This is a genomic window from Falsiroseomonas algicola (genome assembly GCF_011040385.1).
In the GTDB taxonomy this organism is placed as follows: Bacteria; Pseudomonadota; Alphaproteobacteria; order Acetobacterales; family Acetobacteraceae; genus Falsiroseomonas; species Falsiroseomonas algicola.
The window spans coordinates 112,576-168,446 of record NZ_JAAIKB010000006.1 but is presented as its reverse complement, the minus strand read 5'-3'; the positions used below and the strand labels follow the sequence as shown (position 1 = coordinate 168,446).

Below are 55,871 nucleotides of genomic sequence, written 5' to 3'. Positions count from 1 at the left end.
CCGGGAACAACGGCTCCGCCTTCGGCGGACTCACCGCCGATACGCCCTGGCTCGACACGACGCTCGGCATCGCCATGGCGCTCGGCCGCTTCGCCTATGTCGTGCCGGTGATGGCCATCGCGGGGGCGCTCGCGGCCAAACCCAAGCTCGCCGCCTCCGCCGGCACCTTCCCGACGCATGGGCCGCTCTTCGCCGGGCTGCTGGCGGGCGTGATCCTGATCCTGGGCGGGCTGCAATTCATGCCCGCCCTCGCCCTCGGCCCCATCGCCGAACATTTTCTCCTGTTCGCCGGCAAGACCTTCTGAAGGCCCGCAACCATGGCAACCAACACTCGTCGCGCGGTGATGCTCGACCGCGCGCTCCTGCTCCGCGCGATGCTGGACGCGCTGCGCAAGCTCGATCCGCGGCGCCTCGTCCGCAATCCCGTGATCTTCGTGACGGAGATCGTCGCGATCCTCGTCACGCTGCTGGCCGGACGTGCGGCGCTGCTGGGTGAGCCCTTCGGCTTCCAGGCCAGCATCGCGCTCTGGCTCTGGCTCACCGTGCTCTTCGCCACCTTCGCGGAAGCGGTGGCGGAAGGCCGCGGCCGCGCCCAGGCCGACAGCCTGCGGCGGACGCGCAGCGACACGCCGGCCAGGCTGCTGCTGCGCGCGGATGACCGCACGCTGTGGCAGCCCCGCGCCGCGACGGAACTCCGCGTCGGTGACATCGTGCTGGTCGAGGCCGGCGACCTCATCCCCTCCGATGGCGAGGTGGTGGAGGGCATCGCCTCCGTGAACGAGGCCGCCGTGACGGGCGAGAGCGCGCCGGTGATCCGGGAGAGCGGCGGCGACCGCAGCGCCGTCACCGGCGGCACGCTCGTCGTCTCCGACTGGATCGTGGTGCGTATCACCGCCGCCGCGGGCTCCACCTTCCTCGACCGCATGATCGGCCTGGTGGAGGGCGCGGCGCGGCAGAAGACGCCGAACGAGATCGCGCTCGACATCCTGCTGGCGGGGATGACGATCATCTTCCTGATCGCCGTCGCGACGCTGGTCGGCTTCGCCTCCTGGAACGGCCAGCCGCCTTCCGTCCCCGTGCTGGCGGCGCTGCTGGTGACGCTGATCCCGACGACGATCGGCGGCCTGCTCTCGGCCATCGGCATCGCCGGCATGGATCGCCTGGTTCGCTTCAACGTGCTGGCGACCAGCGGCCGTGCGGTGGAGGCGGCGGGCGACGTCGATGTGCTGCTGCTGGACAAGACCGGCACCATCACCCTCGGCAACCGCCAGGCCGCGGGTTTCATCCCGGTTCCCGGCGTGACGGAGCGCGAGGTGGCGGAAGCGGCCATGCTCTCCTCCCTCGCGGATGAGACACCGGAGGGGCGCTCCATCCTCGCCTTGGCGCGGGAGCGCTTCGGCATCGAGGCGCCGGCGCTGCCGCAGGGCGCGCAGGTGATCCCCTTCACCGCGCAGACCCGCCTCTCGGGCCTCGACCTGCCGCAGGGCCGCTACCGCAAGGGCGCCGTCGATGCGCTGGTGCGGAGCATCGGCGGCGCGGCGCCGCCTGCCCTGCGGGACGCGGTGGACCGCATTGCCCGCGCCGGCGGCACGCCGCTGGCCGTTGCCCGCAACGGGCAGCTGCTCGGCGCCATCGAGTTGAAGGATATCGTCAAGACCGGCATGCGCGCGCGCTTCGATGCGCTGCGCCGCATGGGCATCCGCACCGTCATGGTGACCGGCGACAATCGCCTGACCGCCGCCGCCATCGCCGCGGAGGCCGGCGTCGACGACTTCATCGCGGAGGCGACGCCGGAGGACAAGCTCGCCTATATCCGCAAGGCGCAGGCCGAGGGCCGGCTGGTGGCCATGGCCGGCGACGGCACCAATGACGCACCGGCCCTCGCCCAGGCCGATGTCGGCCTCGCCATGCAGACCGGCACCCAGGCGGCGCGGGAAGCCGGGAACATGGTGGACCTCGACAGCGATCCGACCAAGCTGATCGAGGTAGTGGAGATCGGCAAGCAGCTGCTGATCACGCGCGGCGCGCTGACCACCTTCTCCATCGCCAATGACGTGGCGAAGTATTTCGCCATCCTGCCGGCGATCTTCGTCGCGAGCTATCCGGAGCTGGGCGCGCTGAACCTCATGAGGCTCGCCTCGCCGGAAAGCGCCATCCTCTCCGCCGTCATCTTCAACGCGCTGATCATCGTCGCACTCGTGCCGCTGGCGCTGCGGGGCGTGGGCTATGCGGCGGTGGGCGCGGCGTCGCTGCTGCGGCGGAACCTGCTGGTCTATGGGCTGGGCGGCATCGTCGCGCCCTTCATCGGCATCAAGATCATCGACGTCATCCTCACCCTGCTGGGGCTCGCCTGACCATGAACGCCGTCCTTCGCCCGGCCCTCGCCGTGGTCGCGCTGTTCACCCTGCTGCTTGGCCTGGCCGTGCCGCTGGCCTTCACCGGGATCGCGGGCGCGGTCCTGCCCTACCAGGCCGGCGGCAGCCTGGTGGAGCGCGACGGCAGGGTCGTCGGCTCCGCGCTGATCGGCCAGGAATTCACCAGCGCGCGCTACTTCCACCCGCGTCCCTCCGCCACCATGCCCTCGCCCTATGCCGGCACCGCCTCCGCCGCATCGCAGCTGGGCCCGACCTCCGCGTCGCTGCTGGACCTGGTCAAGGACCGCGTCGCGGCGCTGGGCGGCGGGCCACTCCCGGCTGATGCCGCGACGGCCTCGGCTTCCGGCCTCGACCCGCATATCAGTGTGGCCAATGCGGAGCGGCAGGTCGGTCGGGTCGCGGCGGCGCGGGGCCTGGCTGAGTCGCGTGTCGCGCGGCTCGTGGCCACGCAGACCGAGGGGCCGGAACTCGGGCTCTTGGGACCGCCGCGGATCAACGTGCTGCGGCTGAACATGGCGCTGGATGCTCTGAGGTGAGGGCGGCAAGCCTGGGCTGCGCTGCTGCTGCGGTCGCGCCGGGAGGCTGCCTTTCCGCTACACAGGGTGCTACACAGCCGCCCCCGGTCGCCGCCGGCATGCCGCTGAAATGCAGGCTTTATCGGGCGAAAATGGTGATGGAGTTCCCGCTCAGCTCCACCACCGTTTCATTGATCCCGGACCTTCAGGCGTTTTTCGCAGCGACCGGCCTTCGCGATGGCGGTGGCTCGGGCGGACTCAGCCGGAACAGCGCGTCGCCGATGCCGCGCATCGCGACGGGATCGACCGCCTCGGCCTCGCTCGGCAGCAGCACGCCGATGCGCGTGACGCCGAGGTCCCGCAACTGATGCGGCGTGCCATGGCTGAATTCGCAATGCCCGCGCCCGATGATCCCCACCACCAGCGGCGCCTCCTCCAGCGCCTGGTGGATCGCGCAGGCGAAGGCGCGGTCCCAGACCTGCTGCGCGCGGATGAAGCGATCCGTCACCTCGGCCTCCGCTCGGCCGGTGAGGCGCGCGAGATGCGCCCGATGCGCGGGGGTGGCAGGCGCCGCGGGCGTCATCCCCTCCCGCTCGGCCTCCGGCACCGCCTCCCAGCCATCGCGGCCGATCCGCGTCACCAGCGGGCGCTCGCAGTTCAGGGCCAGCATCTTCACGCGCTGCTGGCGGCAGAAGTGGAACAGCGGCAGGTAGAGCTCCGGCGGGAAGCCCCAGACGCGCTGCCACTCCACCTGCACCAGGAAATCCTCCGTGCCCATCTCGCCCGCTACCCAGCGATCGAGGATCGGCTGCACGCGGCGGGGGAACATCTCGAAGCCCAGTTGAAGATCAGGGCGCAGCAGATGGAGGCAGGTGGCGACCTGCAACTGCCAGCGATGGATCTCCGCCACGTCATGGGTCTCGCCCAGCAGCACGACCTGCATCGCCGCCATGCGCCCCATCAGCGTCAGGGGATCGAGCACCGCGCCGGTGGCGGGATCGATCCAGGTGGCGGGGGGGTGGGTGACGGGGTCGCCGGGTGTCGCTTGCATGGCCTGACCATCATGCAAATGCGACTGATTCGCAACACATGGAGCGAAACCATACGATACAGGCAGGTTCCGTCCTGAAACAGGACCGCGCCGGTCCGGATGCCGTTGACAATGAGAATGAGTCGCAATTGCATGCGCGCCACCACAGCCGGAGACCAACCATGCCAAGGCCATCACCCCGTGGCGGGCGGCGGCGCCGCGTCGCGCCCAGCCTCGCCTTCGCCGCGATCATCGCCGCCGCCGACGCGCAGGCGCAGACCGCCCAGCCCGCGGGCGATCCGCCGCCCGCCAGCGCCGCCACCCCCGCGACGGGCGAGGTGCGCATCCCCGCCATGACGCTGCTGCCGCCGGTCAACGCCACCGCGCTCCGCAACGCACGCCGCCTGACGGACACGCCCGCCACCGTCGATGTCATTCCCGGCGCCGAGATCGACCGGCAGATGGCCCGGAACCTGGCGGATGTGTTCCGCTACACCCCGGGCGTCTCCGTCAACCGCCAGACCAGCGGCACCGATCCCTTCCGGAGCCTGGGCGGCATCACCATCCGCGGCGTCGGCGGCAATCGCGTGCTGACCCTGGTCGATGGCTTCCGCACGATCGAACGCATCACCGACAATACGCGCGACGTGGTCGATCCCTGGAACCTGCAGCGGGTGGAGGTGGTGCGCGGCCCCGGCTCCGTCCTCTACGGCTCGGACGCGCTCGGCGGCGTCGTGAACTTCATCACCCGCAACCCGGAAGACCTGATCGCCCCCGGCGAGATCTGGGGCGGGGAGGCCAGCACCAGCTTCGCCTCCGTCGACAACAGCCTGCAATCGCGCCTCACCGTGGCGGCGCGGGCGGAACAGGTCTCGGCCATGTTCTCCTACCAGCGGCGGGATGCCAGCGAGCCCTCGCGCAACAATTCCCGATCGCCCGACGGCATCTGGAACTGCACGCGCAACCTCTCGGCCGGCGCCACGCCCTGCAACCGCTTCGACCCCCTCGACATCGCCGCCGACAACTACTTCGCGCGCATCGTCTATGACCCGCTGCCGAACCTCCGGCTGCGCTTCACCGCCGATGTGCTGCAGCGCGTGACCGATGTGGACCAGCGCTTCGACCTCGGCCCCGCCACCGGCGGCGTCACCAACCTTTCCTATGCGCGCACGCAGGACATCAGCCGCGGCCTCTTCGCCGCCGATGCGGAATGGCGCCCGGAACTCGGCTGGCTCGACCAGGTGCGTGTCATGGTCGGCTACCAGCCGCAGGAGATCGAGCGCACCGGCACGCGCTATCGCCGCCTGGCCAATGGCCAGGTCCAGCGCGTCGCCGACAGCCTGACCTATTCGGAGGACGTGCTGCAGGGGGAGGTGCAACTCTCCTCCTCCTTCAACCTCGCGGGCACGCGTCACGCGCTGACCTATGGCGTCTCCGCCAGCACCACCGCCACCGACTACCGGCGGGAGGACGTGACCACCAACCTCTCCACCAATGTCACGACGGTGGCGCGTGCGGGCGGCTTCAACTTCGCCAATGCCGATACGCGTCGTCTCGACGCCTTCCTGCAGGATGAGATCGCGCTGTTCGGCGGCCGGCTCACGCTGGTGCCCGGCGCGCGGCTCTCCACCACGCGCATCGCGCCCCGCCCGGATGGTGACTACCGCGCCTCCCCGGGCGCCGCGCCGCGCACGCTGGATGAGAGCAACGTCTCGCTCGGCTTCGGTGCCATCTGGCGGCTGGACGAGACCTGGTCGCTCTACGGCAATTACGGCGAAGGCTTCAAGATGCCGACGGCGGAGCAGCTCTTCACCTCGCTGCCCGGCACGACCTTCAACCTGGTGCCGAACCCGGACCTGCGGCCGGAACAGGTGAGGAGCTATGAGGCCGGCATCCGCGTCCAGCTGCCCAACGCCTATGCCAGCCTCGGCGTCTTCCGTGCCGAATACACGGACTTCATCCAGAGCCTGGTGCAGGTTCCCGGGACCGTCGACTACACCTCCCGCAACATCAGCGAGGTGACGATGCAGGGCGTGGAGCTGGCGGGCGCCTGGCGCTTCCTGCCGGAGTGGCGCCTGCAGGGCAGCGCGTCCTGGCAGGAGGGGCGGCAGCGCGCGACGCCGGGCGCGGCGGAGACGCCCTTCGACGGCGCGCGGCCGCTCAACCTCGCCGCCGGCGTCACCTGGGACAATCCGGCGCTGCGCACCAGCGTGACGCTGAACGGCACCTATGCGGCGGCGGTGACGGAGACCAGCAGCAGCCAGCTCTACCAGCCCAAGGCCTATCAGGTCTTCGACCTGCTGGCCTCCTGGCGGCCGCTGCCGAATGTCGAGTTGAATGGCGGCATCTTCAACATCCTCGATACGCGCTACCTCGGCCTGCCCGCGGGCGTGACCTATGCGCGATCCGAATTCACGACGGACGCGACCAAGTCCACCAACCCGATCGAGCTGCAGGTGGCGCCCGGGCGCAACTTCCGCGTCGGGCTGAAGGTCACCTGGTAGGATCGTCGCGGGGCGGGGCGGTCAGCGCCCCGCCCCGCGGCACCACCAGCCATCATCGCCATAGGCATGCGCCGGCCAGCGCGGTGGCGGCGCGATGCGATCGGAAACGGCCAGCCGCCGCACCGGCCCGTAGGACCCCGGTACCACCAGCCAGCGCCACTGCAGCGCGCGATCCAGCACCCGCGCGGTGGTGCGGAGCGCATCGCGGTCCTCCGCCGCCACCAGCCGGTCGAGCAGCCCATCCAGTGCCGGGTCCGCAACGCCGCCGATATTGCCCCCGCCGGGCCGCAGGGCCGAGGCCGAGGACCAGAGTTCCACCTGCTCCCGCCCCGGCCATTCCGGGGGAATGGTGAAGCGATAGGCGAGGTCGAAATCATGCGCGCGCGTGCGGGCGGCGAAGGTCGCGGCGTCCACCACTTCGAAGCGCGGCGTGATGCCGATGCGCCGCAGCGCGCGGAACCAGACGCCGACCAGCGCCTGCTGCGCGTTGCTCTGCGCCAGGACCGAGACGGTGAAGGCCTCCCCCGTTTCGCGGTTCACCAGCCGCCCGTCGCTCTCCCGCGGCACCCACCCCGCTTCCGCCAGCAGCGCCAACGCGGCCTCCAGCTGCGCGCGGTCGCGCCCGCTGCCATCGCTGCGCGGCGGCTGCCAGGCGGCGTCGAAGGCTTGTGGCGGGAACAGGGAGCCGAACTCCGCCATCAACGCCCGCTCATCCGCATCCGGCGCCTCCCGCGCCGCCAGGTCGGAATTCTCGAAGAAGCTGGCGCTGCGACGGAAGGCGCCGTGGAACAGCGCGGCATTGGCCCATTCGAAATCGAGCAGCCGCGTCAGCGCCTCCCGCACCCTTGCATCGGCGAAGCGCGGGCGGCGGAGGTTGAAGGCGAAGCCGTTCATGCCGGTGATGAACCAGTGTGGCTGCTCCACCTGGCGAACGCGGCCGTCGCGCACCGGCGGCAGGTCGTAGCCCACCGCCCAGCGCCTTGCATCCGCCTCCAGCATCCAGTCCTCGCGCCCCGCCATCAGCCCCTCGAAGGCGGCGATGCGGTCGCGGTAGTAGGTGACCTCGATGCGGTCGAAATTGTGCCGGCCACGCCCGGTCGGGCTCTCGCGCCCCCACCAGGCCTGTGACCGCGCGAAGGCGACGCGACGCCCCGGCTCCACCGCCGCGACGCGATAGGGGCCGCTGCCGAGCGGCGGCTGCATGGTCAGCGCGCCGAAGTCGCGCCCTTCCCAATAGTGCCGCGGCAGCACATGGATGCCACCCAGCCGCAGCGCGCCGCGCCGCGCATCGCCGGGCGGCAGCGCCAGGCTGACGCGGCGCGAATCCTCCACCACGGGATCGGCATGTTCCAGCAGCGTGCGATGGACAGGTCGGCCGTGCCGCGCCAGCACCGCGACGGTGAAGGCGACATCCTCCGCCGTCACCGGCTTGCCGTCATGCCAGCGCGCGCCTTCGCGCAGCGTGAAGCGCACGCGCCGCGCCGCCTCATCCACCTCGACCGCTTCCGCGAGATGGGCATAGGCCGCCATCGGCTCCTCCGGCGAGTCGATCAGCAGCGTCTCGTTCACCCAGGACCAGACGCCCATTACGAAGCGGCCACGCAGCGTGAAGGGGTTCAGCGTGTCGAAGGTGCCCGCACTCGCCATCCGCAGCGTGCAGCCCTGCGGCGCATCCGGAAGGACATGGGGGAAATGCGTGAAGCCCGGCGGCAGCGCCGGCGTGCCATGCGCGGCCAGCGCATCGGTGCGCGCCGCTGCGGCCTGGGGCAGCAGGAGGAGGGCCAGCAGGCCGGCATATTTGCAATTGCGAAGCATTCGCATATAAGGCGCGTCACGAGGGGCGCTGTCCAGATGTCGATCCGCCATTATGTCCTGCGCCGCCTGCTGCTGGTGCCGCCGACGCTGCTCGCCATCGTCGCGCTCAACGTGCTGGTGGCGCAGCTCGCCCCCGGCGGGCCGGTGGAACACCTCCTCGCCACCCTCTCGGGCGATGTCCAGGATGCGGCGGAGCGTGCGCTCGGCGCCACCGCCGCCGATCCGGCGGCGGAGGAGGCGGCGCTGCGCTATCGCGGCAGCGAGGGTCTGGACCCGCGCCTGGTGGCGGAGATCGAGCGCCAATTCGGCTTCGACCGCCCGCCGCTGGAGCGCTTCCTCACGACCATGCGGCGGGTCCTCGCCTTCGACCTCGGCACCTCGCTCTTCCTCGACCGCCCGGTGCGGGACCTGATCCTGGAACGCCTGCCGGTTTCGGTTTCGCTCGGCCTCTGGTCCACGCTGCTCACCTATCTCCTCGCCATCCCGCTCGGCATCGCGCTGGCGCTGCGGCGCGGCGGCGGCTTCGACCGCGCGGCGACGGCGCTGACCGCCTTGGCGCATGCGGCGCCGGCCATGGTGGTGGCGGTGGCGCTGCTCGTGCTCTTCGCCGGCGGCCGCTTCTGGCAGTGGTTCCCGCCCGGCGGCTTCGTCTCCGCCCATTGGGCGGAGCTCTCCTGGCCCCTGCGCATCCTGGACTGGCTCTGGCACCTGGCCCTTCCGGTGGCGACGCTGGTGATCACCGGCTTCGCCTCCCTCGCGCTGCTGACGCGCAACCTGCTGCTGGAGGAGATCGGCAAGACCTATGTGCTGCTGGCGCGCGCCAAGGGGCTGGCGCCGTCCCGCGTGCTGTTCGGCCACGTCTTCCGCAACGCCATGCTGGTGGTGATCGCCGGGCTGCCCGGCGCGCTGCTCGGCGTGCTGCTCGGCGGCGGCGTGCTGGTGGAGGCGCTGTTCGGGCTGGAAGGCCTCGGCCTGCTCGGCATCGATGCGACGCTGTCGCGCGACTTCCCCGTCATCTTCGGCACGCTCTGGATCACGACGCTGCTCGGCCTGCTGCTGCACCTCGCCTCCGACCTTCTCTATCTCGCCGTCGATCCCCGCATCGGCTTCGAGGCGCGGCATGGCTGAGCGCCGGCCCGGCTTCTGGCGGTCGGGGCCCTTCCTCGCGCTGCTCCTGCTGCTGGCGCTGGTGCTGCCGGCGGAGTTCATCGCCAATGACCGCCCGGTGCTGCTGTGGCGCGGGGGCGAATGGACCAGCCCGGCGCTGCGCCGCCCGACCGAGGCGCAGATCGGCGGTCACCTGCCCATCCCCGCCGATTTCCACGACCCCGCGGTGCAGGCACTGCTGGCCGCGCAGGGCGCCTGGCAGGCCTGGCCGCCCATCCGCTTCGCACCGGACACGGTGGCCCCCGGCATGCCCCAGGCCGCCCCCGCCGCGCCCGGCTGGCGCCACCTGCTTGGCACCGACGACCAGGGGAGGGACGTGCTGGCGCGCCTCGTCTGGGGGCTCCGCCTCTCGCTGCTCTTCGGCGCCATCGTCACCGCGGCGGCGCTGCTGCTGGGCGCGCTGATGGGCGCCGTGCAGGGCTGGTACGCCGGCGCCGTGGACCTGGTGTTGCAGCGGCTGACGGAAATCTGGTCCGGTGTCCCGCTGCTCTTCCTGCTGATGATGCTGGCTGGCGCGCTGGTGCCCAATCTCTGGCTGCTCGCCTTCGTCATGGCGCTGTTCTTCTGGATGGGCATCGCCGGGCTGACGCGAGCGGAGTTCCTGCGCCTGCGCGGTCAGGATTTCGTCCGCGCGGCGACGGCACTCGGCGCGTCCGGCGCGCGGATCATGCGGGTGCATATCCTGCCCAACGCGCTCGCGCCGGTCATCGCTACCGCGCCCTTCCTCGCGGCCGGCGCCATGACGCTGCTGGCCAGCCTCGACCTGCTCGGCCTCGGCCTGCCACCCGGCACGCCTTCGCTCGGCGAGATGATGGCCCAGGCGCGCAACAACCTGCAGGCCCCCTGGCTGGCGGCGACCGCCATCGTCGCGCTGGGCGGCGTGCTGCTGGTGCTGACGCTGCTGGGCCAGCGGCTGCGGGACGTGCTGGACCCCCGCCTCGCCTCCGCGCGCCGCACAGTGCAGCCCCTCGCCTTGCCGTCCCGCCATCCCGGCGCGGTGCTGGAGGTGCTGGCGCTGGAAGTCGATTTCGGCACGGTCCACGCCGTGCGCGGCGCCAGCCTGGCCGTGGCGCCGGGGGAGGCGGTGGCGCTGCTGGGCGATTCCGGATCGGGCAAGACCGTGACCGTGCTGGCCGCCTGCGGCCTGCTGCCGCCGCAGGTCTCCCGCATCGCCGGTTCCGCCCGCATCGCGGGGCAGGAGATGGTGGGCGCGCCGGAGGCGCTGCGCCGCCGCGTACTGCGCGACCATGTCGGCCTGGTGTTCCAGGAACCCGCCGCCGCGCTGAACCCGCTGCAGCCCGTCTTCCGCCAGGTGACGGAAGCCGCCGCCACCGCCGGCCTGTCGCGGCAGCAGGCCGTGCTGCGCGCCACCGAGCTTCTGAACCTGGTCGGGCTGGCGGAGGTGGTGGCGCGGCCGCGGGACCTGCCCCACCGCTTCTCCGGCGGGCAGTTGCAGCGCGCGGTGATCGCCATGGCGATCGCGCGGCGCCCCATCCTGCTGCTGGCGGATGAACCGACCGCCTCGCTGGATGGGGAGCTTCGCGCCGCGCTGCTCGCGCTGCTGGATGATCTGCGGCGCCGCCTGGGCATGGCGCTGCTGCTGGTGACGCATGATGCGGAGGCCGCGCGCGCCGTCGCCTCCCGCATCCTGGTGATGGCGGAGGGGCGGATCGTGGCGGAGATGCCGGCCGATGCGCCGGCGGAGTCCGCGCCCGCGCCGCTCCGCCGCCTGCTGGCGCCGCCCATGGCCCTGCCCCGCCGCCCCGCGCCCCCGGGCCGGCCGCTGCTGGCGGCGCGCGGCCTGACCGTGCGCTACGGCGGGACCACCGCGCTGGATGGCGTGGATCTCACGCTGCATCGCGGCCGGACCCTCGCCGTCACCGGCCCCTCGGGCTGCGGCAAGACCAGCTTGGCCCTCGCCCTGCTGCGCCTTGTGCCGGCGGAGGGCGAGGTGCTGCTGGATGGCGCGCCGGTCCCGCCCGGCCGCGCCTGGCGGCGGCGCATCCAGCCCGTCTTCCAGAACCCGGCTGCCACCCTGTCGCCCCGGCTGACCGTCGCGGAAACGCTGGCCGAGCCCCTGATGATCCATGCGCCCGCCATGCCCGCAACCGCGCGTCGCGCCGCCGTGGACCGGGCGCTGGCGGAGGTCGGGCTGGACGTCGCCCATGGCGCGCGCCGCCCCGCGCAGCTCTCCGGCGGCCAGCGCCAGCGCGTCGCCATCGCCCGCGCCCTGATCACGGCGCCGGAGGTCGTGGTCCTGGACGAGCCGACCTCCGCCCTCGATCGCAGCGTGGAGGCCGAGATCATCGCGCTGCTCCGCCGCCTGCAGGTCGTGAAGGGCTGCGCCTTCCTGCTGGTGACGCACGACCCCCGCGTGGTCGCCGCTTTGGCGGATGAGGAGCTGCGCCTCCTCGCCGGGCGCATGCGCGACGCGGCCCCCCTTCACCCAGGCCCCAGAGGAGCCCTTCCATGACCGAGACCCCGCTTCCGCCCCGCTTCCACCTCTCCGCCGGCCCGGCCCAGGCCGCCGGCCTGCTGCCGATGTTCGGCCGCGTGCTGGTTGGCCTGGCACGGGGCGCGATCACGCATGAACGGCTCGGCCCGGTGGCGCGCGTCGACCTCCGCGATGGCTGGGTGACGCTGGGCGGGGAAGCGCATGACGCCGCCCTGCTGGAATCCGCCGTGGCGCGGGTTGTCGCCGATCGCACCGGCCGGATGCGCGACCGCGTGCTGCCCCGGCTGGAATTCCAGGATGCCGAGGGCGCTGTGCTGCTCTCCGCCACCGCGCTGGAGGGTGCCGAGGCCTTCGACGCCGCCCTCGCCGATTGGGTGGCCGAACCCGCCCCGCCGAGGCCCGTGCCGGACGCCGCCCAGGCGCCCGCGCCCGACGACATGGCGGAGGACGCCGCGACCCTGGCGCTGGAGGCGCTGCGTGACAGCGGCGGAGAGGTGGAGATCGCGATGGTGACCCGGGCCGCGCGCCAGTCCTGGCGCGGCCGGGTGGAGGCGGTGCGGCCCGCCATGGGCTTCGCCAACATCATCGGCCCCGACTTTCACCTCCATCTGCGCATGGGCAGCCTCGGCGGCTTCCGCCCGGCCGGGGCGGGGCGGGAGGTGCTGGACACGGACGGCCTGCCAACCGGGCTTACCCTGTCCGTGCTGCCGCCGGCCTGCTGAAGGCGGCAGGGACAAGCCAATCCTCATGGCGCCGGCGCGGCCGCGCGGCATGAGGCCGCGCCGCCGCGATGCGCGGCGCGGCTACTGCCAGGGCGTGCGTTCCCAGATGCGCTGGTAGCGGGCGAGCTGGGCCGGCATCTGCGCCTCCCACTCGCCCCCGCGCAGGAAGGCCATCGCCAGTTCCAGCTGGCGGACCTTCTCCGCCCATTCGGGGGTGGTGATCACCTTGGCGATCGCATCCTCCAGCCGCTTCGCGATCTCATCCGGGATGCCGCGCGGGGCGCCGATGCCGCGCTCGCTGCTCATCAGCACGTCGAAGCCTTCCTCCCGGAAGGTCGGCACATCCGGCATCAGCTCCCAGCGCTGCTGGCCCATGCCGGCGATGGCGCGCAGCATCGGGTTCTCCTGCCCCAGCATGCCGATCTCGCCGAGGTTGAGGCCCGCCACGTCGATCTGGCGGCCGAGCACGGCGTTGCGCACCGGGCCCGCGCCGGCGAAGGGGGCGTGGATGAACTCGGTGCCTGACGCGGCCTCGAACAGCGTCAGGCCCAGATGGTCATCGGTGCCGATGCCCGACGAGCCGACGCTGATCGTGCCGGGGCGACGCTTCGCCGCCTCCACCAGATCCTTCAGCGTGCGATAGGGGGAATCGCGGTGCACGACGAAGGCGCTGGGGTCGTCCACCAGCCGCGCGATCAGCCGGATCTGCGCGCGGTCGTAGCGGACGCGGCGCTGCACGCCGAGCGAGAGGTAGCCCGGCGTGTTGATGGTGCCGAGGGTGTAGCCATCCGGCCGCGCGCCCTGCAGCGCGACATAGGCGGTCTCCCCGCCCGCGCCGGGGCGGTTGGAGACGACGAAGTTCGCGCCGGGCAGTTCCGTCGCCAGGAACTGCGCCATGGCGCGCACCATCACATCCGTGCCGCCGCCCGGCGCGAAGCCGACGATGACCTCGATGGGGCGTGCAGCGGGCCAGGCCGGCTGCGCGAGGGCAGGCGCCGCCAGGCCGGCGAGGCTGGTCGCCAGCAGGGTGCGGCGTGTGGTGTTGACGCTCATGGTGTCCTCCCGTTGATGGTGATGGCGGCGCCGCCTCAGGCCGCCGCGCGCAGCCCGCCCGCAATGACGATGGCGCCCGGCAGTGCCGGCAGGCGGCCTGCCAGGACGGCGACGATGCTCTCCGCCGCGCCGGTGGACATGCCGACGGCGCCGCGCGGGGTATTGGCGGCGAGATGCGGCGTCGGAATGACGCGCGGATGGCTGCGCAGCGCGCTGTCCTCCGCCAGCGGTTCCTTCGCGAAGACGTCGACGCCCGCCCAGGCGAGGTGGCCGGAATCGAGCGCGGCGAGCAGCGCGGCTTCATCGACGATGCCGCCGCGCGCGGTGTGCACCAGGATGGCGCCGCGCGGCAGCGCCGCGAGTTCCGCCTGCCCGATCATGCCGCGCGTCGTCGCATCCAGCGGGCAGTGCAGCGACAGCACCTCCGACCGCGCCAGCAGGGCGTGGAGGTCCGTGATGCGCTCCCCGGGGCCAGGCAGCGGGCCCGGCGGCAGCAGCGGGTCATAGGCCGCGACGCGCATGCCGAAGGCCTCGGCCAGGCGCGCGACCTTGGAGCCGATGGCGCCATAGCCCACGATGCCGAGTGCCACGCCATCGATGTCGCGCGTCATCCGCGACGTCTTCTCCCACCTGCCGTCGCGCATGCCCTGGGTGACGGCGGGCAGGTCCTTCAGCGCGGCCAGCATCAGCGCCATGGCGTGTTCCGCGACCGATCGCGAATTGGCGCCGGCCGCGCGCGTCACGGTCAGGCCGCGCGCCTCCGCCGCCGCCAGGTCGATGCCGTCCACCCCGGCGCCGTGGCGGGCGATGACGCGCAGCGCGGGCGCGGCCGCATCCATCACCGTGCCGTTGATCAGGCCCTGGCGGTGCAGCAGCGCGACGGGCCGGTGCTGGGCGATGGCGGCCAGGAGTTCACCCTCCGACGGATAGGCGGAGGTGCAGGGCACGGCGTAGCCGGCTTCCTCCAGGATGGCGACGGCCTCCGGCGCGAGCGCCGCGGCGGTGACGAGGACGACGGGCTTGGCGGCGGGCATGGGGAGAATCCTTGATCCGGAGAACGGTCAGAAGGCGAAACCGTGTTTCATTCTTTCCAGGGGCGGCGGCCCCAGAGGGCCCGCAGCGCCGCCTCGCCGCCCAGCGCGGCCTCCCGATAGGCGGAGCCGACCAGCGTCTTCAGCGGCAGGCCGGCGCGGGCGGCGGCCTCCGGCCAGGCGGGATCGGCGAAGGTCGCCGCGAAGGCCTCCTCCAGCGCCGTGCGGACGGCATCGGGCAGGCCCGGCGGGCCGAAGATCCCGCGGCCCGCGGAGAAGACGACATCGACGCCCCCCTCGCGATAGGTCGCGATGTCCGGCGCCGCCTCGTCGCGGCGCTCCGCGGCCAAAGCGAGCCCGCGGATGGCGCGGTCCCGCAGCAGGGGCAGGGCCTCGCTGATGTTGAAGGCGCCGACCTCCAACTGCCCGCCGAGCAGGGGCACCAGGAGCTGCGAGGTGCCGTTGAACGGGATGTGGTTCAGCCGCACCCCGGCCGCTTCCTCCAGCAGCAGGGTGGCGATGTGGTCGTCGCCGCCGATGCCGGCCGTGCCATAGGCGACATCGCCCGGCCGGGCGCGCGCCGCCGCCAGCAGATCCGGCAGGCCGCGCAGCGCGCTGTCGGCGCGGACGAAGAGGCCGCAGGGATCCTCGACCACCTGCGCCAGGTAGGTCAGCTCCGCCGGGCGCCAGCGGACGGGGCGTTCGATGGGCTGGCTGAGGACGGTGGGGGTGGCGCAGGCGCCGAGCACGAAGCCATCCGGCGCGGCATTGGCCACCGCTTCCGTCCCCACCTGGCCGCCGGCGCCGGCGCGGTTGGAGACCAGCACCCGCGCCCCCGGCAGCTTCGCCGCCAGGAAGGGCGCGACGGTGCGCGCCATGGCGTCCATGCCGCCGCCGGGCGCGAAGGGGACGATGATCTCGATCGGCCGCCCGGCGGGCCAGCCGCGCTGGGCGAGCGCCGGGGTCGAGAGGGCGAGGCCCGCGCCCAGCAGCGCGCGACGACCGAAGCGGATTGGCGGCATGCCGGAGGTCTCCTTCCCACCCGCGCCCCTGTGAGGGCGCCTTGTTCTTGACAGAGGCGTCTTGGGTGAGGCTCATAGCGAAACGCCGTTTCAAAATGCAAGCCCTGATCGATCGGGGCGCAGCCAGGGAAGGAATCGCCTCCATGCTCTCCCGCCGCCGGATCCTGCATGCCGCCCTCGCCGCGGCGCCACTCGGCCTGCCGCGCGCCGCCTTCGCCCAGGCCGAGGCCTGGCCGTCCCGCCCCATCCGCGTCGTGGTGGCCTGGGCGCCGGGCGGGGCGGTGGACACGATCGCGCGACGGCTCGCGCCCAAGCTCTCCGAAAGCTTCGGCCGGCCGGTAGTGGTGGAGAACAAGTCGGGCGCCACGGGCACGATCGGCGCGGCGGATGTCGCCCGCGCGGCACCGGATGGCCACACCCTGCTCGCGATGGACAACACCTATGCGATGCTGCCCTACCTGTTCCAGCGCCTGCCCTTCGACCACGCCACCGCCTTCCGCCCCGTGACGGTCAGCGCCTTCTCCCCCGTCATGATCGCGGTGCACCGGGACGCGCCCTGGCGCGACCTCCGCGCGCTGGTCGCGGCGGCGAAGCAGGAGCCGGAGCGGATCACCTACGGCACCGGCGGCATCGGCAGCGCACCCCACTTCGCCACCGCCGCCTTCGCCCAGGCCGCCGGCATCCGCATGCTGCACGTACCCTTCCGCGGCGCCGGCGATGCGGTGACGGCGGTGATCGCGAAGCAGGTCGATGTCGTCATGGTCTCGCTCGGCTCCGCGCTCGGCCATGTCCAGGGCGGCGCGCTGCGCGTGCTGGCGCTGTCCGGCGCGCGCCGCAGCCCGGCCTTCCCCGATGTGCCGACCTTCCCGGAGGCCGGGCTGCCGAATCTCGGCCCGAACGGGGAGGGGGTGGTGAACTGGTCCGGCCTGGCCGCGCCGGCCGGCACGCCGGATGCCATCGTGGCCCGGCTGCAGGCGGATGTCGCGAAGGCCCTTCAGGCCGATGACATGCGCGACTTCCTCGCCTCCATCGCCTCCGAGCCCGGCGGCATGCCGCCCGCCGCCTTCGCCGCCCTGCTGGCGGAGGAGACGCAGCGCTGGCGCCGCGTGGCGGAGACCAGCGGCATCGAGCGGCAGTAGCGCCATGGGCTATTTCGCGCCGCCGCCGCGCCTCGGCACGGAGGTCTTCTCCCGCCTGCCCGACCGCTACCGCCAGCCGCGCCCGACCGCCTGGGCGCGCTGGAACCGCGGCGGGCGGGAGATCGACAGCTTCCTCGAAGGCCCCTGCTTCGATGCGGCGGGCCGGCTCTACGTCACCGACATCCCCTTCGGCCGCATCTTCCGCATCGCCCCCGATGGCGAATGGACGCTGGTCGCCGAGTATGATGGCTGGCCGAACGGGCTGAAGGTGGCCCCCGACGGCACGCTGCTGGTCACGGACTACAAGCGCGGCCTGGTGCGGGTGGACCCCGGCAGCGGCGCCGTCACGCCGCTGCTGGAGGATGCGCGGAGCGAAGGCTTCAAGGGGCTCAACGACCTCTGCCTGGCGGCCGATGGCAGCATCTTCTTCACCGACCAGGGCCAGACCGGCCTGCATGACCCGACCGGCCGCGTCTATCGCCTCTGGCCCGATGGGCGGCTCGACCGGCTGATCGGGACGGTACCGAGCCCGAACGGCATCGTCGTCGCGCCCGACCTCTCGCATTGCCTGGTGGCGGTGACGCGCGCCAACCAGATCTGGCGCCTGCCGCTCCATGGCGATGGCGCGGTGACCAAGGCCGGCATCTTCATCCACCTGCATGGCGGCCCCGGCGGGCCGGATGGCCTGGCCTTCGCGCCGGATGGGCAGCTGCTGGTGGCGCATACCGGCATCGGCACGGTCTGGCGCTTCAATGCGCGGGCGGAGCCGACTCTGGCCCTCACCTCCTGCGCCGGCGCCTCCACCACCAATCTCTGCCTCGGCGGCGCCGATGGCCGCGACCTCTTCATCACGGAGAGCGAGACAGGCTGCGTGCTGCGCGCCCGGCTCGATCTGGGCTAGAGAGGGGACCAGGCAGCCGGAGGCGGGTATGGCGGAGAAGGCGAAGCGGCGACCGGCGCTGGAGGGCGTGGCCTCGGCCGACCGTGCCCTCACGCTGCTCTCCGCCTTCCGCAAGGGCGATCGCAGCCTGTCGCTGGCGGAGCTGGCGGAGCGGACGGGGCTGGTGAAGAGCACCATCATGCGCCTCGCCATCTCGCTGGAGGAGTATGGCTACCTCGCGCGCGATGAAGGCGGCTCCTACCGCCTGGATGCGGAGGTGCTGCGGCTGGGCACGATCTACACCCAGTCCTTCCGGCTGGAGGCCCATGTGATGCCCGTGCTGGAGGAGCTGGTCGCGCGCACCGGGGAGACCGCGGCCTTCTATGTCCGGCGCGGCGAACAGCGGCTCTGCCTGTTCCGCGTGGACAGCCCGCATCTGCTGCGCCTGCATGTGCGCGTCGGCGATGCGCTGCCGCTGGACAGTTCCGGCATCGCGCAGGTGCTGCGGGCCTTCACGCCGCGCCCGTTGCCGGATTATGCGGCGGCACTCGACCTGCCGCTCATCACCATGGGCGCCACGGACCCGCATACCGGCGCCATGGCGGCACCCGTCTTCGGGCCGGGCGATGCGCTGGCCGGCGCGCTGGCGCTGTCCGCCCCCGTCATCCGCTGGACGCCGGAAGCGGTCGCGGCCGCGCGGCCGATCCTGACGGATGCGGCCGCCGCGCTGACCCGCCGGATCGGCGGCGAGAGGCCGGAGCCCACGCGCGCCGCGGCGGAGTAGCGCCCCCGATCAGCTGCCCGCCCAGGCGGGATCGTGGAGGCGGCAGAACTCCTCCGCCGAGAGCGACCGCATCTGCGGAATGCCGGCCGCCAGTTGCTCGCGGCTCCAGTCCCACCAGGCGATGCGCTGCAGGCTCTCCCGCACCGCCTCCGGGAAGCGGAAGCGCAGGATGCGGCCGGGATTGCCGACGACGATGGCGAAGGGGGGCACGTCCTTCGTCACCACCGTGCCTGCGCCGATCGCCGCACCCGTGCCGATGCTCACCCCCGGCAGCACGATGACGCCATGGCCGAGCCAGACATCATGGCCGAGCGTCACGCGCTTCTCCCGCCGCCAGTCGAAGAAGCCGACCTCGTCCTCCCCCAGGCCATAGGCGCTGGCGCGATATGTCACATGGCTCAGCGCCACGCGATCCAGCGGATGGTTGCCGGGGTTCACGCGCACATGGCTGGCGATGGAGCAGAAGCGGCCGATCGTCGCGTAGATGATCTGGCTGTCGTGGACCACATAGGAGTAGTCCCCGAACGCCGTCTCCGCCACCGTGCTGCGGGCGCCGACTTCCGTGTAGATGCCGAGGGTGCTGTCGCGCACCTTGGCCGTCGGATCGATGAAGGGATCGAGCCCGAGGCGCTTCCGGGCGCTGTCCGGGTTCTGGTAGCCGTTTACGCGCGGATCAGTCTCAGCCTCAGCCATCGGCTGGCTCCATCGATGAGGGCGACGGTGGCCAGGACCATCAGCAGGATGAAGGCGGCCTCGTCCCAGTTGTTGATGCGGATGCGGTCGGACAGCGCCAGGCCGATGCCCCCGGCGCCGACCACGCCGAGGATGGTGGCGGAGCGCGTGTTGCTCTCGAAGACGTAGAGCACCTGCGAGAGCATGATGGGCAGCGCCTGCGGCACCAGCCCGTAGCGGATCACGAGCAGCCGGCTGGCCCCGGCGCCCCGCACGCCTTCCACCTGCCGCCGCTCCGTCGCCTCCAGCGCCTCCGAGAAGGTTTTCGCGAGGGTCCCGATATCGGGCAGGGCGAGGGCGAGGATGCCGGCGAAGGGGCCCATGCCGACGGCGGAGACGAAGATCAGCGCCCAGACCAGGCTGTCGATGGCGCGCAGCCCGTCGAAGCCACGGCGGATGGTGAAGCGCGCCCAGGCATTGGCGACCACCGTGCCGGCGCCGAGGAAGGCGAGGGGCAGCGCCACCAGCGCGGCCAGCAGCGTGCCGAGGAAGGCCATGGCCAGCGTCTCCGCCAGCGCCCGCAGCAGGTCCGGCAGCGCGCCGCCGGGCGATGGCGGCAGCATCAGCACGATGAGCCAGCCGAGCTTGCCCAGCCCCTCCCACACGCGCTGCGGCGAGGCATCGACACGCCACAGTGCCAGCAGCAGCAGCGTGGATCCCAGCGTGACGACGATGGTGGTGCGACGCGCGATCATGCGCCTGCCGCCGCGCCGGGCCCGATGAGGCGGTGGCGCAGCCGCCCGCAGGCCAGGTCGATCAGCGTCACCGTCAGCAGGATCAGCAGCAGGATGGCGGAGATGTCGGGATAGCTGAACTGACGGACGGAGAGATACAACTCCTCCCCGATCCCGCCGGCGCCGACGATGCCGAGCACCGAGGCCTCCCGCACATTGATCTCGAAGCGCAGCAGGCCGAAGGAGAGCATGTCCGGCAGGGATTGCGGCAGCACGCCGAAGCGCATGGCCTGCGGCCAGGTGCCGCCGGCCGAGCGCACCGCCTCCACCGGGCGGAGGTCCGCATTCTCATGCACCTCCGCGAACTGCTTGCCGAGCGCGCCCCAGCTGTGCAGCGCGAGCGCCAGCACGCCCGCGAAGGGGCCGAGGCCGAAGGCGTAGACGAAGATCAGCGCGAAGACGAGCGTCGGCACCGTGCGGGCCAGTTCCAGCACGCGGCGCGAGAGGGACACCGCCCAGCGCGGGGCGAGCGTCGCCGCCGCGGGGAAGGAGAAGAGCAGCGCGGCCGCGGCGCCGAGCAGCGTGCCGGCATAGGCGATCAGCAGCGTGTCGAGCAGCAGCACGACCCAGTGATCGAGCCCCCAGAACCACTCCGCCAGGTCATCACCGAGCGTGTCCCAGCGCAGCAAGGGGACGGTGCGCCAGACATAGTCGGCCGCCATGGGCAGGCCGCGCGCCAGGCGGGCGAGATCGACCTCCCCGACCCAGCTGGCCACCAGGATGGCCGTCAGGAAGGAGAGGCCCCAGCCCGCCCAGGCGCCGCGCCGGCGGCGGCGTGCCTGCTGCCAGGCAGCTTCCGCCGCCTGGATGGTGGCGGCACTCACGTGCCGCGGTTGCGGCGGCGGGCGAGGTTCTCCTCCACCACGGCGATCACATCGGCATAATCCTCATGCCGCGTCGGCGCCACGCCGCTGGCATTGGAGGCGGCGACGCGGAAGGCGGCGGGGTCGCGTTCCGGCATGGCGAAGACGGCATCGCGCCAGTCGCGCCGCAGCCCCTCCGGCAAATCGGCACGCATCACCCAGGGGGAGTTCGGGATCATGGGGCTGGTCCAGACGATGCGCGTGGCACCGGGCGGGACCATGCCCTTCTCCGTCATGCGCTGGATGTTGCCGTGGCGCTCATTCGACCAGAAGGTCGCGGCGGCATCGTAGGTGCCGTTGAGCACGGCGATGACGCTCTGCTCATGGCTGCCGGAAAAGCCGGTGCGGCCGAAGAACTGCTCCGGCACGAAGCCCTGGCGCCGCAGGAAATAGGCGGGAAAGGCGAAGCCGCTGGCGGAGTTGGGATCGGCGAAGGCGAAGCTGCGGCCGCGCAGATCCTCCATCCGCTGGAAGGGGCTGTCCGCCTTCACGAAGGCGACGGAGTGATAGCCCGTGGCACCCTCATTGTCGCGGTCGCGGGCGAAGGGGATGACACGGTCGCCCATCACGCGCCGGGCCAGCGCGTAGTTGGCCGGCCCGATGCGGGCGAATTCGATGTTGCTGCTGCGCATCGCTTCCACCACGCCGGCATAGTCGGTGGCGCGGAAGACGCGCAGCGGCACGCCGAGCGTGCGCTGGATGTAGTCCTGGAAGGGCTGCTGCCGCGCCACCGCATCCCGCTCATTCTCCGCGGAGGAGATGCCGAGCCGAAGCTCGCGGAACTGGCTGCGCCAATCCGCCTGGGCGAGGGAAGGTGCCGCCAGCAGGCTGGCGGCGCCGGAGAGCAGGATGCGACGACGATGCATGGTGCCTGTCCTTCCGCGTCAGCGCGCGCGCAGCAGTTCGGGGACGCGCAGCAGGATCAGTTCATTCGCATCGGCCTGGAAGAAGTGCCGGCCGGCGCTGAAGGGCAGGTTGTTGTCGTTGCCGACGATGATGTGGTCCTCATCCACCATCGCCACATCCTCGATGGTGAAGAAGGGGAAGGTGAAGCGGTCCCGCGGTGCATCCGCCGGCAGGTCGCCGCGGATGCGCGCCAGGCCTTCGCTGTCGCGGATCGCCATCAGGTCGATATGCGCGATCTTGCGGACGAAGCCCTCGGCATCGGTCTGCGCCATGTCCACCAGCGTGATGCGCTTCACGCGCGCGGGAAGCGGGAAGCAGGGGGCGGCCCGCGTCGGCTGCTGGCCCTGCGCGCAGGCCAGGCCGGGGTCGCCCTCCCCATTGTCGCGCTCGATCACCAGGGCGCGGGTGGCGTCGATGAAGTTGAAGTCGCCGATCGCGGTGGCACCCGGTTCCAGCCGGAAGCGCAGGGTGCGGCCGGTCCATTCGCCACGCGGCACGCTGTATTCCAGCACGCGCAGGAACTGGCCCTCGGGCTGGTCGGAATTGGGCGCGAAGAGCGGCTGTTCCAGCATGGCCCAGAGCGTCTGGCCATCCGGCGTCAAAGCCATGCCCTCATACCCGCCCGACCGGCGGACGCGGTAGGAGACGCCGGCCGTCGGCGTCGCCGCGACCTGCAGCGCAGGGTTGTCCGGGCTCATCAGCACCTGATTGTCCATCCGCGTCTCGACCACGCGCAGCACGCGGCCCTCGGCATCGACATGGACCAGGAAGGGGCCGAATTCCTCGCCGATCATGAAGCTGCCATCCGCCAGCGGCTGGATGCTCTCGGGATCGAAATCGGCGCCGGTGAGGTAGCGTGCTTCCGTCCCCTCATGCGCGATGCGGAAGGGGATGCGGCGCATCGGGTCGGACAGGAAGGTCGTGCGCAGCAGCTCCACCTGGCCGCTCTGCCAGTTCGGCCGGACCTTGTGGAACATGAGCAGCGTGTCGCCGCTGTTGCGGCGGTTGCCGAAGCCGTTGTCGGTCAGCACCCAGTAGTTCCCGGGCTCGCCCGCCACCGGCTTGATGCCGGAGAAGCCCTGCACGGGCTGGCCGATGAAGGGGAAGGCGATGCCGGTGGGGCGGTTGCCATGCAGCGGCCCCGTATCGCCCATCACCGCGCCCGGGCGATCGATGCGGAGGTTGCCGGGGCCCGCGAACTTGCCGGAGACCAGCGCATCCCGCGGCGCGTCGGCCGGCGGCAGCGCCATGGTGAAGGCGGGCAGGATGGCGTGGCCGGCGAGCAGCGCCTCGACGCGCTGGTTGGCCATGGCGGCGGGCGCCAGGCCGGTCAGGGCCGTGGCGGCAAGAAGAAGGCATCGCATGATCGTTGGTCCATCCCCCGGTTTCCGGTGGCGGGCCTTTACGGCTGCTGCATTGCGCCTGCTTGACGGTGGCGTGACGTTGTCGTGGCGGCGGTCAGGGCTGGCCCTGCCAGGGCGGGCCATCGACCAGGCGGTCGATCCAGGCACGCGCCTCCGCCATCAGCGTGGCGCGGCCCTGCGGCACGTTGTTGCGGAGCAGGATGGGGCGACCGGCGACGCCGCTCGCCGGCGTGATCTGCACGGCCCAGCCGCGACGGCGCCGCGACACGCGGATGCAGTGCCCGCGATGGAAGATGGCACCCGCCCCGCAACCCTCAGCCACGCCCGATCCGCCCTGTCGCCTCCGGGCCGAGACTCGCTGCGGCGGGGGTCGCGCACAAGCCATGCACCGCGACGCTTTGATGACGCTTCAGTGATAGATTGGTGACAAGAAAAACGGCGATGCCCGCCCGGGCATCGCCGCCGAAAGCCGTCGGAGGGGGCTTTCGCCCCGACCGGTCAGAGGATGAAGTCGCTGGCCGTCAGCGCGTGGCTGCCAAGCAGGCGGATCACCATCTCCGCCGCGCCACCGCTGCCGTCATCGACCTGCACCTGCGTGATGGTGCCGAAGTCGCGCACGCGGATGGAGGCAACGCCGCCACCCACGAAGCTGGCACCGCCGAAGACGAAGGCCTGGTCGCCGGCCGCCACCGCATCCGCATCGATGAAGGACAGGTCGATGCGGTCGCCCTGGGCCTGGGAGAAGTCGAAGATGCGGTCGGTCTCGGTGACGCTGTCGGCGTAGGCGAGGAAGCGGAACACATCGGCGCCCGCATCGCCGACCATCGCATCGGCGCCCGCGCCGCCCACCAGCGTGTCGTTGCCGCTGCCGCCATGGAGGCGATCGGTCCCGGCCCCACCAAGCAGCAGGTCCGCGCCACCCTCGCCCAGCAGCAGGTCGGCGTCGTTGCCGCCATCGAGGGTATCGGCATCGGCGCCGCCATAGGCGCTGTCGTTGCCGTCACCACCCCGGATGCTGTCCGTGCCGGCCTGGCCATGGAGGCGATCCGCCCCTTCGCCACCCATCAGCACATCCGCGCCATCCTGGCCGTAGAGCAGGTCGGCGCCGTCGCCACCATCGATGGTGTCGGCACCGGCACCGCCATAGGCGCTGTCATTGCCGTCACCGCCGAGGATGCTGTCATTGCCCGTGCCGCCATAGGCGCGGTCCGCGCCCGTGCCGGCATCGATGGTGTCGGCGCCCGCGCCGCCATCCAGCAGGTCGCCCTCGCTGCCACCCTCCAGCGAGTCATCGCCCAGCAGGCCGCGCATGGAGTCCGAACCCCCGGCGCCGGAGAGCGTGTCGTCACCCGCCGTGCCGTCCAGGCGTTCGCCGGCGGCGCCGCCATCGCGCTCGATGCCCTGGAACACCGCATCGGTCGCGCGGACGTTCAGGTTCTCGATCCGCAGGTCCTGCGCCTGCGGCCTATCGGCCTCGTCATAGGCGCGGGCCGGCGTGCGGTGGTTGGCCTGCAGGTAGTCCTTGAAGGCCTGCTGCTCGCCCAGCGCATTGGCGGGCACATTCGCCGTCGCGGTGAAGTCCAGCGCCTCATCCACCGGCGCGCTCAGCGTGCCATCCGCCAGCAGGTAGCGGAAGTTGCTGCCATTCGCCTTGATGGGATAGCCGTCGCCGCCATTGGCCGTGAAGTTGAGCGTCACCATGCTGATGACGGCCGGCGCATCCGCGCTGACCACGCCATCCTCGACCACCCGCGCGACAACGTTGCCACGGCTGTCGATGACGGAGATGTTGACCACCTTGCTGCCCGTCGCGTTGTCCGGGTCATAGGAGACGCGGAGGCCGCCGAGCTGCATGTAGCCACCGCTGCCGGGGTTCAGGCTGGCCGCGTGTTCCAGGATGGCCTTGAGGCCTGCCGCATCGGTATCGAACACCATCAGCTTGTTGTCGAAGCGCAGCGCATTCTCGATGTCGAGGGTCGAGATGGCGCCGGCTGGCTTGCCGGCGGCCGCATTGGCTTCCGGTGCCGTCTTGGTGCCATCGGGCTCGATCGTGCCGATGGGGGCGCGGATGCCGCCGCCATTCTTCAGGGAGCCGACCAGGCCGCCGCCCAGCGCGTCCAGCGCCGCGAAGCGGTTGGCGTCGGCCGTGATGTTGCCGAGGTTGACCTCCTGCGTCCGGCCGAAGGCGCGGTCGCCTTCCAGATAGACGTTGGTGTAGCCCCAGACCTCGCCATCCTTGGCCTCGACGACATCGGCGATGGCATCGGTGATCTGCTTCACCTCCCCGCCGCGCGTGCCATCGGCGAAGATCGCATCCTTTTCCGCCTGGGACAGGACACCGTCGCCATTGCCGGCCACGGCATCGACACCCTCGTCAGTCGTGACATAGGCGCCGGAGACGCTTTCCTGCACGCTGTTGCGGATGATGTTGCCCTTGGCGTCGAAGTCGATCACCAGGCGCCCGACATAGTCGTAGTTGGCACCGGTATTCACCAGCGCGACGGTGCCGCCCGCCGCATCCGTGTAGAACTCCGGATAGGTGCCGCCGGCGGTGTCACCCGGCGCCAGCGTGTCGTCGCCATCGGCCAGGATGACATGGCTGCCGCCGCCGATGATGACGTCGACGCCGGACAGCTTGGTCGCCAGCAGACGCTCATTGGCGATGTTCTGCAGATGTGACATCAGGATGATCTTGTTGATCCCGGCGGCCGTCATCTGGTCGAGCAGCGGCTGCAGGATCGAGGCCAGCTCATCCATGTTGTCGATACCGCCGTCATTGGCGGGGTCGGACACGGTGACGCGGCCGACGGAGGAGATGTTCGCCAGCACCTGGGTCGTGGCGGCCAGGATGCCGATGGTCTCGCCTCCCTCGGTGATGGTGGTCCAGGGCGCCACCTCGCGGCCCGTCGCCTCGGCGCGGATGCCCTCTCCGGTCGCGAGTTCCGCGGCCGTGGTGGCATAGGCCAGCGCATCCTGCAGCGCGGCGGTGTAGAGGCCGGAGAGCGAGCTTTCCGCCCCGAAGTTCAGGTTGGCCGAGAGGTAGGGGAAGAGCGCGCCGATATTGGTGATGCTGGCCAGCGTCGGCTGGCCGGGCAGGCTCGGCAGGGTGGCCGTGAAGTCGAAGGCGGCGGCGAAGGCGTTCGGGCCGAGGTCGAATTCGTGGTTGCCGATGGTGCTGGCCTGCACGCCGATGGCGTTCAGGATGGCGATGTCGGCGGCGTTGAAGGGCAGGGTGCCGCTGCGGATGCCCGTCAGGCTGCCGGAAGCCAGGCCGAAATACTGTTCGTAGAAGCTCGCGATCTCGTCGCGCACCGTGGGGTCCGTGCCCGCGGCGGTGAAGGGGCCGGGGATGAAGTTGTCACCGGAGGAGAGCGTGATGCTGTTGGCGTAGCTGTCTTCCAGCACATCGACGATGGCGGCGAAGTTCTTCGCCCGCTCCAGCGCATCCACGCCGCCCTCGAAGTCGGAGGCATGCAGGATCTGCAGCGTATAGCCCTTCTCGATCCCGAAGACCGAGATGTTGTTGCTGACCTCGTTGCTCGTCACCAGCAGCGCTTGGCCCGTCGGGCTGTCCTCGGCGGAGATGTAGAGCTGGCCTTCGGGGTTCAGGTCGCCGTCACGCCGCGCCGCGCCGGTGTAGGTGACATTCGCGGGGTCGGTGACGTCGAAGGCCAGCGTCAGGTGCGACCGCTCCAGCCCCACCATCGCATAGGTGCGGCCGTCGATGACCGCGATCTCGATGCCCTCGGGCTCCGGCCCCTTGTTGTCGCTCCGCGTATCGTCGAACAGGGAGGGGAACTGCTCGGCGATGATCCGCTCGATCATGTCGCCGCTGTCGAAGACGATGTTGCCATTGGCGTCGAGGATGGAGAAGGACCGCGCGCCATAGGTCAGGATCTGGTCGATGTCGCCATCGCCATCCGTGTCACCGCGCAGGCCGGGCGCATTGGAGACGGTGAGGCGCGCCAGCTCCGCATTGGTCTTTAGCGTGGCCTCATCCGGGAAGGTCGCATTGTCGAGGTCGTAGTTGTTGCTGCCGACGCGGATCGTCTCATCGGCCGAGAGGAAGTCGTCGCGGTCATCGCCCTCATTGGCGATGACGTAGTAGGTGTTGCCGCCGCTCGTGTAGCTGTCGATGGCGTCCGGCATGTAGAGGCCCTTGACGGGCGCGCCGGTCTGCAGGTTCTTCAGCGTGGTGTTGCCGGCACCGTCGCGATCGCTGAAATCCGCCATCAGCGTGGAGAAATCCTTCGTCCCCAGCGGCACGATGTCCGTGAAGGTCGCGGAGGCGATATCGAGGATGGCGACCGCATTCGCCTCCTGCAGCGTGACCATCGCCTTGGTGCCGTCGGCGGAAACGGCGATGTACTCCGGCTCGACATCCTCGGACACTGTCTTGCCGGCCCAGATGCGCACACCCTCCGCCCGCAGCGCCGCTTCCTGGCCGTTGAAGGCGGTGAAGCCGGCGGTGGTGACGGTGGGGGCGGAGAAGCCACCGCTGATGTCGATGATGGAAACCGAACCCTCGCCGCCGAAATTGGCGTCGGAGATGACTTCGCCCTCATTCGCCACCAGCACCTTGGTGCCGTCGGGCGTGAAGGTCAGCATGTCCGGCAGCGCGCCGACGGTGGCGGAGCCGAGCAGCGTGCCATTGGCGGCGTTCAGGAACACCACCTGGCCGGCAGCGGCCTTGTCCGCATTCGGCAGCGCGACGGCGACCACACCATTCTTGATGGCGACGCTGGTGACATCCGTGGTGGCGAAGCCGAGCGTGGTGAGGTCGATCACGCCGACCAGCGTCGGCGCCGCGGGGTTGGACAGGTCCACCACCTGCAGCCCGGCATTCGAGGTGACGTAGAGCCTGTCGGAGCCCGGATCGAAGGCCGAGATTTCCGCGCCGCCGAGCGAAAGGCTGCCCTTCAGCTCGAAGGCAAGCGCGTTGGTGGGGGTGATGTCGTTCATCCGGCGGTGGTCCCTGCCCGTGCTGTTTTGCGCGGAGGACCCGATCCCGCCGCGGCGCACGCCGCCGTATGGGACGGGCGCGGCGCGCAGCCCGCAGGGGCCACGCGCCGTACCGATCAACGCCAGCGACTGCGCGGGCCGTGCTTAACCACCGCCCATGACAGTCGCGTTTCAGTAATCTTGGCGAACGGTTAAGCTTCGCACGGATGAGTGGCCTGCCTGTCCATCACGACAGGCAGGCGCGCAGCCGGTCCGCTCAGCGACGGCTGACGTTCCAGTAGACCGGCGCGGGCGGGTTCAGCAGGCCGGTCAGGTTCGCGCGATGCGCGCGCAGCTGGTACTGCACGCCGATCGGGATGTAGGGCACCGTCTGCAGCGCGCGGGCCTGGATCTGCGCCGCGATCTCCCGCTTGCGCGCCTCGTCCGGCGTATCGGCGAAGGCGGCGCGCAGGCGCTCGATCTCCTCGTCGCAGGGCCAGCCGAACCAGGCGCGGTCGCAATTGGACCGCAGGCCGAGATGGCTGACCGGCTCCATCATGTCGAGCCCGCCGGGGCCGGAGATGAAGACGCTCCAGCCGCCACGGTTCACCGGCTCCCGCGACTGCCGGCGGGCCACGACGGTCGCCCAGTCCATCGCCTGCACGTCGGTACGCAGCCCGATGCTGCGGAAGAGCTGGTCGGCGACGAGCGTGAAGGCGTTGATGTTGGTGTTCTCCGCGGCGTTGAGGAACACCACCGGCGTGCCGTCATACCCGCTCTCCCGCACCAGCTGCCGCGCGCGGTCCAGGTTCAGCGCCGGCCACCCCGTGGTGGAATGGTAGGGGGAGGAGCAGACATAGAAGCTGTTGCAGACGCGCCCCTGGGACGGGTCGGTGGTGACGGCATTCAGGAAATCCTGGCCGTTCACGGCATGCAGCAGCGCCTGGCGCAGCAGCGGGTTGTTGAAGGGCGGCTGCGTCGTGTTCAGGCGGATCTGCTGCGCGACGCCCAGCTCATCCTGGTTCGCGACGGTGATGTTGCGGTCGCGGCGCAGGACGGAGAGCAGGTCGGCCGGGATATCCTCCGCGATGTCGATCTCGCCCTTGCGCAGCGCGTCGATCGCCGTCTGCTGGTCCGGCATGATCAGCCATTCCACGCGGTCGAAGCGCGCGACGCGCCCGCCCGAAAGCCCGGCCGCGGCCTCGCCACGCGGGCGGTAGCCGGCATGTCGGGCGAAGACCAGGCGGTCGCCGGCGCGCCACTCATTGGCGACGAAGCGATAGGGGCCGCTGCCCAGCACTTCCGGCACGGGCCGGTTCGCCGGCGTCTGCGCCAGGCGTTCCGGCATGATGAAGGGCACCGGCGCGCCGGGCTTGCCAAGCGCCTCCAGCACCATGCCCCAGGGCGTGTTGAGGGTGAGGGTGAAGGCGTTCGTGCCCTCCGCCTCGAACACCGCGCCGCGGGCGATCAGCTGCTGGCCGAGCCCGTCATTCTGCGCCCATCGACGAAGCGAGGCGACGACGTCCGCCGCGGTGACAGGAGAGCCATCCTGGAACACCAGCCCCTCGCGCAACCGGAGGCGCCAGACGCGGCCGCCTTCGAGCACCTCATGGCTTTCCGCCATCTGCGGGCGGATGCGCAGCTGGTCATCGACCGCGAAGAGCGTGTCATAGACCATGTAGCCCATGTTCCGGGCCATGCTGTCGGAGCCGAGATGCGGGTCCGTGATGCGGACATCGCCGGAGGGCTTCACGCGCAGCGTGGATTGCGCGCCGACGGGTCCTGCAAGCGCCGTGGCGGCGAGAAGCGCCAGCGCCAGGGTGACGTGTTTCTTCATCTGCGTTCCTCTCTGGTGGGGTCAGCCGGCGAGCTTCGCCGGCGGCGTATCGTCCTGCGGTGCAAGCCCGCCCTGGCGGACCAGGGCGTGCACGGCGTAGGCGAGGGCGGCCGCGGGTTCGCGGCCATGGGCGGGGGCGATGAAGCGGATCGGCTGGCGGGCGCCACCGAAGAGGCTGCGGTCCATCCCCTCCGTCACCGCCGCGCGCATCGCCTCCGGCAGCGCGGCGGGCCAGCCGCAGAGCACGACCCGCGCCGCCGGCATCAGGTTCAGCGCATTGCCGATGACGAGGCCGGTGCGGAACAGCGCGAGCCGGATCGCCGCTTCCCGTCGCGGCGTCATCCGCACCAGGGCCGGCCATTCGGCGCCGGCCGTGACCAGCGCCGCCTCCTCCACCCCGCAGAGCAGGGCCAGCGTCACCGTGGAGGCGCTGGCCTCCAGGCAGCCGCGATGGCCGCAGCGGCAGGGGTCGCCGGCGGGGTCGAGCACGACATGGCCGATCTCGATGGGTTGGATCGGGTCCGGTGCCGTGACGGCATCGACCCAGGCGCCGCCGACGCCATGGCCGAGATAGACGAAGAGGTGCCGGTCCTCGACCGGCGCCGCGCCGCGGCCATGCAGGTGCACGGCGGCCAGCGCCGCGACGCTGTTGGCGATGGCGACGGGCACGCCCGGGAAGGCGGCACCGAGTGCCGCTTCCAGCCGGGCGGGATCGACGGGCAGGATCGGGTTCGGGCTGGCGCCATGGCCGGGGATGGAGACGGCGATCTGCCGCGGCGGCGCGCCGGCGCGGGCGCACCAGCCGCGCAGTTCCTCGATGGCCTCGGCGATGGCGGCCTCCACCGCCTCCGGCGCGCTGCCGGCGGGTAGCGCCAGGCGGGCACTGCCATCGACCTCGCCGCCCAGCGTGGCAAGGCCGACACCCAGCCGGTCATTGGCAAACTCAAGCCCGGCCACGCGTTGATCCTTGCGTAGCGTAACCATGGCGGAGGGGCCGCCAGGATAGGGGGCGGGGCGGCGCACCTCCTCCACCAGATTGTCCTGCCGCAGCTCCGCCAGGATGCGGGAGATGCTGGCCTCGGTCAGGCGGCATTCCGCGGCCAGGCGCGGCCGGAACAGGCCATCGCTGGCCAGCAGCCGGCCGAGGATGGCGGCGCGGGTCTGGCGGCGAGATCGGGGTGCTTCGGACATCGTCCTTCCCTGGCCCGGCGCGGCGACCGGACTGATTCGTACTTAGGGTAAGGATCAGCCCAAAAGAAGAGCGGCGTCAACGCCGCCCCTCGCGATCAGCCCTTGGCGTCCACGCCTTCCCGGTCAACCCGATAGGCATCCGCCGGGTCCGCATTGGCCGCCAGCCAGGCGGGACCCCCCTTGGCGATCCAGCACCCCGCCGCGATGCGCGAGGCCGCGACGATGATCGAGAGATCGACCGGCCGCATGGTGTGGCGCGCCTGTGCCGCCATGATCAGCTGCCCGTGGAACTCTCCCTCCCACATGATGGGCGCGAAAATCGTCGATCCCATGCGGGACGTCTTCAGATACTGCCGGAAGGTCCCGTGCTCATCCGTGTTCTCCAGCAGCAGCTTGGACCGGTTGGCATAGACCCAGCCGGGATGCCCGCCATCGATCGGCACCATCAGCCGGCGCTGTTCGGGCGGGAAGCCCAGGCTGCCGACCAGCATGTGGTAGCGCCGGTCCGGCAGCACGAAGAAGGCGCCGGCGACGAAATACTGGCGCTCCCCCGGCTTCAGCGCGCCGGGCTTCAGATGCGCCTCCCGGTCGCCCAGCAGGTCGAAGCAGCCGCGGGCGAGGGCCTGCATCGCCTCCTCCGGCCCTGGCGCGTCCAGCGCCTCGGCGCCGGCCTTCTCCAGCATGGCCAGGCCGGCCTGCAGCAGTTCCATGCTCACAGCGCCTGGATCCGGCGCACCAGGGCGCGGCCGTCATTGCCCGCGCGCTCGCAGCGCTGGTACCAGTTCTCGAACACCGCCTCGACATTCGCGGGCGCGAACATCTTCGCCAGCTCCGCCTCCGGCGCGACATAATGGTTCATGCCGGAAGCGACGAGCCGCTGGATCGCGGCCGCGCTGAAGGGCGCGTGGTTGGCGAAGTGCTCATCCTCGATCTTGCGGAACTCCGCCTGCACCACGGGCTTCAGCGCCTCCGGCAGCCGCCCCCAGACCTGCGCGTTCACGACCAGCGACCAGGGCACGATGGTGCCGATGCGCCAGGTGGAGAAATCCTTGGTCACGTTGTGGAAGCCGAAGCCGCCCGCGGTGCCGACGGACGTCATCACCAGATCCACGATGCCGCGCTGCAGCGCGGGCACGATCTCCCCGAAGGGGACCGGCGTCGGCGCCGCGCCGATCTTCTGCATCAGCGCGCCGGCTTCCGTGTTGTGCACGCGCACCTTCTTGCCGGCGAAATCCGCGACGGTGCGCAGCGGCGCGCGGGAGATGATGCACTGGTCCTCGAAGACGCCGGTGGCGAGCTGGACGGAGCGGTAGCGGTCCCGCCAGACCTTCGCCATCTCCTCCCGCAGCAGCGGGTCCAGCATGCGCTGGTAGCGCGCGACATCGGTGATGAGGCCGGGGAGATGGCCGAAATTGATGTAGGGCGCTTCCGCAGAGAGCCAGGGGGAGACGGCGAAGCTGCCATCCAGCCGCCCATCCCGCACCGCCGCCGGCTGCTCCGGCCCCGCCACCAGCGTGTCGTAGAGCTCGATCGTCAGCCGCCCACCCGTGGCCTGCGCGATGCGCGCGGCGGAGGGGCGCAGGGTCTCCACATAGGAAGAGCCGGTCGCGTTCACGAAGCCGATGTTCCAGCGGATGGGCGCTTGGGCGAGGGCCGGTGTGGCGAGCCCCGCCGCCATGGTGGACCCCAGCAAGCCGCGTCGCGTGACCATGATCGCCCCCTTGTCTTTGTCCGGACAAATCTTCACGCTGCCGCTTTGTCGCTGTCAAGCGCGAGGAATGATGCAGGATCACGGTGCGACCGAAGCGGATTCGGCAACACTCGGCGGGCGCGCCGCCCGCGCGCTCTGCCAGGCGATGCTCTGGCTGGCGGTGGCGGGCGTGGTCGCCATGGCGCTCTCCACCACCTATGACGTCGGCGTCCGCTACGTCCTGAACGCGCCGACGGTCTGGGCGACGGAACTCAGCACCTATTTCCTCATCGCCACCATCTTCCTCGGCGCCGGCGCCACGCATCTCGCGGGTGCCAATGTCCGCGTGGAGTTCCTGCCGAATCTGCTCCAGGGTGCCATGCGGCGGGACCTGGAGATCGCCTGCGCCTGGGTCGGCCTGCTGATCGTCGTGCTGGCTGCCTGGCAGTCGGCGCTGATGGTGGCGTCGGACTATGTGAACGAGGCGCGGATCTTCTCCCTGCTGCTGACACCGACCTGGATGCCGAAGCTGCCCATCGCCGTCGGACTTGGCGGCCTCGCGCTGGCGCTGCTGGTGGAGATCGAGACGCTGTCCGTGCATCTCCCGCGCTGGCGTCAGACGCTACCCTACGCGCTGGTGCTGGTCCTGGCGCTGCTGCTGCTGTCCTTCGGGCGGGACGTGCCGATGAGCGGCATCGGGCGCATCGACCTCGGCAGCGTGCTGGTGCTGGCGGTGGTGCTGGCGGGCAGCTTCGTCGCCGGGCTGCGGCCGGGGCTGCTGGTGGCGGGCGGGCTGCTCGGCTGCATCGCGCTCTTCGCCGTGGCGAAGGATTGGGGCGCGGGCACGCTGGCGCTGCTGCTCTTCGCCGGCATCGCGGGCTTCCTGGCCACGGGGCTGCGCATCGCCTTCGCGCTCGCGCTGGTCGGGTTGCTGGCGATCTACTTCCTGCTGCCCATGCCCTTCCCGATGACGATCGCGGAACGCGCCTGGTCCGGCGTCAACAGCTTCTCCCTCACCGCCGTGCCGCTCTACGTGTTGATGGGCGCGCTGCTGGTGCGCAGCCGTCTGTCGGATGAGCTGTTCGTGGTGATGGCGCGCGTGCTGGCGCCGCTGCCGGGCGGGCTCGCCCATGCGGCGACGGCGGGATGCGGCATCTTCGCCGCCGTCTCCGGATCCTCCGTCGCCACCGCCGCGACCGTCGGCTCCGTCGCCTGCCCGGAGATGACGCGCCGGCGCTACAGCCCGGCGCTGGCCTATGGCAGCGTCGCCGCGGGCGGCACGCTTGGCATCCTCATTCCGCCCAGCGTGCCGATGATCATCTATGCAACCACCGTGGGCGTCTCCGTCGTGGAGCTGTTCCTGGCTGGCATCCTGCCGGGGCTGCTGATGATGGGCCTCTTCATGGCGGTGATCCTGGGCTGGGTGTGGTTGCGGCCTGATGCCGCGCCGTCGATCCGCCGCGGGGAGGAGCCGGCGCTCTCTCGCGACAGCCTGGTGGATAGCGGGCTGGTGCTGCTGCTGATCCTGATGGTGATCGGATCCCTCTATGGCGGGCTCGCCACCGCGTCCGAGACCGGGGCCATCGGGGCCGCGGCCGCCTTCCTCTTCGCGCTGGCGCGGGGCCGGCTGTCCTTCCCGATGCTGCGCGCCTGCCTGAAGGAGACGGTGACCGTCACCTCCTTCATCTTCATCATCGTCGTCGGCGCCAACATCCTGTCCTACGGCTTCGACTTCCTGAAGGTCTCGCAGCAGGTGATGGCGCTGGCGACGGAGGGTGGGGTGGGCCGATGGACCGTCTTCCTCGCGATCATCCTTGTCTACGTCATCCTCGGCATGTTCCTCGACAGCATCTCCATGCTGGTGCTGACGCTGCCGGTGGTGTTTCCGGTCAGCCAGGCGCTGGGCTTCGATCCGATCTGGATGGGCGTGGTGCTGGTCATCATGGCGGAGGTCGGCCTCATCACGCCGCCGGTCGGCATGAACCTTTTTGTCCTGCAGGGCATCGGCAAGGACGTCTCGCTGCGCACCATCGCGCTGGGCGCGCTGCCCTTCCTCGGCGCGATGATGCTGACGGTGCTGCTGCTCTGCCTGCTGCCGGCCATCGCGCTGGTGCTGCCGGCGATGATGAAGTGAGTCCCTTCAGTCCTCGATCACCGCGATGGCCTCCATCTCGATCATGAAGTCGGGATGGGTCAGGCGCTGCACCTGCACGCCGGTGCTGGCCGGCGGATGCGCGCCAAAGAATTCCTCCCGCACCGCCCAGGCTTCCGGTGCGCGGGACATGTCGGTCATGAAGGCGGTCAGCTTCACGATGTGGCGAAGATCACCGCCGGCCGCGCGAAGGATCGCTTGCAGGTTCGCGATCACCTGCCGCGTCTGCGCCGCCATGTCGCCCTTTCCGATGATCGTGCCCGCGGCATCGCGCGACAGCTGGCCGGAGACGAAGACCATGCCGTTCACCTTCACGGCCTGGCTGAAGAAGTTCGGCGTCGGCGCGCATTCCGCCGACTTCACAACCTCACGCGGCATCCACTAGGCTCCTTCATGGGGAAACGAGGCATCATCGCATGAAATCCGCAGGCCGCATCATCGCCGCCGCGCTGCTGGCCGCGACACCCGCGCTGGCGCAGCAAGCGGGCACGCTGCGCATCGGCCTGGCATCGGATATCGACACGCTCGATCCCGTGCTGTCCAACACCATCGCGGGCCGCAGCGTGCTGACGGCGCTCTGCGACAAGCTGCTCGACGTGGACGTCAATCTGAACTTCGTGCCGCGCCTGGCCGAGCGCTGGGCCTGGAGCGAGGATCGCCGCGCGCTGACGCTGACCTTGCGCCAGGGCGCCACCTTCCACGACGGATCGCCGGTCGATGCGGAGGCCGTGCGGTTCAGCCTGAACCGCGCCGCGACGCTCCCTTCCTCCCGCCGCCGCAGCGAGATTGCGGAGATCAGCGCCATCGAGGTGCCGGATGCGCGCACCGTCGTGCTGCGCCTTTCCGCCCCCTCCGCGCCCTTGCTGGCGCAGCTGGCCGACCGCGCGGGGATGGTGATGTCGCCGACGGCGTTGCAGGCGGCTGGCAACGACTTCGCCCGCGCGCCCATCTGCTCCGGCCCCTTCGCCTTCGTGGCCCAGGTGCCGCAGGAACGCATTGATTTCCGCCGCTTCCCCGGGCACTGGAACGCGGCCGAGGTGAAGGTGGAAAGCGTCAGCTTCCGCCCCATCCCCGACAGCACCGTACGCATCCTCAACCTGCGATCCGGCTCGCTGGACCTGGTGGAGCGCGTCGCGGCCAACGACGTTGCCGGCCTGCGGCGCGACACGCGGCTGCGCTATGCGGAGGCGCGGGGCTTCGGCTTCACCTCCATCATCGCCAATGTCGGCAATGGCCCGCGCGCCCAGAACCCCTTCGGCCAGGATGCGCGGCTGCGTCAGGCCTTCGACCTGGCGCTGGATCGCGACGCGCTGAACCAGGTGGTGTTCGAGGGTGCGAATACCCCCGGCAACCAGCCCATCCCGCCCGGCAGCCCCTTTTACGCGCCGTCATTCCCCATGGCGCCGCGCGATGTCGCGGCCGCCCGCCGCCTGCTGGCGGAAGCCGGCCAGCCCGCCCCGCAGGTCACGATGCTGGTCCCCAACATCCCCGAATTCCGCCAGATGGCGGAGGTGATGCAGGCCATGGTGCGCGACGCCGGATTCGACCTGCGGATCGAGGTGCGCGAACTCGCCACCGCGGCCGGCATGATGAATCGCGGCGAGTTCCAGGCCTTCCTGATCGGCTGGTCCGGCCGCGTCGATCCCGATGGCAACATCTTCGCGTTCAACCACTGCCGCGGCGCCAACAACGACAGCAAGTTCTGCGACCCGCGCGTCGATGCCGCGCTGGAAGCCGCCCGCGCCAGCGTCGAGCCCGCGGAGCGCGCCCGCCACTACGCGGCGGCACTCGGCATCGCGCTGCCCGACCGCCACCGCATCTACCTCGTGCATGAGGGCTGGCGCTTCGCCCATGCCGCGCGGCTGTCGGGGTTCCGCGCGCTGCCCGACGGCATCATGCGGCTTGAGGGCGTGACGCTGAACTAGTCCAGCTTGAGGCCCGTCCGCGCGCCGACCTCGGCCCAGTCCCGCGTCTCCGTCGCCAGCAACTCGGCAAACTCGGCGGCGGTGGAGCCGACGACGTCCAGCCCGGCCTCCAGCGCGCGCCGCCGGAAGTCGGGCGTGCCCGACACTTCCCGGATCGCATCGCCCAGCACGGCGCGGATGGAATCGGGCGTCGCGACCGGCACCAGCACGCCGAACCAGGCGCTGGTCACGAAGCCCGGCACGCCGCTCTCGATCAGCGTCGGCACCTCCGGCGCCAGCGCGGTGCGCGTGGGCGCGCTGACGGCGATCAGCCTTGCGCTGTCCCCGCGCGACTGTGCCAGCGCCACGGGCAGGCTCTCGAACACCAGCTGCACCAGCCCCGCGGCGAGGTCCGGATAGACCGCCCCGCTGCCGCGATAGGGCACATGCACCATGTCCACGCCGGTGATCAGCTTGAGGCGTTCCGCCAGCAGATGCGTCGCCGATCCCGTGCCGCCGGAAGCGATGTTCAGCGCCCCCGGCCTTGCCCGCGCCATGGCCAGCACCTGCGGCAGATCGACCGCCCCCAGCCGCGGCGAGGCCAGCAGCCCATGCCAGGCCCGCATCACCAGGCTGACCGGCGCGAAGTCCCGCGCGGGGTCATAGGGCAGCCGCCCGCGCAGCGCCGCCGCGATGGACAGCACGCCCGACGACCCCCAGAGCAGCGTCAGCCCATCCGGCGCCGCCTTGGCCACACTGTCCGCGCCGATCGCTCCACCTGCGCCGGTGCGGTTCTCCACCACCACGGACTGCCCGAGCCTCTGCCCCAGAGGCTCCGCCAGCAGCCGCGCCGCGAGGTCAACGCTGCCGCCTGGCGCGAAGGGCACCACCAGCCGCAGCGCCCGCGATGGCATCCAGCTTTGTGCGACCGCCGGCGTGGCCAGGGATGCCAGCAGCAGCGCGCGGCGTTTCATGCGCCCGCCCTGTCACGCGCCAGCTGCTCCAGGATCGCCGGCATCCGCGCGGTGGCGTCGGCGGCGATGTTCTCGAACAGGCTGTTGCCATGCGCGTCGATGCCGACGGTGACGGGCCCCAGCCCTTCCACCGCCACGCGCACCAGGCGGTAATGCGCGACCAGGTCGTTCCACGCGACCTGCTTCACCGCCTTGATCGCGGCCGAATGCAATGGCGCACCGCCGCCGAGGAAGGAGAAGTAGACGCAGCCGACGTCCTGCATCGCCTCCCGGCACGCCGAATCCAGCCCGCCCTTGCCGCCGACGGATGTCAGCCCGTAGTGGCGGATCAGCCGCGGCATCAGCGGATTGAAGCGCGTGCTGGTGGTGGGGTTCATGTAGAGGATCTCGAGCCCCCCATCCTCCGCATCCCGGCTGTAGGAGCCGAGATGCAGCAGCGAGCCCCCCTGCAGATCGATCGGCGGTGCCTCGCCCTTCTCCATGCAGGCGAGGATGCGGTGATGCGTCGGCAGCCCCGCCGTGATCACGATTTCCCCATCCAGCAGCACCATGTCCCCGGCCCGCAGGCTGCGCGCATCCTCCCGCGAGAGCGGCATCGTCACGCGGCGATACTCGGTGAGGGTCATTCCATGCGCTCCACGGAGCCATCCGCATGCAGCCTGGCGCGGGTGCGGCGGTTGATCCAGCAATTGAAGCAGACGGCGACGGGCGTGTAGCCATGGCCGCTGGCGTAATCGACATGCACCGCCAGTGCCGTGGTGTCGCCGCCCGTGCCCATGGGGCCGAAGCCGGTGGCGTTGACGGCGCGCAGCAGCCTCTCCTCCATCGCCGCCAGTACGGGCTCGGGATTGGTGCTGCCGATGGGGCGATAGGTCGCCTTGCTCGCGATCTTCGCGGCCACGTCGAAGCTGCCGCCGATGCCAACCCCGATGATCACCGGCGGGCAATGCTGCGACCCCGCCTGCATCACCACCTTCATCACATAGGCCTCGATATCCGCGAGGCTCGGGAAGCTGAAGGTCTCCGCCGCCGCCCAGCGCCCCGATCCCAGCGCCTTGGGCTGGCAGGCGAATTCGAGGTAGTCGGCGCCGCTGATCATGTCCCAGCTCACCAGGGGCATGTCCTTGCCCTTGTAGCCGCGCTCATTCGTCAGCGGGTTCGTCACGTGCTTCAGCAGCGGCGGCTTGATCGTCTCCACCAGCTCATCGAAGCCATCGACGATGGCGGCCTTGATGTCGCCTTCCCACTTGGCGTTGGTCCCGATGCCGACCTGGAAGACCGGCACGCCGGAATCGGAGCACACGAAGCGGTCCGTCTGCTCGGCGCGCAGCGCGCTGCCCAGCATGATCTCCAGCACCCGCTGCGCGCCGGGGTGGGTTTCCGTCTGCCGCGCGCGGCGCAGCCCTTCCTTCGTGTCCTCCGGGATGCGGCGCAGCGACCAGTCATAGAGCTGCGCCGTCAGGGTCTTCACGCCCTGGTAGGTGATCGCCATGGCGGCTGGCCTATCCTTCCCCTGAAAAGGCCACTACCCTGACCTTTAAGGCAGTATAGACCGAGGAAACGCCCATGCCGCAACCCGCCGGGGAGAAAGTCCTCGCCATCGTGCCCGCCGCCGCCGACCTGAAGGCCGCGATCGAGGCGCAGGGGCATGTCGTGACCGACCTCGCCACCCTGCCGCCCGGCCCCGTGCCCGGCTTCCGCGTGCTGCTCGGCACCGCCATGGCCGGCGCCTCCGGCGAGACCTTCGCGCGCTTCCCCGATGCGAAGCTGCTGGCCAGCATGGGCACGGGGCTCGACCGCATCGACCTCGACACCGCGCGTGCCCGCGGCATCGCCGTGCTGAACACGCCCGATGTGCTGACGGAGGATACGGCCGACTTCGCCATCGCGCTGCTCTACGGCATCGCGCGCCGCGTGGTGGAGGCCGATGCCTTCGTGCGCAGCGGCGCCTGGGCGAAGGGACGGCTTTCCCCCTCCACGCGCCTTATCGGCAAGACCTGCGGCATCTTCGGGCTCGGCAAGATCGGCCAGGCCGTGGCGCGGCGGGCGCAGGGCATCGGGATGCAGGTCATCTGGTCCGGCCCGAGGCCGAAGCCCGGGGTCACCTGGGCCTATGTCGCGGACCTCGCCACCATGGTGGAGCAATGCGACGTGCTGGTGCTGACCTGCCCGGGCGGCGCGGAGACCGACCGCATCATCGATGCCGCGATGCTGCAGCGCCTCGGCCCCAAGGGCTTCCTCGTCAACATCTCCCGCGGCACCGTCGTCGATGAACCCGCTCTGGTGGCGGCGCTGAAGGCCGGCACCATCCGCGGCGCCGCCACCGACGTCTTCCGCTCCGAACCCGTGCCCGACCCGGCGATGCTGGAAGCGCCGAACCTGGTGGTGGCGCCGCACTACGCGACCGTCACGCACGAAACCCGCGCCGACATGATCGCCATGCTCGCCGATGGCATTTCGGCCTTCGCCGCCGGCCGCCCCCACCACGACGCCACGAAAGGCTGAGGCTGGACGCCGGGCCGGGCTTCAGCCATAAGGTCATAGTCCTGACCTTTTGGCCCGGTCCGGATCGCGCCTGCCTGGAGGAAACCAACCGTGACGACCACCCCGCCGCCGATGACGCTGCATTGGTCGCCGCGCTCGCCCTTCGTGCGCAAGGTCATGGTCTTTGCGCATGAGGCCGGGGTGGTGGACCGCCTCCGCACGGTGCGGACGCCCGTGGCCATGACGAAGCCCAACCATGACCTGCTGCCGCTGAACCCGATCGGCAAGATCCCGACTCTGGAACTGCCGGATGGCAGCGTCCTCTACGACAGCGGCGTCATCTGCGAATACCTCGACACGCTGCATGACGGCCCGCGCCTGATCCCGGCGGAGGGACCCGCGCGCTGGGTTGAGTTGCGGCGCCACGCCATGGCGACGGGCTTCCTCGACACGCTCATCCTCTGGCGGAACGAGCGGGACAAGCAGCACGCGTTGCCCGAACTGCTCGACGCCTTCGCGCTCAAGACGCAGCACGCGCTGCGCGCCATCGAAGCGGAAATCGAGGACATCGCCGCGCGGCCGCTCGGCCTGGCGCAGGTGACGCTCGGCGTCGTCGGCGCCTATCTCGACTTCCGCTTCGCCGATATCGACTGGCGCGCCGCCTGCCCGCGCTTCGCCGCCTGGCATGCCGAGTTCGCGAAGCGTCCATCGATGATGGCGACCGTGGTGGCGGAGGGCTGATCGCCATGGCCGGGCCCCTGTCCCACCTCCGAATCCTCGACCTCGGCCGCATCATGGCGGCACCCTGGGCGACGCAGATCCTGGCCGATCTCGGCGCCGACGTGATCAAGATCGAGCGTCCCGGCGCCGGCGACGACACGCGCGCCTGGGGACCGCCCTTCCTGAAGGATCGCGACGGCAACCCGACGAAGGAGGCCGGCTACTACCTCGCCGTCAATCGCGGCAAGCGGTCCGTCACCATCGACATCACGCGGCCCGAGGGCCAGGCGGTGGTGCGGAAGATCGCGGAGACGGCCGACATCGTCGTCGAGAACTTCAAGGCCGGCGCGCTGACGCGCTATGGGCTGGATGCGGAGAGCCTGCGCAAGCTGAAGCCCAGCCTGATCTGCTGCTCCGTCACCGGCTTCGGCCAGGACGGTCCGCGGCGCGACCAGGCGGCCTATGACTTCATGATCCAGGCCATGGGCGGGCTGATGTCCGTGACCGGGGAGAAGGACGGCCCGCCGCAGAAGGTCGGCGTCCCCATCGTCGATCTCATGACCGGCATGTATGCCGCGACCGCCATCCTGGCGGCCGTCGCGCATCGCGACAGGACGGGGCAGGGGGAGACGATCGACCTCGCCATGCTCGACGTCCAGGCAGCCTTCCTCGCGAACCAGGCGATGAACTTCCTCGTCGGCGGCAAGGTCCCGCACCGCGCGGGCAACCGGCACCCGAATATCCAGCCGCAGGATGTCTTCCCCTGCGCGGATGGCTACATCGTCCTCGCCGTCGGCAATGACGGGCAGTTCGCGAAACTCTGCGAGGCGATCGGCCGCCCCGACTGGGCGCAGGACCCGCGCTTCATCAAGAACGCCGATCGCGTGAAGAACGAATTGGCGCTGACGCCGATGCTGACGGAGCGCTTCGCCGATTTCACGCGGCTGGAACTCACGACGATGCTCGACGCCGCCGGCGTTCCCTGCGGCCCGATCAACACCGTGCCCGATGTCTTCCAGGACCCGCAGGTCAGGCACCGCGACATGCTGCGCATGGTCCCGCACCCGCATGGGGAGGTGCCGCAAATCGTCAGCCCCATCCGCCTCAAGGACAATCCGCTGAGCTTCGATCGCCCGCCGCCGCTGCTCGGCCAGCACACGGCGGAGGTGCTGCGCGAGCTCGGCATCGGTGACGACGAACAGGCGGCGCTCGCCGCCGCGAAGGTGACCTGATCATGCCGCGCATCCCGCTCCCTTCATCGCGTGACGAGCTGGACGAGGCGCAGCGCAAGGTCTGGGACAGCGTCGTCTCCGGCCCGCGCGGCCAGGTCATCGGCCCGCTGCGCGCCGCCATCCACAATGCGGAACTCGCCGGGCGCTGGTCCGCGCTGGGGGAGGCGCTGCGCTTCTCCACCAGCCTCGACAAGCGCCTGTCGGAACTCGCGATCTGCGTCACGGGCCGTCGCTGGAGCAGCCAGGTGGAGTGGTTCGTCCATGCCGCGACGGCCGCCAAGGTCGGCGTCTCCACCGATGTCCTCGGCGCCATCCGCGAAGGCCGCGCACCGGCCTTCGACAAGCGCGACGAGGCGGTGGTCTATGAATTCGCCCGCACGCTCCAGGCGGATGGCCGCGTGCCCGACGCGATCTATGACGAGGCCCGCGCGCTGTTCGGCGTGAAGGGCGTGGTCGAACTCACGGCGCTGGTGGGCTACTACACCATGGTCTCCATGACGCTGAACGCGCATGGCGTGCCGCTTCCCGATGGAGAGGCGGAACCGCTGGTGGCGCCGCCCACGGGCCTCTTCACCCTGGCGCCGCTGCCGTGACCGCCACCGTCCCCGCGCCGACGCTCTCCCGCCCGCGCCACGCGGTGCCGGATGGCGCCTGGGACACGCATACCCATGTCTTCGATGCGCGCTTCCCCGCCGGCGCCTCCCCCTACGCACTGCCGGAGGCGATGCTGGAGGTGCATGCGGCCATGCGCGCGCAACTCGGCACCCCCCGCGCCGTGCTGGTGCAGCCCGCCCCCTATGGCCGCGATCCGGCCTGTCTGCTGGATGCGTTGACGCGCGACCCGGCGCTGCGCGGCGTGATGATCGCGGATGAGACGGTCACCGACGCCACCCTGACCGAGTGGCACGAGGCCGGCATCCGCGCGCTGCGCTTCGTGGAGATGCGCGCCCCCGGCGGCACCGCGCGCTATCCCGGCGCCATCGGCGTGGACACGCTGAAGCTGCTGGCGCCGCGGCTGCGCGCGCTCGGCTGGCAGGCGCATCTCTGGGCCAGCGCGTCCCAGCTGGCGGAGCTGCTGCCGGGCCTGGCGCCGCTCGGCGTCCCGCTCGTCATCGACCATTGCGGCATGCCTGCGGCCGCGGATGATCCGGGCTTCGCGCAACTGCTGAGCCTGCTGCGCGACGGCCTGGCCTGGGTGAAGATCACGACCTGCCGCCTGTCCTGCGACCCTCGCCCGGTGCAGGATGCGCTGGTGGCCGCCAATCCGGACCGGCTGCTCTGGGGTTCCGACTGGCCCTATGTGCGCATGACGCCGCCGCCCGATGCGGGGGCGATGATGGATGCCTTCCTCGGCGCGCTCGGCGACCCGGACCTTGCGCGCCGCATCCTGGTGGAGAATCCCGCCAGGCTCTTCGACTAGAACGAACGAAACAACAGCGGAGGAAACCCCCATGAACATCGGACGACGCGGCGCCCTGGGCGCCATGGGCATGCTGGCCATGCCCGGCCTGGCCCAGGCGCAGGCCGCCTTCCCCGACCAGCCCATCCGCATGATCGTGCCCTTCGCTGCCGGCGGCCCCGCGGACATCATCGCGCGCGTCGTCGCCCGCGCCATGTCGGAACGCCTCGGCAAGCCCATCGTGGTGGAAGCGCGTGCCGGCGCGGGTGGTCTCATCGGCGTCGATGTCGCCTCCAAGTCGCGCCCCGATGGCCACACGCTGGTCATGGCGTCCTCGGGCGCCATCGTCATCATCCCGCATATGCGCAGCAACATGCCCTACGACCCGCTGCGCGATCTGACGCCGGTGACGCAGGTGCTGGCGGTGCCGCAGATCGTCTCCGTCGCGCCGAACCTCGCCGTGCGGAACCTGGCCGAGCTGGTCGCCATGGCGAAGGCGAAGCCGGGCGAGCTGACCTTCGGCTCCGCCGGCATCGGATCCTCGCTGCACATGGCGGGCGAATTGCTGAAGCTGCGCGCGGGCATCGACATCACGCACATCCCCTATGGCGGCGCCGCGCCGGCCGTGACGGACCTGCTCGCGGGCCGCATCCAGATCCTGGCCGCCGACGTGCCCGCGCTGATCGGCCAGGTCCGCGCCGGCGCCCTGCGGGCGCTGGCCGTGACGGCGCAGGAGCGGCTGGCCATCCTGCCGGACGTGCCGACGGCCATCGAGGCCGGCGTGCCCAACATGATCAGCGAGACCTGGTACGGCCTCTTCGGCCCCGCCGCCATCCCGCAGGACCGCGTGGACATCCTGGTCAACGCCGCCCGCGCCTCCCTGCAGGATGCGGAAGTGCGGCGCGTGCTCGGCGAACAGGGCGGCCGCATCGTCGGCAGCACGCCGGCGGAGTTCAACACCTTCATCCGCGAGACCAATGCCACCTGGGGCGACGTCGTGCGCACCACCGGCGCGCGGCTGGAGTAGCGCCATGCGCCGCCGCCATCTCCTCGCCGCGCCGCTGCTGCTGCCCGCGGTGGCGCGCGCGCAGGCGCCCGGGGCGCCCCCCTGGGCGCCGAACCGCAGCCTTCGCATCATCGTGCCGCAGGCGCCGGGCGGCACGGCGGATACGCTGGCCCGCCTGGTGGCCGTGCCGCTCGGCACCGCCTATGGCCAGGCCGTGGTGGTGGAGAACCGGCCCGGCGGCAACCAATCCGTCGGCGCCATCGCGGTGGCTCAGTCGCCACCCGATGGCCACACGATGCTGTATGCGCCACCCGGCGTGCAGATCCTGAACCCGCTGATGATGCGCAGCGTCCCCTACGACGCCTTCAACGATTTCACGCCGATCATCGCCCTGATGCGGGCGCCGAAGCTGCTGGTCGTGCGCGCAGACTCGCCGGTGCGCAGCACGGCGGAGCTGATCGCGCTCGCCAAGGCGCGCCCTGGCCAGCTCACCTATTGCAGCGCCGGCATCGGCTCGGCCGGTCATCTCGCCGCCGCCCTCTTCTCCCAGATGGCGGGGATCGAGATGCTGCACGTGCCCTATCGCGGCACCGCGCCCGGCGTGCAGGACCTGCTAGCAGGTCGCATCGACCTCACGCTCGACACCGCCGCGGCGCTGCTGCCGCTGGTGCGGGAAGGGCGGCTCCGCGCGCTGGCCGTCAGCACGCGGGACCGGGCGGAGGCTGCGCCCGACCTTCCGCCCATCGCCGAGACGCTGCCCGGCTTCCACGACGCCAGCTTCAACTACCTGCTCGCCCCCGGCCGCACCCCGCCCGAGATCACCGCCAGCCTGAACACCACGCTCGACCGCGTGCTGAAGGACCCCGCCATCCGCGCCCGCTTCGCAACGCTGGGCGCCGAGGCGCTGGGCGGTACGCGGGAGGAGCTGGCCGCGATGGTGCAGGAGGAGATCGCGCGCTGGCGCGGCGTCATCACCGCCCAGGGAATCACCCTCGAATGATCGCGCGCCGCACGCTGCTGCTCTCCACCCTCGCGCCACCCGCGCTGGCGCAGCCGGCCTGGACGCCGTCGCGACCCATGCGCATGGTGGTGCCCTTCGCGCCGGGTGGCGCGGCGGATACCGTCGGGCGCCTCATCGCCGAACAGCTGGCCGCGCAACTCGGCCAGCCCATGACGGTGGAGAACCGCCCCGGCGGCGGCACCACCATCGGCGCCGTCGCCGTGGCGCGCGCGGCGGCCGATGGGCACACGCTGCTCTACGCCACGCCGAATGTGCAGATCCTCAACCCGCATCTCATGCGCAGCCTGCCCTATGATCCCGTCGCGGATTTCGCGCCGGTGATCGCGGTGCTGAAGGCGCCGAAGCTGCTGGTGGTGCGGCCCGATTTCGCCGCGCGCGATGTCGCGGGCCTGATCGCCATGGCGCGGCGGGAGGCGAATGCGCTGACCTTCGCCTCCGCCGGCGTCGCCTCCTCCGGCCACCTCGCCGCCGCCATGCTGGGCCAGATGGCGAATGTCGAGATGCTGCACGTGCCCTTCCGCGGCACCGCGCCCGCAGTGCAGGAGGTGATGGGCGGCCGCGTCGATTTCATGATGGACAACATCGCGACGCTGCTGCCGCTGGTGCGGGACGGCAGGCTGCGGGCGCTCGCGGTCTCCACTGCCGATCCCGCGGCCGCGGCACCCGAATTGCCGCGGGTGGCGCAGACGCTGCCGGGCTACCACGATGCCAGCTTCAACTACCTGCTGGCGCCCGCGCGCACGCCGCCGGAGGTGATCGCCGTGCTCAACGCCACGGTCAACGCCATCCTCGACCAGCCCGCCATGCGGTCGCGGTTCGAGGCGCTGGGCATCGAGAAGCTGGGCGGCACGCCGGAGGCGCTGGCCGCCATGGTGCGGGAGGAATCGGATCGCTGGGGCCCGGTGATCCGCAGGGGAGGGATCACCGCCGAATGAGCATCACCCGTCGCGCCGCCATCGCCGCGGCGCTCGCCACGCCGTCGCTCGCCTTCGCGCAGGCCTTCCCCAATCGCCCGCTGCGCATGATCTGCCCCTTCGCCGCCGGCGGCTCCGCCGATGCCAGCGCGCGGCAGATCTCGGAGGCGCTGACGCCGGTGCTCGGCCAGCCCGTGGTGGTGGAGAACCGTCCCGGCGGCGGCGCCACCATCGGCGCACAGGCCGTGGCGCGGGCGCAGCCGGATGGGCACACGCTGCTCTACGGCACGCCGGGGCCGCAGATCATCAACCCGCACCTCATGCGCAGCGTGCCCTATGACCCGGAGCGCGACTTCGCCCCCGTCGCCGGCTACAAGCGCGCGCCGAACCTGCTGGCCGTGCATCCCGGCCTGCCGGTCCGCAACCTCCAGGAACTGATCGCGCTCGCCAAGGCGCGGCCCGGCACGCTGACCTTCGCCTCCTCCGGCATCGGGTCATCCTCCCATCTGGCGGGGGAGATGCTGAAGTTCCTGGCCCGGATCGACATCACCCATGTGCCCTATCGCGGCACCAGCCAGGCGCTGACGGACCTCATGGGCGGCACGGTCAGCATGGCGCTCGACACGCTCTCCATCCTGCTGCCGCCGTCGCGTTCCGGCCATCTCCGCGCGCTCGGCGTGACGACGCCGCAGCGCTCCGCCCTGGCGCCCGACCTGCCGGCGCTGGCGGAGGCGCTGCCCGGCTTCGATGCCGCGCCCTTCAACTACATCGCCACCACCGGCGGCACGCCGGCGCCCATCGTCGCGCGGCTGAACCAGGCCGTGGTCGGCATCCTGAACGACCCCGCCTATCGCGCCCGCATGGAGGCGCTCGGCGAGGAAGCCACGCCCTCCACGCCGGAGGAGCTGGCGGCGACGATCCGCGCGGAGAGCGCGCGGTGGAAACAGGTGATCGAGGCAGCGGGGATTCGCGCGGAATGAGTGAGTATGAAACGCTGACGCTGGAGGTGGCGGACTACGTCGCCACCGTCACGCTGAACCGTCCGCCGGTGAATGCGATGAACCTCGCCATGCGGCAGGAAATCGTGCGCGTCTTCGACGAGCTGCATGACCGCGAGGATGTCCGCGCCGTGGTGCTGACGGCGCAGGGCAAGGCCTTCTGCGCCGGCGCGGACCTCAAGGAACGCCCGAACATCGCGGGCGAGCCCGGCGCCTATCCCCGCCACAACCGCCTGACGCGCGCCGTCTTCGACAGCGTGATGGAATGCGGCAAGCCCGTCATCGCCGCCGTCAACGGCCTCGGCATCGGGGCGGGCTGCGTGCTGGCGCTGTCGGCCGACATCATCCTGGTGGCGGAGGAAGCCTACCTCGCCATGACGGAGGTGGATGTGGGGCTGGCCGGCGGCGTGCGCCATGTGCTGCGCCATCTCGGCCAGTCCGATGCGCGGCTGATGATCTACACCGCGCGGCGCTTCACCGGCCCCGACCTGCTGCGCATGGGCGCGGCCTCGCTATGCCTGCCGCGCGACGCGCTGCTGGCGGAGGCGCAGAAGATCGGGCGCGAGATCGCGGGCAAGGTGCCGCTCGCCGTGCAGGCCGCGAAGAAGAGCTTCCAGGTCACGGAATACATGCCGCTGCATGAGGGCTACCGCTTCGAGCAGTCGCAGACCGTGGCGCTGGCCTCGACGGAAGACACGCAGGAAGCCTGGAAGGCCTTCGCGGAGAAGCGCAAGCCCGTCTTCAAGGGACGCTGACGCCATGCATCGCCGCGCGCTCCTCGCCACGCCCCTGCTTCTGCCGGCCCTGGCCCGGGCGCAGGAACCCTGGCCGCAGCGCGCGGTGACGCTGGTGGTGCCCTTCGCGCCGGGCGGCCCCGTCGACAACGTCGCCCGCCCGGCGGCGGAGGGGCTGCGCCGCCGCCTCGGCGTGCCGGTCGTCGTCGAGAACCGCGCGGGCGCAGGCGGCGTCGTCGGCGCCCGGGTCGTCGCCGCGGCCAGGCCGGATGGCTATACGCTCCTCGTCGGCTCCCCCGGCCCGCTGGTCATCGCCCCCGCAGCGGGCGGGGCCGGCGCGCCGGACCTGCTCCAGGGCCTCGCCCCCGTCGCGCTGATCGCCGACAGCCCGCAGATCCTGGTGGTGACGCCGGGCCTGCCGGCCCGCAACCTCGCGGAATTCGTGGCCCTCGCGAAATCGCGGCCGGGCGAGATCAACATGGGCTCCGCCGGCATCGGCACCACGCCGCATCTGGCGGCGGAACTGCTCGGCCAGCTCGCCGGCATCCGGCTGGAACACGTGCCCTATCGCGGCACCGGCGCCGCGTTGCCGGACCTGCTCGGCGGCAAGATCGAGGCGCTGTTCGGCGACATCTCCGCCGTGCTGAACCTGGTCGAGAACCGGCAGATCCGCGCCCTGGCGACGACGGCGCCACGACGCTCCCCCCTGGCCCCCGCCATCCCGACCACGGCGGAGGAGGGGTTTCCGCAGCTCATCGTCCGCAACTTCCAGGCGCTGCTCGCCCCGGCCGCGACGCCGCGCCCGATCCTCGACCGCGTCGCGCAGGCACTTGGCGAGGCGCTGGGGGAGGAGGCGCTGCGCGGCGCGCTGGCCCGCCAGGGCGCCGAGCCCGCCGCCAGCAACCCGGAACACCTCGCAGCCTACCTCGCCGAGGAACGCGCGACCTGGACGCCGGTGATCCGCGCCATCGGGCTCCGCCTGGATTGATGAAGAAAACGGCACGGGCCGCGCATTCTTTCCATTTGTCGCATGGGATGCCCGGGCCCAGGATACCTGCCTGAAGATGGCGGCAGCACGACCGCCCGACGGGAGAATGGAACGACCATGACGATCGCGCGGCGCGCCTGCCTCGCCCTGCCCCTGCTGGCCGCCCCCGGCCTGGCCCGCGCCCAAGCCGCGCCCTGGCCGAACCGGCCGGTCCGCATCGTCGTCGCCTTCACCCCTGGCGGCACGACGGACATCATCGCCCGGCTGATCGGCGCCCACCTGGCCGAGATGTGGGGGCAGTCCGTCGTCATCGACAACCGGCCTGGCGCCGGGGGCAATATCGGCACGGAGCATGTGGTCCGCTCCGCCCCCGATGGCTACACGATCATGGTGGGGTCGGTCGGCCCGCTGGCGGTGAACCAGTCCCTCGTCCGCAACATGCCCTATGACACGCTGCGGGACCTGGCGCCCATCACGCTGCTGGCGGGCGTGCCGAACATCCTGGTCGTCGCGCCGAACCATCCGGCGCGGGACGTCGCGGGGCTGATCGCGGAGGCGAAGCGTCGCCCCGGCGAACTCTCCTACGGCTCCACCGGCGTCGGCACCTCCTCCCACCTCTCCGGCGTCATGCTGGACCAGATGGCGGGCATCCGGACGGAGCATGTGCCCTATCGCGGCGCCGTCGCGCTGAACGACCTGCTCTCGGGCCGCCTCGACTTCATGTTCGCGACCATCCCCTCCGTCATGGAGCAGATCAGGGGCGGGCGCCTGCGGCCGCTGGCCGTCACCTCCACCCAGCGGTCGCGCTCCAATCCGGACGTGCCGACCATGGTCGAACTGGGCTTCCCCGACTTCGACGCCTCCTCCTGGTTCGGCATGGTGGCGCCGGCGCGCACGCCGCCCGAGATCATCCGCAAGATCGCGGAGGACAGCCACGCCGCGTTGCGCGTGCCCGCCATCGAACGCAACATGGTGGAGCAGGGCGCCGACCCCGTGGGCAATGGCCCCGAGGCCTTCGGCGCCTTCATCGCCCATGAGATCCGCCGCTGGTCCGCGATCGTCCGCGCCTCCGGCGCCACGCCCGAGTAAGCACGAGGAACCGTCCCATGCCCGACAGCGTCGCCGAACGTTTCCAGATCCCCTCCATGCGGGACCGCGTCTCGCCAGAGGAATGGCAGGCCCGCGTGGACCTCGCCGCCTGCTACCGGCTGATCGACCTCTACGGCATGTCCGACATGGCCGCGAACCACATCTCCGTTCGCGTCCCCGGCGAGGAGGGCGCCTTCCTCATCAACGCCTATGGCATGCTGTACGAGGAGATCACGGCGTCGTCGCTGGTGAAGATCGACGTGCACGGCAATGTCCTGGCCAAGCCGGACTTCCCCGGCGGCCTCGGCTACGGCGTGAACCGCGCGGGCTTCGTCATCCACGGCGCGATCCATGAGGCGAAGCACGAGATCGCCTGCGTCATCCACACCCATACCTGGCCGGGCATGGCGGTTTCCTCGCTGGAATGCGGGCTGCTGCCGATGAACCAGACCTCCATGCGCTTCGCCAGGATCGGCTACCACGACTACGAAGGCGTGGTGCTCGACCTGGAGATGCAGGAGCGCCTGGTGCGCGACCTCGGCGACAACAACGCGCTGATCCTGCGCAACCACGGGCTGCTCACCATCGGCAAGACGGTGGGGGAGGCCTTCAACGCCATGCACCGGCTCGAACTCTCCTGCCGCGCGCAGCTGGCGGCGCAGGCGACGGGGCAGAAGCTGGTGCAGGTGCCGCAAGCGGTGATCGATGCCACCTGGAACAACTACCAGCCCGGCACGCGCCGCCCCTATGGCGTCATGGAATGGCCGGGGCTGCTGCGGAAGCTGGACCGCCTCGACCCCTCCTACCGCGACTGATCGGTCTGCCATCCCTGCTTGAGACGCCGCCCGGTACCCCCGGGCGGCGATGAGGACTGCCTTGCCCGTCACCACGCTCCGCGCCGCCATCGGCGCCTATCCCGAGACCGCCGCGCTGCTGGAAGGCCGCGTCGGATCGGACCTTCTGGCACTCGACAACATCCGCCACACCCCGCCCAGCAAGGCCTTCCCGGCCATGGTCCGCCAGGCGGCCTTCCAGGTCAGCGAGATGGCGATCGCCACCTTCCTGATGGCCAAGGCCTATGGGAAGCCGATGGTGCTGCTGCCCGTGGTGCTGGCCGAACGCGCGCAGGAAGCCGCACTGCTGACGGCCGTTGACGGCCCGGTGCGCGGCCCCGCGGACCTGGCCGGCGCCGCGATCGCCGTGCGCGCCTACAGCCAGACCACAGGCATGTGGCTGCGCGGCAGCCTGGCGGAGTTCCACGGCATCCGCGCCGACCAGCAGCGCTGGACGACCTTCGAGGATGCGCATGTCACGGAATTCACTGACCCGCCCTGGGTGACGCGCGCCGCGCCCGGGCAGGATCTTCTGGCCATGACCCGGTCGGGCGAGGCCGCCGCCGGCATCTTCGGCAATGACCTGCCCTCCGGCCTCCGCACGGTCTTCCCCGACCCCGAGGCGGCCGGCGAGCAGTTCCGGCAGGCACACGGCTTCATCCCGGTGAACCACCTGGTCGTGGTGCGGCAGGATGTGGCGGCGGAGCGCCCGGAACTGGTGGTGGAACTGATGCGGATGCTGGCTGCGTCCGGCGCGCGCATGCACACGCGCGAAACCCTGCGGCCTGCCTTGGCACTGGCGATCCGCTACTGCGCGGAGCAGGGGATGATGCCGCGGCCCTTCACGGTGGAGGAGGCCTGGGAAGGCCTGCCGGCGGCGATCCGGTAGAAAAGGGGCGGCCGGGTTGCCGGCCGCCCATCAACTCAGCTCTGCGTCTTCAGATAGGCGATCAGGTCGTTGAGCTGCTGCTCGTTCCGCAGGCCCGGGTAGGACATGCTGCCGCGCGGCAGGACATCCTTGGGGTTGGTGATGTAGCGGCGCAGGTTTTCCTCGGTCCAGGTCTGGCCCTGGCGCCACTCCTGCATGTTGGCGGAGTAGCGGAAGCCCTCGATGGAGCCCGCGGCGCGGCCGACGATGCCATGCAGGTTCGGGCCCACGCCATTGCGGCCGCCGGCATCGATGGTGTGGCAGGCGCGGCACTGGTTGAAGACGCGGCCGCCAGCGGCGGCATCCTGCGCCTGGGCGGCGAAGGGCGCGATGGCAAGGCCCGTCACGATGGCCAGAGTCAGACGTCGCATTCGAGCGATCCTCCTTGAACGTGTCTCGTCGGTACGGCCCCGCCGCAAGTCAGCCAGCCGCGACGCGGGTGGAACAAGCCGAAACGCTTATGGCGTCTTTCCCGCCCGGCGCAAGGTGGCGCCAGGACCGGTTGGCGCAACCCTCCCAGCGCATGAAACTGCCTACAGGTTGCGCGCATTCGCGTTACGAATGCGTTGGCTTCGCCGGGGGAGAGGGAATGGAGGCGTTCTTCGCCAGCGGTCGCGTGGCCGATCTGGTGCTGCTCGTCCTGCTGCTGGAAGCGGCGGCCCTGGCGCTCTGGCACCGCAGGACCGGGCGCGGCTTGGCGCCCGCCGCCATCCTGGGCCTGGCCATGCCGGGGGTGGCGCTGGTGCTGGCGCTGCGTGCCGCGCTGGTCGGCGCCGGCTGGGGCTGGGTGGCGGCGGCGCTCAGCGCCGCCTTCGCCGCCCATCTGCTGGATGTGTGGCTGCGGTTGCGCCGCTGAGGCTCAGCCGAAGATGTCGGCCGGCGCGTCCCTGCGCAGGCTGTCGCCAAGTTCCCGCCCCAGCGCCGCGGCATCGGCCCGGGCGCCCCAGAGCTTCCGCTTCAGCAGGAAGGACCCGTCTGCCCGCGCCACCAGCCCGGTCAGCAGCAGCTGGCCATCCGGCATCAGCTGCGCATGCCCCCCGATCGGCGTGCGGCAGGAGCCGTCGAGCGAGCCCAGGAAGGCGCGTTCCGCCGTGCAGACCGAAGCGGCCTCCCCATCCTCGATGGCCGAGAGCAGCTCCCGCAACTCCACGTCATCGGCGCGGACGGTGACGCCGACGATGCCCTGGCAGGCCGCCGGCACCATCGTCTCCGCATCCAGCACCACCGCGGCCTCATGCTCCATCTCCAGCCGCTTCAGGCCGGCGATGGCGAGCAGCGAGGCCTGCGGCCCGCCTTCCGCCCGCACCTTGGACAGGCGCGACTGCACGCTGCCGCGGATGATCTCCACCTGCAGGTCGGGCCGCGCATGCAGCAGCTGGCTCTGCCGGCGGACGGAGGCGGTGCCGATCAGCGCGCCCTTCGGCAGGCAGGCATAGGGATCGTCCCGCGTCACGCCGGCGCAGTCGGGGCCGACCACGATCGCGTCGCGGCTGTCCTCCCGCTTCAGCGCGCAGGCGAGCACGATACCGGGCGGCAGCTCCGTCTCCAGGTCCTTCATGCTGTGCACGGCGAAGTCCACGCGGCCATCCAGCAGCGCCTCATGGATCTCCTTCGCGAAGAGCCCCTTGCCGCCGATATCGGCCAGGCGCTTGTCCTGGATCTTGTCGCCGCTTGTCGCGATGACGCATTCCTCGAAGGCCTTCACCTCCCGCAGCAGCGGGCAGACCTTGGTGATGAGGGCCAGGAAATGGCGCGTCTGCCACAGCGCCAGCGGCGAGCCGCGCGTGCCGACCTTGAGCGGCAGGGTGCGCGTGGACTGGCGGTGATGCGGCGAATGACCATGCAGCGCGCCCCGATGACGGAGGCCCTCATTCGTCTGGTCAAGCGATGACAACAGCATGCTCAGGCGTCTCCGCGCGCGGGGAGGAAGGGGAGGTGCGTCATGCCCGGGCGAAGCCGAACAGATGCGCGAGGTCCTTGAAGAAGATCCGCACATGCGCCAGCGGGTCGCGGCGCACGAGTTCCTTGTTCATGTAGGATTCCCAGGTCAGGCGCTGGACGTCCTTGTCCTGGCAGATCTTGACGAACTTCTCCCGCCGCTTGTCGGAGGAGTACCAGAAATACTGCATGATCCCGAGGATCCAGAAGACGCGGCCATGCGCCTTCATGAAGCGCTTGCGCGCGGTCGCCAGCGCCCGGGGATCGCCGGTGGCGACGAACTCCGCCGCGGACTCCGCGGCGAGGCGGCCGCACAGCATGGCGTAGTAGATGCCCTCGCCGGAGGCCGGCGCGACCACGCCCGCGGCATCGCCGGCCAGCACCACGTCGCGGCCGTTGTCCCACTTCTTCAGCGGCTTCAGCGGGATGGGCGCGCCCTCCCGCCGGATGGTCTTCACCTTGTCGAAGCCCGTCGCGGCGCGCAGCTCGGCCACCGAACCGCGCAGCGAGAAGCCCTTATGCGCCGACCCCGTCCCGATCGAGACCTTGTCCCCATGCGGGAAGATCCAGCTGTAGAAGTCGGGGGAGAAGCGGCCGTTGTAGACGACATCGCAGCGCTGCCCGTCATACTTCGCGACCTCCCCCTTCGGCGCTTCCACGATCTCGTGGTAGGCGAAGACGCAGGGGATCTTCTCCGCCCCCGGCACGGTCTGCTTGCCGACCTGGCTGCGCGCGCCATCCGCGCCGATGACGCAGCGCGTCCGCAGCCGAAGCGGCGTGGTGCCGTCCGGCGCGCCCTTGGGCGTCCAGGTCACGACGGTGACGCCATCGGCGTCGCGTTCCACCGCCTCGAAGCTCCCGGTCAGGCGCTCGGCGCCCGCCTCCGCCGCGCGGCCGCGCAGGAATTCGTCGAAGACGTCCCGGTCCACCATGCCGACGAAGCCGTTCTCCACCGGCATGTCGACCTCCTTGTCGGTGGGGGAGATCATGCGCGCGGCGTTGATGCGGGCGACGATCAGGTGGTTCGGGATGTCGAAGTCCCGGATCGCCCGCGGCGGGATCGCGCCGCCGCAGGGCTTGATGCGCCCGGCCTTGTCCAGAAGCGCCACGGTGCGGCCCTGCCGCGCCAGATCATGCGCGGCGGTGGCGCCCGCGGGGCCGCCCCCCACCACCACCACGTCGAAGATTCCGGCGCTGTCCATGGAGGCCATCCTTCCGTTCAGTCGCCACTGGCCAGCCGCGCATCGCGGCCGTTCATCGAACCGTAATCCGGTGACTTTTCCGTTGCCGGCCGCCCGATGCGCGTCGCCAACAGGGCGGAGGCCAGGAACAGCAGCCCATCCGCCACGAAGACCGTGACGTAGCCACCGCCCGCGCTGCCCGTGACGAGGCGCCCGAGATCCAGCACCACCGTGCCGGCCAGCCCGCCGGCGCCGAAGGCGATCGCCTGCGCCGCCCCGAACATGCCCATCCGCACGCCTTCCCGGCCGTCCCGCCCGCGGGAGACCAGCTGCATCATCGAGGCGATGGCCGCCGCGGCGAAGGCGCCATTGGCGACGCCGAGGGCGAAGAAGGCCTCCCGGATCGGGAAGCCGATCCCGGCCATGCCCGCCGCCGCCAGCGTCGCCAGCAGCGCGGCCGCTGCCAGGCAGCCGCCCACGGTCCAGGCCCGCAGCACCGCCACGCGGCCGCCGGACAGGCTGCCGACGACGGCGATGACGATCATGCCCGCCAGCACGCCACCATGCTGCAGGGAGGAGAGCCGCGTCGTCTCGCCCAGCGTCATGCCGAAGACGGTGCCGGCGAA

Annotated in this window: 51 protein-coding genes (2 of these 51 only partly in view); 27 read left to right on the top strand and 24 right to left on the bottom strand. The window is 71.1% G+C overall.

Features of this window, described 5'->3' with window-relative positions:
• The 3 genes in view from kdpA to kdpC are tightly spaced (at most 12 nt apart) and all read left to right on the top strand, a layout consistent with a single transcriptional unit that may run on beyond the window.
• Positions 1-305, top strand: the final stretch of a protein-coding gene (kdpA, locus tag G3576_RS16370; protein ID WP_164695500.1) for a potassium-transporting ATPase subunit KdpA. 1,393 nt of this gene lie to the left of the window's left edge; the window shows 305 of its 1,698 coding nt (coding positions 1,394-1,698); its start codon lies beyond the left edge, outside the window; it ends in the stop codon at positions 303-305.
• Between the two features lie 12 nt (positions 306-317).
• Positions 318-2,354, top strand: a complete 2,037-nt coding sequence (gene kdpB, locus G3576_RS16365) for a potassium-transporting ATPase subunit KdpB (protein ID WP_164695499.1) — start codon at positions 318-320, stop codon at positions 2,352-2,354.
• 2 nt (positions 2,355-2,356) lie between these two features.
• Positions 2,357-2,911, top strand: coding sequence for a potassium-transporting ATPase subunit KdpC (gene kdpC, locus G3576_RS16360; protein ID WP_164695498.1), 555 nt, complete (start codon positions 2,357-2,359; stop codon positions 2,909-2,911).
• 184 nt (positions 2,912-3,095) lie between these two features.
• Here kdpC and G3576_RS16355 read toward each other — a convergent pair whose 3' ends face one another.
• Positions 3,096-3,941 carry a ChaN family lipoprotein gene (locus G3576_RS16355; protein WP_164695497.1) on the bottom strand — a complete coding sequence of 282 codons (846 nt, stop codon included), beginning with the start codon at positions 3,939-3,941 and terminating at the stop codon, positions 3,096-3,098.
• Between the two features lie 161 nt (positions 3,942-4,102).
• On the opposite strand from G3576_RS16355, the gene G3576_RS16350 reads away from it, so the two are divergent.
• On the top strand, positions 4,103-6,424 hold the full coding sequence (locus G3576_RS16350; protein WP_164695496.1) for a TonB-dependent hemoglobin/transferrin/lactoferrin family receptor: 2,322 nt from the start codon (positions 4,103-4,105) through the stop codon (positions 6,422-6,424).
• A gap of 21 nt (positions 6,425-6,445) precedes the next feature.
• On the opposite strand, the gene G3576_RS16345 is transcribed toward G3576_RS16350, so the two are convergent.
• Positions 6,446-8,245: an extracellular solute-binding protein gene (locus G3576_RS16345; RefSeq protein ID WP_164695495.1), complete on the bottom strand. Its 1,800-nt coding sequence runs from the start codon at positions 8,243-8,245 to the stop codon at positions 6,446-6,448.
• 30 nt (positions 8,246-8,275) lie between these two features.
• Between G3576_RS16345 and G3576_RS16340 the strand changes: the two genes are divergently transcribed.
• Genes G3576_RS16340 through G3576_RS16330 form a run of 3 tightly spaced genes read left to right on the top strand, consistent with a single transcriptional unit; the run spans position 8,276 to position 12,583 of the window.
• Positions 8,276-9,367 carry an ABC transporter permease subunit gene (locus G3576_RS16340; RefSeq protein ID WP_207622860.1) on the top strand — a complete coding sequence of 364 codons (1,092 nt, stop codon included), beginning with the start codon at positions 8,276-8,278 and terminating at the stop codon, positions 9,365-9,367.
• Positions 9,360-11,879, top strand: a complete 2,520-nt coding sequence (locus tag G3576_RS16335; RefSeq protein ID WP_164695494.1) for an ATP-binding cassette domain-containing protein — start codon at positions 9,360-9,362, stop codon at positions 11,877-11,879. The genes G3576_RS16340 and G3576_RS16335 overlap by 8 nt, the downstream gene beginning before the upstream one ends.
• Positions 11,876-12,583, top strand: coding sequence for a ChuX/HutX family heme-like substrate-binding protein (locus G3576_RS16330; protein ID WP_164695493.1), 708 nt, complete (start codon positions 11,876-11,878; stop codon positions 12,581-12,583). The genes G3576_RS16335 and G3576_RS16330 overlap by 4 nt, the downstream gene beginning before the upstream one ends.
• 81 nt (positions 12,584-12,664) lie before the next feature.
• On the opposite strand, the gene G3576_RS16325 is transcribed toward G3576_RS16330, so the two are convergent.
• The 3 genes from G3576_RS16325 to G3576_RS16315 are packed head-to-tail and all read right to left on the bottom strand — an operon-like array spanning position 12,665 to position 15,689.
• Positions 12,665-13,636, bottom strand: coding sequence for a tripartite tricarboxylate transporter substrate binding protein (locus G3576_RS16325; protein WP_164695492.1), 972 nt, complete (start codon positions 13,634-13,636; stop codon positions 12,665-12,667).
• 35 nt (positions 13,637-13,671) lie between these two features.
• Positions 13,672-14,670, bottom strand: a complete 999-nt coding sequence (locus G3576_RS16320) for a hydroxyacid dehydrogenase (RefSeq protein ID WP_164695491.1) — start codon at positions 14,668-14,670, stop codon at positions 13,672-13,674.
• 47 nt (positions 14,671-14,717) lie between these two features.
• Positions 14,718-15,689, bottom strand: a complete 972-nt coding sequence (locus tag G3576_RS16315; RefSeq protein ID WP_164695490.1) for a Bug family tripartite tricarboxylate transporter substrate binding protein — start codon at positions 15,687-15,689, stop codon at positions 14,718-14,720.
• Positions 15,690-15,832: 143 nt separating this feature from the next.
• Here G3576_RS16315 and G3576_RS16310 point away from each other — a divergent pair, with 143 nt between their 5' ends.
• From G3576_RS16310 to G3576_RS16300, 3 genes are read left to right on the top strand one after another with little or no spacing between them, the layout of a single operon-like run.
• Positions 15,833-16,828, top strand: coding sequence for a Bug family tripartite tricarboxylate transporter substrate binding protein (locus G3576_RS16310; protein ID WP_164695489.1), 996 nt, complete (start codon positions 15,833-15,835; stop codon positions 16,826-16,828).
• 4 nt (positions 16,829-16,832) lie between these two features.
• Positions 16,833-17,729: an SMP-30/gluconolactonase/LRE family protein gene (locus tag G3576_RS16305; protein WP_164695488.1), complete on the top strand. Its 897-nt coding sequence runs from the start codon at positions 16,833-16,835 to the stop codon at positions 17,727-17,729.
• Between the two features lie 28 nt (positions 17,730-17,757).
• Positions 17,758-18,492, top strand: coding sequence for an IclR family transcriptional regulator (locus G3576_RS16300; RefSeq protein WP_164695487.1), 735 nt, complete (start codon positions 17,758-17,760; stop codon positions 18,490-18,492).
• A 9-nt stretch (positions 18,493-18,501) separates the two neighbouring features.
• Here the strand turns inward: G3576_RS16300 and G3576_RS16295 are convergent, their stop codons facing one another.
• The 11 genes from G3576_RS16295 to G3576_RS16245 all read right to left on the bottom strand — a co-directional run bounded on the left by G3576_RS16295 (position 18,502) and on the right by G3576_RS16245 (position 32,771).
• Complete coding sequence (locus G3576_RS16295) at positions 18,502-19,185, bottom strand: LbetaH domain-containing protein (RefSeq protein WP_164695486.1); 684 nt, start codon at positions 19,183-19,185, stop codon at positions 18,502-18,504.
• On the bottom strand, positions 19,155-19,919 hold the full coding sequence (gene phnE / locus G3576_RS16290) for a phosphonate ABC transporter, permease protein PhnE (RefSeq protein ID WP_164695485.1): 765 nt from the start codon (positions 19,917-19,919) through the stop codon (positions 19,155-19,157). The genes G3576_RS16295 and phnE (G3576_RS16290) overlap by 31 nt, the downstream gene beginning before the upstream one ends.
• The gene (phnE, locus tag G3576_RS16285; RefSeq protein WP_164695484.1) at positions 19,916-20,782 is read right to left on the bottom strand and encodes a phosphonate ABC transporter, permease protein PhnE; all 867 of its coding nucleotides are present in this window, start codon (positions 20,780-20,782) and stop codon (positions 19,916-19,918) included. Before phnE (G3576_RS16285) ends, phnE (G3576_RS16290) begins: the two co-directional genes overlap by 4 nt.
• Positions 20,779-21,687 carry a phosphate/phosphite/phosphonate ABC transporter substrate-binding protein gene (phnD, locus tag G3576_RS16280; protein ID WP_164695483.1) on the bottom strand — a complete coding sequence of 303 codons (909 nt, stop codon included), beginning with the start codon at positions 21,685-21,687 and terminating at the stop codon, positions 20,779-20,781. The genes phnE (G3576_RS16285) and phnD overlap by 4 nt, the downstream gene beginning before the upstream one ends.
• A gap of 18 nt (positions 21,688-21,705) precedes the next feature.
• A complete protein-coding gene (locus G3576_RS16275; protein WP_164695482.1) occupies positions 21,706-23,091 on the bottom strand; it encodes an esterase-like activity of phytase family protein in 1,386 nt (461 codons plus the stop codon).
• 94 nt (positions 23,092-23,185) lie between these two features.
• Positions 23,186-23,413: a hypothetical protein gene (locus tag G3576_RS16270; RefSeq protein WP_164695481.1), complete on the bottom strand. Its 228-nt coding sequence runs from the start codon at positions 23,411-23,413 to the stop codon at positions 23,186-23,188.
• Between the two features lie 176 nt (positions 23,414-23,589).
• A complete protein-coding gene (locus G3576_RS16265) occupies positions 23,590-28,053 on the bottom strand; it encodes a choice-of-anchor I family protein (RefSeq protein WP_164695480.1) in 4,464 nt (1,487 codons plus the stop codon).
• 256 nt (positions 28,054-28,309) lie between these two features.
• Positions 28,310-29,869, bottom strand: coding sequence for an ABC transporter substrate-binding protein (locus G3576_RS16260; RefSeq protein ID WP_164695479.1), 1,560 nt, complete (start codon positions 29,867-29,869; stop codon positions 28,310-28,312).
• A 21-nt stretch (positions 29,870-29,890) separates the two neighbouring features.
• The gene (locus tag G3576_RS16255; RefSeq protein ID WP_164695478.1) at positions 29,891-31,060 is read right to left on the bottom strand and encodes an ROK family transcriptional regulator; all 1,170 of its coding nucleotides are present in this window, start codon (positions 31,058-31,060) and stop codon (positions 29,891-29,893) included.
• A gap of 95 nt (positions 31,061-31,155) precedes the next feature.
• Positions 31,156-31,770: a GAF domain-containing protein gene (locus G3576_RS16250; protein ID WP_164695477.1), complete on the bottom strand. Its 615-nt coding sequence runs from the start codon at positions 31,768-31,770 to the stop codon at positions 31,156-31,158.
• A gap of 2 nt (positions 31,771-31,772) precedes the next feature.
• On the bottom strand, positions 31,773-32,771 hold the full coding sequence (locus tag G3576_RS16245) for a TRAP transporter substrate-binding protein (RefSeq protein ID WP_164695476.1): 999 nt from the start codon (positions 32,769-32,771) through the stop codon (positions 31,773-31,775).
• Positions 32,772-32,838: 67 nt separating this feature from the next.
• On the opposite strand from G3576_RS16245, the gene G3576_RS16240 reads away from it, so the two are divergent.
• Positions 32,839-34,884 (top strand): TRAP transporter large permease, encoded by a 2,046-nt coding sequence (locus tag G3576_RS16240; RefSeq protein WP_164695475.1) that lies wholly within the window; start codon positions 32,839-32,841, stop codon positions 34,882-34,884.
• Between the two features lie 6 nt (positions 34,885-34,890).
• Here G3576_RS16240 and G3576_RS16235 read toward each other — a convergent pair whose 3' ends face one another.
• On the bottom strand, positions 34,891-35,280 hold the full coding sequence (locus G3576_RS16235) for a RidA family protein (RefSeq protein WP_164695474.1): 390 nt from the start codon (positions 35,278-35,280) through the stop codon (positions 34,891-34,893).
• Positions 35,281-35,318: 38 nt separating this feature from the next.
• Here G3576_RS16235 and G3576_RS16230 point away from each other — a divergent pair, with 38 nt between their 5' ends.
• Positions 35,319-36,827, top strand: coding sequence for an ABC transporter substrate-binding protein (locus G3576_RS16230; RefSeq protein ID WP_164695473.1), 1,509 nt, complete (start codon positions 35,319-35,321; stop codon positions 36,825-36,827).
• Here G3576_RS16230 and G3576_RS16225 read toward each other — a convergent pair.
• From G3576_RS16225 to G3576_RS16215, 3 genes are read right to left on the bottom strand one after another with little or no spacing between them, the layout of a single operon-like run.
• Complete coding sequence (locus tag G3576_RS16225) at positions 36,824-37,780, bottom strand: Bug family tripartite tricarboxylate transporter substrate binding protein (RefSeq protein WP_164695472.1); 957 nt, start codon at positions 37,778-37,780, stop codon at positions 36,824-36,826. The two genes, G3576_RS16230 and G3576_RS16225, sit on opposite strands and share 4 nt — an antisense overlap.
• Positions 37,777-38,406 (bottom strand): fumarate hydratase C-terminal domain-containing protein, encoded by a 630-nt coding sequence (locus G3576_RS16220; RefSeq protein WP_164695471.1) that lies wholly within the window; start codon positions 38,404-38,406, stop codon positions 37,777-37,779. The genes G3576_RS16225 and G3576_RS16220 overlap by 4 nt, the downstream gene beginning before the upstream one ends.
• Positions 38,403-39,272, bottom strand: a complete 870-nt coding sequence (locus tag G3576_RS16215; RefSeq protein WP_164695470.1) for a fumarate hydratase — start codon at positions 39,270-39,272, stop codon at positions 38,403-38,405. Before G3576_RS16215 ends, G3576_RS16220 begins: the two co-directional genes overlap by 4 nt.
• Before the next feature lie 74 nt (positions 39,273-39,346).
• On the opposite strand from G3576_RS16215, the gene G3576_RS16210 reads away from it, so the two are divergent.
• The 14 genes from G3576_RS16210 (at position 39,347) to G3576_RS16145 (ending at position 52,087) form a co-directional block, all read left to right on the top strand.
• Positions 39,347-40,285: a 2-hydroxyacid dehydrogenase gene (locus G3576_RS16210; RefSeq protein ID WP_164695469.1), complete on the top strand. Its 939-nt coding sequence runs from the start codon at positions 39,347-39,349 to the stop codon at positions 40,283-40,285.
• A 90-nt stretch (positions 40,286-40,375) separates the two neighbouring features.
• Entirely contained in the window at positions 40,376-41,005 is a 630-nt protein-coding gene (locus tag G3576_RS16205; protein WP_328729221.1) for a glutathione S-transferase family protein, read from the top strand.
• Positions 41,006-41,010: 5 nt separating this feature from the next.
• Complete coding sequence (locus G3576_RS16200) at positions 41,011-42,216, top strand: CaiB/BaiF CoA transferase family protein (protein ID WP_164695468.1); 1,206 nt, start codon at positions 41,011-41,013, stop codon at positions 42,214-42,216.
• A gap of 2 nt (positions 42,217-42,218) precedes the next feature.
• The gene (locus tag G3576_RS16195; protein ID WP_164695467.1) at positions 42,219-42,809 is read left to right on the top strand and encodes a carboxymuconolactone decarboxylase family protein; all 591 of its coding nucleotides are present in this window, start codon (positions 42,219-42,221) and stop codon (positions 42,807-42,809) included.
• Positions 42,806-43,636, top strand: a complete 831-nt coding sequence (locus G3576_RS16190; protein WP_164695466.1) for an amidohydrolase family protein — start codon at positions 42,806-42,808, stop codon at positions 43,634-43,636. The genes G3576_RS16195 and G3576_RS16190 overlap by 4 nt, the downstream gene beginning before the upstream one ends.
• Positions 43,637-43,667: 31 nt before the next feature.
• Entirely contained in the window at positions 43,668-44,642 is a 975-nt protein-coding gene (locus G3576_RS16185) for a Bug family tripartite tricarboxylate transporter substrate binding protein (protein ID WP_164695465.1), read from the top strand.
• Positions 44,643-44,646: 4 nt separating this feature from the next.
• Entirely contained in the window at positions 44,647-45,621 is a 975-nt protein-coding gene (locus G3576_RS16180; RefSeq protein WP_164695464.1) for a Bug family tripartite tricarboxylate transporter substrate binding protein, read from the top strand.
• Positions 45,618-46,577: a Bug family tripartite tricarboxylate transporter substrate binding protein gene (locus G3576_RS16175; protein ID WP_164695463.1), complete on the top strand. Its 960-nt coding sequence runs from the start codon at positions 45,618-45,620 to the stop codon at positions 46,575-46,577. The genes G3576_RS16180 and G3576_RS16175 overlap by 4 nt, the downstream gene beginning before the upstream one ends.
• The gene (locus G3576_RS16170) at positions 46,574-47,536 is read left to right on the top strand and encodes a Bug family tripartite tricarboxylate transporter substrate binding protein (protein WP_164695462.1); all 963 of its coding nucleotides are present in this window, start codon (positions 46,574-46,576) and stop codon (positions 47,534-47,536) included. Before G3576_RS16175 ends, G3576_RS16170 begins: the two co-directional genes overlap by 4 nt.
• Positions 47,533-48,309 (top strand): enoyl-CoA hydratase/isomerase family protein, encoded by a 777-nt coding sequence (locus G3576_RS16165; RefSeq protein WP_164695461.1) that lies wholly within the window; start codon positions 47,533-47,535, stop codon positions 48,307-48,309. Before G3576_RS16170 ends, G3576_RS16165 begins: the two co-directional genes overlap by 4 nt.
• 4 nt (positions 48,310-48,313) lie before the next feature.
• Positions 48,314-49,276: a Bug family tripartite tricarboxylate transporter substrate binding protein gene (locus tag G3576_RS16160; protein WP_164695460.1), complete on the top strand. Its 963-nt coding sequence runs from the start codon at positions 48,314-48,316 to the stop codon at positions 49,274-49,276.
• Between the two features lie 117 nt (positions 49,277-49,393).
• On the top strand, positions 49,394-50,365 hold the full coding sequence (locus G3576_RS16155; protein WP_164695459.1) for a Bug family tripartite tricarboxylate transporter substrate binding protein: 972 nt from the start codon (positions 49,394-49,396) through the stop codon (positions 50,363-50,365).
• 17 nt (positions 50,366-50,382) lie between these two features.
• Complete coding sequence (locus G3576_RS16150) at positions 50,383-51,180, top strand: class II aldolase/adducin family protein (RefSeq protein ID WP_164695458.1); 798 nt, start codon at positions 50,383-50,385, stop codon at positions 51,178-51,180.
• Positions 51,181-51,241: 61 nt separating this feature from the next.
• Positions 51,242-52,087, top strand: a complete 846-nt coding sequence (locus G3576_RS16145; RefSeq protein ID WP_235952079.1) for a type 2 periplasmic-binding domain-containing protein — start codon at positions 51,242-51,244, stop codon at positions 52,085-52,087.
• 35 nt (positions 52,088-52,122) lie between these two features.
• Here the strand turns inward: G3576_RS16145 and G3576_RS16140 are convergent, their stop codons facing one another.
• A complete protein-coding gene (locus G3576_RS16140) occupies positions 52,123-52,497 on the bottom strand; it encodes a c-type cytochrome (protein ID WP_164695456.1) in 375 nt (124 codons plus the stop codon).
• Between the two features lie 218 nt (positions 52,498-52,715).
• On the opposite strand from G3576_RS16140, the gene G3576_RS16135 reads away from it, so the two are divergent.
• Entirely contained in the window at positions 52,716-52,982 is a 267-nt protein-coding gene (locus G3576_RS16135) for a hypothetical protein (RefSeq protein WP_164695455.1), read from the top strand.
• A 3-nt stretch (positions 52,983-52,985) separates the two neighbouring features.
• Here the strand turns inward: G3576_RS16135 and hemC are convergent, their stop codons facing one another.
• The 3 genes in view from hemC to G3576_RS16120 are tightly spaced (at most 40 nt apart) and all read right to left on the bottom strand, a layout consistent with a single transcriptional unit that may run on beyond the window.
• Entirely contained in the window at positions 52,986-54,026 is a 1,041-nt protein-coding gene (gene hemC / locus G3576_RS16130; RefSeq protein ID WP_164695454.1) for a hydroxymethylbilane synthase, read from the bottom strand.
• A gap of 40 nt (positions 54,027-54,066) precedes the next feature.
• Positions 54,067-55,266 (bottom strand): geranylgeranyl diphosphate reductase, encoded by a 1,200-nt coding sequence (locus G3576_RS16125; protein WP_207622859.1) that lies wholly within the window; start codon positions 55,264-55,266, stop codon positions 54,067-54,069.
• Positions 55,267-55,283: 17 nt separating this feature from the next.
• A protein-coding gene (locus G3576_RS16120) for a BCD family MFS transporter (RefSeq protein WP_164695452.1) crosses the window boundary here: on the bottom strand, positions 55,284-55,871 show its 3' end. It continues 756 nt past the right edge of the window; 588 of the gene's 1,344 nt are visible here — the last part of the coding sequence; the start codon falls outside the window, past its right edge; the stop codon is at positions 55,284-55,286.

Bases quoted from the DNA above. Each gene is read 5' to 3' on its own strand.
- kdpB (WP_164695499.1), top strand. From the start codon at position 318: ATGGCAACCAACACTCGTCGCGCGGTGATGCTCGACCGCGCGCTCCTG.
- kdpC (WP_164695498.1), top strand. From the start codon at position 2,357: ATGAACGCCGTCCTTCGCCCGGCCCTCGCCGTGGTCGCGCTGTTCACC.
- G3576_RS16355 (WP_164695497.1), bottom strand. From the start codon at position 3,941: ATGCAAGCGACACCCGGCGACCCCGTCACCCACCCCCCCGCCACCTGG.
- G3576_RS16350 (WP_164695496.1), top strand. From the start codon at position 4,103: ATGCCAAGGCCATCACCCCGTGGCGGGCGGCGGCGCCGCGTCGCGCCC.
- G3576_RS16345 (WP_164695495.1), bottom strand. From the start codon at position 8,245: ATGCGAATGCTTCGCAATTGCAAATATGCCGGCCTGCTGGCCCTCCTC.
- G3576_RS16340 (WP_207622860.1), top strand. From the start codon at position 8,276: ATGTCGATCCGCCATTATGTCCTGCGCCGCCTGCTGCTGGTGCCGCCG.
- G3576_RS16335 (WP_164695494.1), top strand. From the start codon at position 9,360: ATGGCTGAGCGCCGGCCCGGCTTCTGGCGGTCGGGGCCCTTCCTCGCG.
- G3576_RS16330 (WP_164695493.1), top strand. From the start codon at position 11,876: ATGACCGAGACCCCGCTTCCGCCCCGCTTCCACCTCTCCGCCGGCCCG.
- G3576_RS16325 (WP_164695492.1), bottom strand. From the start codon at position 13,636: ATGAGCGTCAACACCACACGCCGCACCCTGCTGGCGACCAGCCTCGCC.
- G3576_RS16320 (WP_164695491.1), bottom strand. From the start codon at position 14,670: ATGCCCGCCGCCAAGCCCGTCGTCCTCGTCACCGCCGCGGCGCTCGCG.
- G3576_RS16315 (WP_164695490.1), bottom strand. From the start codon at position 15,689: ATGCCGCCAATCCGCTTCGGTCGTCGCGCGCTGCTGGGCGCGGGCCTC.
- G3576_RS16310 (WP_164695489.1), top strand. From the start codon at position 15,833: ATGCTCTCCCGCCGCCGGATCCTGCATGCCGCCCTCGCCGCGGCGCCA.
- G3576_RS16305 (WP_164695488.1), top strand. From the start codon at position 16,833: ATGGGCTATTTCGCGCCGCCGCCGCGCCTCGGCACGGAGGTCTTCTCC.
- G3576_RS16300 (WP_164695487.1), top strand. From the start codon at position 17,758: ATGGCGGAGAAGGCGAAGCGGCGACCGGCGCTGGAGGGCGTGGCCTCG.
- G3576_RS16295 (WP_164695486.1), bottom strand. From the start codon at position 19,185: ATGGCTGAGGCTGAGACTGATCCGCGCGTAAACGGCTACCAGAACCCG.
- phnE (WP_164695485.1), bottom strand. From the start codon at position 19,919: ATGATCGCGCGTCGCACCACCATCGTCGTCACGCTGGGATCCACGCTG.
- phnD (WP_164695483.1), bottom strand. From the start codon at position 21,687: ATGCATCGTCGTCGCATCCTGCTCTCCGGCGCCGCCAGCCTGCTGGCG.
- G3576_RS16275 (WP_164695482.1), bottom strand. From the start codon at position 23,091: ATGCGATGCCTTCTTCTTGCCGCCACGGCCCTGACCGGCCTGGCGCCC.
- G3576_RS16265 (WP_164695480.1), bottom strand. From the start codon at position 28,053: ATGAACGACATCACCCCCACCAACGCGCTTGCCTTCGAGCTGAAGGGC.
- G3576_RS16260 (WP_164695479.1), bottom strand. From the start codon at position 29,869: ATGAAGAAACACGTCACCCTGGCGCTGGCGCTTCTCGCCGCCACGGCG.
- G3576_RS16255 (WP_164695478.1), bottom strand. From the start codon at position 31,060: ATGTCCGAAGCACCCCGATCTCGCCGCCAGACCCGCGCCGCCATCCTC.
- G3576_RS16250 (WP_164695477.1), bottom strand. From the start codon at position 31,770: ATGGAACTGCTGCAGGCCGGCCTGGCCATGCTGGAGAAGGCCGGCGCC.
- G3576_RS16245 (WP_164695476.1), bottom strand. From the start codon at position 32,771: ATGGTCACGCGACGCGGCTTGCTGGGGTCCACCATGGCGGCGGGGCTC.
- G3576_RS16240 (WP_164695475.1), top strand. From the start codon at position 32,839: ATGATGCAGGATCACGGTGCGACCGAAGCGGATTCGGCAACACTCGGC.
- G3576_RS16235 (WP_164695474.1), bottom strand. From the start codon at position 35,280: ATGCCGCGTGAGGTTGTGAAGTCGGCGGAATGCGCGCCGACGCCGAAC.
- G3576_RS16230 (WP_164695473.1), top strand. From the start codon at position 35,319: ATGAAATCCGCAGGCCGCATCATCGCCGCCGCGCTGCTGGCCGCGACA.
- G3576_RS16225 (WP_164695472.1), bottom strand. From the start codon at position 37,780: ATGAAACGCCGCGCGCTGCTGCTGGCATCCCTGGCCACGCCGGCGGTC.
- G3576_RS16220 (WP_164695471.1), bottom strand. From the start codon at position 38,406: ATGACCCTCACCGAGTATCGCCGCGTGACGATGCCGCTCTCGCGGGAG.
- G3576_RS16215 (WP_164695470.1), bottom strand. From the start codon at position 39,272: ATGGCGATCACCTACCAGGGCGTGAAGACCCTGACGGCGCAGCTCTAT.
- G3576_RS16210 (WP_164695469.1), top strand. From the start codon at position 39,347: ATGCCGCAACCCGCCGGGGAGAAAGTCCTCGCCATCGTGCCCGCCGCC.
- G3576_RS16200 (WP_164695468.1), top strand. From the start codon at position 41,011: ATGGCCGGGCCCCTGTCCCACCTCCGAATCCTCGACCTCGGCCGCATC.
- G3576_RS16195 (WP_164695467.1), top strand. From the start codon at position 42,219: ATGCCGCGCATCCCGCTCCCTTCATCGCGTGACGAGCTGGACGAGGCG.
- G3576_RS16185 (WP_164695465.1), top strand. From the start codon at position 43,668: ATGAACATCGGACGACGCGGCGCCCTGGGCGCCATGGGCATGCTGGCC.
- G3576_RS16180 (WP_164695464.1), top strand. From the start codon at position 44,647: ATGCGCCGCCGCCATCTCCTCGCCGCGCCGCTGCTGCTGCCCGCGGTG.
- G3576_RS16175 (WP_164695463.1), top strand. From the start codon at position 45,618: ATGATCGCGCGCCGCACGCTGCTGCTCTCCACCCTCGCGCCACCCGCG.
- G3576_RS16170 (WP_164695462.1), top strand. From the start codon at position 46,574: ATGAGCATCACCCGTCGCGCCGCCATCGCCGCGGCGCTCGCCACGCCG.
- G3576_RS16165 (WP_164695461.1), top strand. From the start codon at position 47,533: ATGAGTGAGTATGAAACGCTGACGCTGGAGGTGGCGGACTACGTCGCC.
- G3576_RS16160 (WP_164695460.1), top strand. From the start codon at position 48,314: ATGCATCGCCGCGCGCTCCTCGCCACGCCCCTGCTTCTGCCGGCCCTG.
- G3576_RS16155 (WP_164695459.1), top strand. From the start codon at position 49,394: ATGACGATCGCGCGGCGCGCCTGCCTCGCCCTGCCCCTGCTGGCCGCC.
- G3576_RS16150 (WP_164695458.1), top strand. From the start codon at position 50,383: ATGCCCGACAGCGTCGCCGAACGTTTCCAGATCCCCTCCATGCGGGAC.
- G3576_RS16140 (WP_164695456.1), bottom strand. From the start codon at position 52,497: ATGCGACGTCTGACTCTGGCCATCGTGACGGGCCTTGCCATCGCGCCC.
- G3576_RS16135 (WP_164695455.1), top strand. From the start codon at position 52,716: ATGGAGGCGTTCTTCGCCAGCGGTCGCGTGGCCGATCTGGTGCTGCTC.
- hemC (WP_164695454.1), bottom strand. From the start codon at position 54,026: ATGCTGTTGTCATCGCTTGACCAGACGAATGAGGGCCTCCGTCATCGG.
- G3576_RS16125 (WP_207622859.1), bottom strand. From the start codon at position 55,266: ATGGACAGCGCCGGAATCTTCGACGTGGTGGTGGTGGGGGGCGGCCCC.